Genomic DNA, 57,671 nt, shown 5'->3' on the forward strand with positions numbered 1-57,671 from the left:
CGGCTGGCCGTGGTGGTCCGTCGCACTACTCCCGGCCGCCGCCGTGCTCGCCGTCGCGTTCGCCCTGCACCAGCGGCGCGCGGCGGACCCGCTGGTGCCGCCCGCGCTGCTGCGGCTCCGCTCGTTCGCGGCCGGACAGGCCCTGACGCTCGCGCTGTTCACCGGCGTCGCGGCCTGCTTCATCACGCTGACCTGGCGGCTGCAGCTCGGCCTCGGCTGGTCCCCGACGCGGGTCGCGCTGACCGGCCTGGCCTGGCCCGCCGGGACGGCCTGCACCGCACAGCTCACCCACCGACTCGGCCCACGCCGCGCCCGACGTTTCGTAGGCGCCGGCACTCTCCTGCTAGCGGCCGGCGCAGCCGGCCTAGCCGTAGCGGCGGCCGGGACGGCGACGATCGCCAGCCTCGTCCCATGGCTGGCCTGCTGCGGCATCGGGACGGGCCTAGCTTTGCCCGTCCTCTCCAACGCAGTGATCGCCGACGTCCCCGCCCACAGCGCGGGCGCCGCCTCCGGCGTCTTCAACTCGGTGACACAGTTCGGCGGCGTACTGGGCGTGGCCGCCGCCGGAATCGCCTACTTCGGCGGCTCCGCACCCCGCGCCCTGACCGTCGCGGCAGCCTGCTTCACACTCGCCGCCGTCCTGTCCCCCGCCCTCCCCCGCACGCTCAACAACCCCACCGCACGCGGCCCCCGCACACCCACCACGTCCCGCTAACCAGCCGCAACCGTCCCCCGCGCACACCAACCACCCACCCGGCGCGCGGCGGCGCGGTGGGGGCGGTCTATGGGGGCGCGCGGGGGCGGGGGTGCTGGACGTGGTGGGTTACGCGTCAGTACGGTGCGCTGCACGTTCAGTGCGGCGTGCTGTGCGGCGGTGCGGGGCGCCGAGCGCGGGGATGGTGCGCTACTGGCCAGTACAGGGACCGGTGGGAGGGGATGTGACGGCTGGCACGCGGGTCACGGTCGTCGTGCCCACGCGGGACTCGGGCCGGACGATCGCGCGGTGCCTGGCCTCGGTGCGGGAGCAGACGGCGCCCGTCGAGCTGATCGTCGTTGATAACGCGTCCGGGGACGGGACGCCGCAGATCGCGGCGGGGTACGCCGATCGGGTGCTGGACGGCGGGCCCGAGCGCAGTGCGCAGCGCAACCGCGGGTGGCGGGCCGGGAGCGGCGAGATCGTCGCGTTCGTCGACTCGGACATGGTTTTGGAGCCTGCCGTGATCGAGCAGGCCGTCGCGCTGTTCGACGCGGATCCCGGGCTCGGCGCGCTGGTGATTCCCGAGCTGTCCTTTGGGCGGGGGGTGTTCGCGGCGTGCCGGGCCGCCGAGAAGCGCAGCTATCTCGGGGACGCTTCGGTGGAGGCCGCGCGGATCTTTCGGCGGAGCGTCCTGCGGGCGACCGGCGGCTATGACGAGGACCTCAGCGCCTTCGAGGACTGGGATCTGGCGGACCGGGCCGCCGCGTCCGGGGCGCGGATCGGACGCGTCGAAGCGAGGGTCTGGCACGACGAGGGACGGATCACGCTGCGCGCCGCCTACCGCAAGCGCCGCTACTACGGGCGCTGGCTGCCGGTGTACCGGGGCCGGGCGACGGCGCGCAGGCTCGGCCGGTCCCGGGCCGCGCTGCGGCTCGCGCTGCGCGCCCCGTGGTGCCTGCCGGGGCTGGCGCTGTTGAAGGCCGCCGAGGCGGCGGGGCTGGTCGCGGGCGCCCGCGACCCCGCGCGGCCCTCGGATACCCTGCGCGGGTGACCGCACCGTCCGTCCCCGGAACGGCCGCCGACCGCCGGCTGCCGAAGATCTCCGGGCACCACGCCGCGCTGGACGGTGTCCGGGCGCTCGCGGCCCTGCTGGTGCTGCTGTTCCACGTCGCGGCGAGCGGCGGCTACCTCTCCGGCGGCGGGGGCGCCTTCACCGCGCTGCTGTCGCGCGGCGAGATCGGCGTGCCGATCTTCTTCGTCCTGTCCGGGCTGCTGCTGTACCGGCCGTGGGCCGCCGCCGCGCTCGGCCTGCGGACGGCGCCGGGGACGGGCGGCTACCTCGCCAAGCGCGCCCTGCGGCTGCTGCCCGCCTACTGGCTGCTGGTCGTCGTCGCGACGCTCCTGTACTTCCGGGACCGGCTCGGGGACGTCGCGTCCTGGCTCAAGCTGCTCACGCTCACCTACTCCTACGACCGGACGCCGTGGTGGGGCGACTACCTCGGCCCCAAGGGCATGGGGCAGATCTGGAGCCTGACGGTCGAGGCCGCGTTCTACGTCGCGCTGCCGCTGCTCGCGTTCGTCCTCGGCCGGTGGGCGCGGCGCGGGACGGACGTGGACCGCCGCGCCCGCCGTCTCCTGTCCGGGACGGGCGCGCTCGCGGCCGTGTCCTTCCTCTATGTCATCGCGATCCACCAGTCGGCCGACCGCGCGTTCTACGGGAACTGGCTGCCGCGCTACCTGGCGTGGTTCGCCGCCGGGATGGCGCTCGCGGTCGTCACCGTGTGGGCGCACGCCGAGCGCGGCCCGGACGGCCCGGTCCGCCGCCTGTGCCGGACGGTCGGCGCGTCCTGGGGCCTGTGCTGGACGGTCGCCGCCCTCTGCTACGGCCTCGCCGCCACCCGGATCACCGGCGTCTCCCGCCTCTACGAGGTCAACGTGTGGACGTCGGAGATCGAGCTTCTCCTCTACGGGGCGGTCGCGCTGTTCCTCGTCGCGCCGGTCGCGCTGGCCCCCGCCGGGCAGCCGATGATCGCTGGCCTGCTCGGCAACCGCGTCATGGCGTTCCTCGGCAGGATCTCCTACGGGCTGTTCCTGTGGCAGTTCGTCGTCATCTACGTCTGGTGGAAGATCGCCGGGCACGCGCCGTTCAGCGGGGTCCTCGTGCTCGACTTCCCGGTGTGCGCGCTGCTGACGGTCGGCGCGGCGGCGGCGAGCCACTACCTGCTGGAGGAGCCCGTCCGGCGGCTCGGATCGCGGTCCGGACCGGCGCCGTCGCCGCTGCCCGGCCGGGTGGCGGGCGGACGGTTCGCCGCGTCCGTGCCGCCGCCCGCGACAGGCGGGATCTTCACCGACCCGCCGCCCGAGCCCGAGCTCGAACCGGGCATCTTCGCCGGCCCCGAGCCGGGCGACGAGGCCGCGCCCGGCGGCATCCACTGGAGCTGACCGCCCTCGGCGAGCCAGGTGTCCGGGTCGTGCGGCGCGGCCAGCAGCACGGCGAGCCGCGCGACGGCGGCGAGCGCGAGCAGCTGCGGCAGGACGTCCCGCAGGAGCGTGTCGGACCCGGTGACCCCCTGCTCGTCCAGCCAGAACCCGGCCGCCGTGCAGACGCCCGCCGCCACCAGCGCCGCCGCGAACGTGTACGGCGACCGGATCCGGCGGGCCAGCGCGGACGTCCGGCGTTCGGACAGGTCGGCGGCCACCCCGGCGGCGAGCGCCACGGCGAGCCCGACCGGCCCGGCGACGTAGAACCCGATCGCGGCGGCCAGCGCGACCGCCCCCGCCCGCGCCGCGCCGCCGGGCGTCCCGGGCGCGACGACGGGCGCCGACCGCGCCGCGCGCAGCCCGCCGCGCGGCCAGAAGCCGACGAGCAGCAGCAGGATCAGCAGGTCCAGCCCGACGAACAGGGACAGCCGGTAGAGGCCGTCCGGCGTGTAGGTGAGCGTGACCGACCCGGACGTGCCCGCAGGGACGGCGAACGCCTGCCGCCACCCGTCCAGCCGCACCGGCTGGAGTTCGCGGCCCCCCACGGTGGCCTTCCAGCCCGTGTTGTAGTTCTCGTTGACCACGAGGTACGACGCGCGGGGCGACTTCACGTCCATGACCCGCTTGCCCTTGCCCCACGACGTGATGTGGACGTCCTGCATCGCCACGGGCTTGGCCGCCGCGAGCGCGCCGCCCGGATCCACGAGCAGCGAGTCCACCCGGTAGGAGCCGCCCGCCGCGAGGTCGTTCGGCCCGGCCTTCAGCGCGGCGGCGCGGCAGCCCTCGAACCGGACGGCGCGGCCCGCGAGCACGTCCCCGACCGTCCCCACGGCCCGCGTCGGGACGGTCTTCCCGTTCACCTGGACCGACGGCCCGGCCCCGCAGCGGGTCGTGAACGACCGGAACCCGAACGTCGTGAGCGGCGCCACCCCCGGGATCTTCAGCTCCGAGACCTGGACCGGCCCCTGCGCCGGGGCGAACCGCACGGTCAGCCGGTCGGTGCGGAGCGGGTCGAACCGCAGCGTGCCGTTCGCGTCCACCAGCCCCTCGCGGGACTGGCCGTTCGCGCCGGTGACCGTCACCCGCAGCGACGGCCGCGCGCCCGGCGGACGGTCGACGGTGATCTCCCCGACCTTGCGCGCGCCCTTCCAGGACACCGTGAGCGACGGGTCGCGGTCGTCGCCGGACGGCAGCCACGTCGTGCGCGGGTCGCCGTCGAACGCGCTGCGCGGCAGGCTCGCCGGAGCCTTCGTCCACACGGAACTGGCCGTGACGCGGGTCGTCGCGCCCGTCCCGGCGATGCGGTCGATCAGCGACGCGGCGGTGAGCACGGCCGCGCCGGTGATCTTCGCGGTGCCGCCGGTGGCGGTGACGCGGCGGCGCAGCGTCGCGCCGTCCTCGTCGCCGCGCGCCAGCGCCGGGGAGCAGACCCAGCGCTCGGAGCCGTTCATGCACGGCGCGACGGGCTGCTGCGCGCGCTGCATGATCTGCGCGCCCGCGACCTGCGGCAGCGCGAGGTAGCGCGTGGCGGTGAGTCCCGGCAGCGACAGTTCGGAGATCCCGACGCGCGACGCCGCCGGAGACTGCGGGACGGCCTGCAGCGCCAGCACCCGCACCCGGATCCAGCGCGTCGTGCCCTGCGGCGCCCGGAGTTCCTGCGGCCCGCCCGTCGCCCGGACGGCCTGCGCCGCCGTCCCGCGCTCGGTCTCGACCGCCACCCGCGCCGGCGCCGGGCCGAGGAAGGCGTTCTGCGCGAACGTCGCCTGGAGGCCGCCGGGGTCGACCGGGGCGGTGAAGTCCACGCGGATCCACTGCCCGGCCGCACCCGTCCAGCCGCCGGAGATCCACTGGGTGGCGGGGTCGCCGTCGAGCGCGGCGAACGGCAGCGCGGACGGGTCGTCGAACCCGCTCAGCGCGTCGGGGTCGGACGCCGACGACGACGCCGTGACGTCCGCGATCCCGGTGTAGGCGGCGGTCGTGCGGTACTTCTCCCAGCCCGGCTCGTCCGGGTCGGTGCCGATTCCGGCCGTGCCGCGCGGCTGCTGGCGCGCCGTCAGCGTCGGCGAGATGCCGGTGCGCAGGCGGCCCCGGTCGCGTTCGCGCCAGCGCAGCGCGTCCGAGACGACCTCGGTGGCCTTCGTCGCGGGCGCGTCGTCGTTCAGCAGCATCGGACGGCCCTTGAGCGCGCCGTCGTCGGCGAGCCCGAGCAGCGCCTCGGGCGCGCCGCGCACGCGGATCGGGTCGGCGGCGTCCACCAGGCCCGCGACCTGGTCGGCGCCCGCGACCTCGTAGACCTCGACGGGCGCGTACCGCTGGTCGAAGGACCCGGCGGCCTCGTCCCCGCCCGCCCCGGCGGGCCAGTCGCCGAACGCCGTGACGCGGCGGATCCCGGGCGAGGAGTCGAGCGTCTCGTGGACGCGGCCGGGCCAGGCGCCGTGCAGGTCCGCGCGCGTCAGGTCGTTGCGGACGAGCACGTACCGCACGCCCATCCGCGCCAGCACCTCGGTGAGCCCCGCCGAGCCGTGGCCGGCCGCGACGCGCTGGTCCAGGGCGTCCACCATCCGCGCGAAGCCCGGCGACCCCTGCGGGACGAGCTGCCGCGCGCCCCACCGCGTCTGCAGCAGGGGCTGGACGATGTCGTCCATCGGCCGGCCCCAGGTGTAGTCGCCGAACGCCGCGCCGGGCACCGCGAGGACGGCCTGCTCGCCGCCGTGCGCGTTCAGCCAGGACGCCGCCTGCTCCCAGTACTTCGGCACGCCCTCGAAGTCGCCGCGTCCGGCGAGCCCGCCGGTGATCGCGGGCGCCGCGACGGCCGTGACCGCCACCGTCGTGATCGCGAGCATCCGCAGCCGCGAGCGCGGGCGGCGGACGGTCACGAGCAGGTGGACGAGCCCGAGCGCCAGCGGCAGCCGCACCAGCCCGTCGAACTTGTAGAGGTTGCGCAGCGGCGACAGCGGGCCGTTGAGCAGGTCGCGCAGCGGCGCGGCGAGCGGGCCCTCGATCGCGCTGCCGTGCCCGGCCCCGATGATCACGACGCCGGACAGGACGACGAGCAGCAGGAACGTCCGGTCCGGCAGGTCGCGGCGGGACAGGCCCGCGACGCCGAGCGCGGCGAGCACGACCGTCACGACCGTGAGGACGACGCCGGTCGACAGCGCGTGCGCGACCGGCAGCGACGAGGCGTCCACGTAGTTGCCCCAGCGCTCGGCGCCGCGCAGCACGTTGACCAGGCTCGTCGGGGCCGTGGTCGTGTCGGCGCGTTCGGTGTAGCCGAGCCAGGAGAAGCCGTAGCGGCCCGTCAGGACGAGCGGGACGAGCCACCACGCCACCGCGCAGCCCGCCGCGCCGAGCCACCAGCCGAGGAGGCGGAACCGGGCCGTCCCGCGCGGGCGCGTGAGGAGATAGAGGACGGGCACCGCGAGCACCGCCACCGTCGCGGCCCCGTTGATGCCCCCGCACAGCGCCACCGCGACGCCGGACCGGGCCGCCGCCGGGACCCGTCCGGTCTCGCCGCGCGCCGCGCCGACCAGCGGGACGAGGATCCACGGCAGCATCGCCAGCGGCAGGTACTCCCAGGACGCCTGGCCCAGCGCGGACAGCTCGTGCGGGCCGAGCGCGTACGCCATCCCGCCCGCCAGGCGGCTGATCGGGCCGCCGATGCCGAGCCGTCCGGCGAGTCGGCGGACGCCGAGGAACGCCGTGATCATCAGCAGCGCGAACCAGAACCGCTGTGCGGCCCAGGCGGGCAGGTCCACGGCGTGGGCCAGCGCGTAGTAGGGGCCCATCGGGAAGAAGTAGCCGACGGCCTGGTTCTGGAGCTGCCCGAACTGCGCGGTGTCCCACAGGTGCAGGGCGCGGGCGAGGAACCCGGCCGGGTTCACCGCCATGTCGATCTTGGTGTCGGGCAGGATGCGGCCGGGCGCGGTGCCGATCGACAGCAGCGCGAGGGCGAGGCAGCACACGACGGCGCGCAGCCGCTCGCGGAGCCGGTCGTCGATCTCGGGACGCACGGGACGGTCGTCGCGGTCGGCGACGGCGAACCGGTCGGCGAGCCGGGTGTAGCGGTCCGCGACGGTCCAGAACACGCTCGCCATGCCCGTCCGCCTCCCCTCGGTCCCGCGCGGGACGCCGGGTCAGCGCCCCCCGTTGTCGTCCAGCGCCCGGCCGAGCAGGCGCTCCCGCGCGGTCGCGGGACGCAGCACGGTCACCCCCGGCTCGGCCGCCAGGCGGTCGCGGAGCGGTCCCTCCGCGACCAGGGTTCCTGCACCGTACCCGGCGAGGACGTGTGCGGCGGAATCGGAAGTACCGGACGTGCCGCGCCGGACGGCGGCGGCCAGCAGCGCCCCCATCCGGTCGGCGCTGCGGGACCAGTCGAACTCGGCGGCCCACTCCCGGCACGCGTCCCGGATCGCGGTGCGGCGCGCCGGGTCGTCCAGCTCCTTGAGCGCCCGCTCAACCGTCGCGGCGAGGGCGTCGTCGGGGGCGGCGAGCCAGCCGGTGACCCCGTCGCGGACGGCGTCGCGCAGCCCGTCCACGTCGTAGGCGACGGTCGGGACGCCGAGCGCCGCCGCCTCCGCCACGCACAATCCCCAGCCCTCGCCGCGCGACGCGCTGAGATGCAGGTCGGCGCGGGCGACCAGCGCGGCCTTCGCCTCCTCGGACACGAACCCGTGCAGCGTCACGACGTCGCCGAGCCCGCGTTCGCGCACCAGCGCGGCGAGCCGCTCCTCCTCCGGCCCGCGCCCGACGATCCCGATCCGCACCCCCGGCCGCCGCACCCGCAGCTCGTCGGCGAGATCGAGGATCCGCTCGACCTGCTTGTGCGGAACGAGCCGCGTCACGCACACCAACTCCGGCTCCCCGCGCTCCGGCAGCCCGTCCAGCGGCGGCGCGTCCGGTCCAAAAGCCCCGCCCGGCGCGAGCACGGGGTGCTCGGCCGGGGCGGGCGCGGGCGGGGTTTCGGGGAGGGTGACGCCGACCGGGACGAGGTAGACCGGGCCCGTCCAGGACAGGCGGTCGCGGAGGGCGTCCAGGGTCGTCACGGAGATGGCCGTGCAGGCGTGGCGGCGGTAGGCGCGGCGGGCGACGGGGCCTTCGAGCGTCCGGCCGATCCAGGCGAGCCAGCGCGGGAAGTACAGCCCGAACTGGTCGTCGTGGACGTGGAAGATCGAGCAGAACACCGGCACGCCGCGCGGCAGCGCCCAGGGCGTGAAGAACGGGATGCCGTTCTGGCAGTCGATCACCGCGTCGAAGCGGCGGCGCCGCGCCAGCAGCCAGGCCAGGACGAGCGGGTAGACGGTGAACGTCCCGCCCATGCGCGCGAACGCGACGCCCTCGACCGTCTCGCGGCGGCGCTGGCCGGGGGCGCGGGCGGTGACGTAGGTGACGGCGGCGCCGCGCGCGGCGAACCGGCGGGCCAGCTCCCACGCGTACCGCTCGGCCCCGCCGGCGGCCGGGTGCCACGGGTCGCGCCAGTTGACGATCGCGATCCGCAGCCCGGAGACGTCGCCGGTCATGCGCGCTGCGGCTCGGAGGTCTCGGCGAACCCGAGCGCCAGGTCGGGCTCGCGGACGGGCCGGGTCGCCGCCAGCCGGATCCGCGCCAGGTCCCGCAGGCACTCGACGGAGTGGCGGCGCACCGAGAACGTGCTGCCCGGGACGTCCCGCCACTCGACCGGCACCGGCGTGATCGCCGCGCCGCGCCGGGCGCAGTGCATGAGCAGCTCGACGTCGAACGCGAACCCGTCGGTGCGCAGGTCGGCGGCGGCGGCGCGGGCGAGCGGCCCGGCGAAGAACTTGAACCCGCACTGGGTGTCGCTGACGCCGCCCGCGAGGTCGCGGATCGCGCGGTTGAACAGCACCGCGCCGAGCTTGCGCAGCGGGTGGCTGTAGTCCTCGACGGCCGACCCGGGGTGGCGGCGGGACCCGACGACGACCGGGCGCCCGGCGCGCAGCAGGTCCAGGACGCCGTCGAGGGCGTCCAGCCCGGTGGCCATGTCGGCGTCGCAGAACCCGACGAAGGGGGCGCGGGTGGCGAGCAGGCCCGTCCGGACGGCGGCGCCCTTCCCGCGCCGGGCGCACTCCAGCACGCGGACCGGGACGGGCCAGGTCCCCGCGCGGACGAGGTCGGCGGTGCCGTCGGTGCTGCCGTTGTCCACGACGATCACGGCGGCGGGCACGCCGAGGGCGCGCAGCTTCCCGCCGAGCGCGACGAGACCGTCCGGCAGGCGGGACGCCTCGTCGCGCGCCGGAACGACGATCTCCAGCAGGGCGGTGGTCATCTCGGCCCGCGGGGGGCCGCGGTCATCGGGAGCCGTATCCGTACAGCGGCTTGATGACCGGTTCCTGCTGCGAGGCGTTCGCGAGCTGGACCGCGCCGAAGGACGCCAGGGCGGCGAGCAGGACGCCCGCCACGGCCGCGATGGCGATGCGCATCAGGGGGCCTTTCCTCGGGGGTGGCGAAGACTGCGAGTGGCCAGAGTAATGCCTGATGCCGCGAATGACCAGACAACGGACATCAAGGTCACGGCCCACGCCGTGCCCGCGAGGGCTGCCGGCGCGCTGTCCTCCCGGGGCCGTGCCGGGTCGGGCAGCCGGTACAGGACGAGATCGGCGTCGGCGAGCACCCGCTGCGCTCCACCGAGGCGCGCGTAGTAGGCGTTGCCGGACGTCTCGGCGTCGAACGCGACATAGCGGATCCCGTGCGCGGCGAGCCGGGCCGTCAGCGGGCCGCCGGCGCGGACGACCGGGTCGAGCGCCCGCGCGCGGGGGTCCTCGGCCGGGACGACCGTGCGCCCGATGACCACCGCGTCGCTGAGGATCCCGCGCCGGTCGAGGTAGCGGGGCAGGGCGTCCAGGGACGTCCGGCCGCCGTTCCACGGGTACTCGCGGTAGGTCGCCCACGGCAGGATCAGGACGTCGCCGGGGACCGGGTCCGCGCGGACGATCTCGCGCGCCCGCGCCCACGCGTCCGGGTAGTGGACGGGCCGCAACCGTCCCGCCGCGCCCCACGCCAGCCCCGGCAGCAGCACGAGCGGCAGCAGGACCGCGAGGACGCCGAGCGCGTCCAGCCGCCGGTCCGCCGCGCGGTCGGCGAGGACGCCGAACCCGACCGCGACGACCACGGCGAGCGGCGCGACGTACTGCTGCCCGTCCCGCAGCACCGCGAACCCCGGCCAGGCCTCGATCAGGCCGCGCAGCAGCGGGGCGGCGACGACGCCGAGCGCGGCCAGCACGTACCCGGCGCCGGCCGCGATGGCGAGCCCGGCGGTCCCGTCCGTCCGCGTCCGGGCGAACGCGACGACCGACGCGACCACCACGACGAGCCAGACGACCGCGAGCAGCGGCGTCCCGTAACCGGGCGGAACGGTCGCCGCGTTCCACGCCCCGCCCAGCGTGAACAGGCTGCCGAGCGCCCCGAACGGCGTGTCGGCGCGGGCCGCGAACGCGCCGACGCCCTCCGGCGCGCCCGGCATCCCGCTCGGCCGCAGCCAGCCGGTCACGAGCCACGGCAGGCTCAGCACGACGACCGCCGCGACGGCCTTCGCCAGCCCACGCTTCCGTTCCGGACGGCACAGCACCACCGCGCCCGCGACCAGCGCCGAGACCGCCACGCCCGCGAACCCGCCGATCGCCGCGGGGACGAGCGCGCGCGTCAGCCGCCGTCCGCCGCCCGGCTCGGCGGCGCGCGCGGCGGCCCCCGCGACCAGCGGCAGCGCCGCGTACCCCAGCAGGAACGCCCAGTGCCCGAGCAGCAGCCGCTCGGCGACGAACGGGTTCCACGCGTAGACGGCGCCCGCCGCGACCCGGGGCACGACCCGCCGCGTCGGGACGAGCGACGCCGCCGCCATCGACGCCAGCACGAAGATCCCGAGCAGGACGGCCTTCTGCGCGACGTCCCCCGGCAGCACGTGCGCCAGCGCGACGCCGAACGCGTCGCTCGGCACGTGCCGCGGAACGGTCCCGGTCAGCCCGAACGTCATCGCCGAGAACCGCGGCCCCGGCGTGAAGACCATGTCGAACGAGAGCAGGAACCCCGGCGCGAGGCCCGGCCCGAGCGCCAGCAGCCCCAGCACCAGCCCGGTCACCCCGGGCCACACCCACCCCGTCCGCTTCATCGCGTTCTGTTTATCAGCCCCGGCAGGGCTACCCGGCCGGTCGGCGGCGGCGGGTGTGGGTGATCTGCAGCGGGTCGGCGGCGGGGACGGACCAGCTTTCGGCCAGGCGCAGCGTCACGTCGCGGTTCCGCAGGACGTGGCGTTCCGCCAGGTCGGCCGCCAGCGCGGCGTCGCCGGCGGCGATGGCGTCGTAGAGGCCGCCGTGCTCGGCGCACTGGGCGTCCTGGTCCTCGTCGAGGTCGGCGGTGAGGCGGAACAGCCACTGCATCCGCGCGTCCAGCGGCCGGACGACCAGCGTGAGCAGCGCGTTCCCGCACAGTTCCAGCACCTCGGCGTGGAACGCGGCGTTCGCGGCGGAGATCGCGGCGCGGTCGCCCGTGCGCAGCGCCGCGCGGTTGTCCGCGAGCCGCAGCCGCAGGCGGGCGCGGCCGGCGGCGTCGGCGCGTTCGGCGGCGAGCCGCGCCGCGAGCACCTCCAGGCTCTGCCGGACGTCGAACAGGTCGCGGACGTCGGCCGGTGTGAACGGGCTCACCAGCGCGCCCCGGCGCGGCACGAGGACGACCAGCCCCTCGGCCGCCAGCAGCCGCAGCGCCTCGCGCAGCGGGATCCGGGAGACGCCGAGGTCGGCCGCCAGGTCGCGTTCGACGAGTCGTTCGCCGGGCCGCAGGCCGCCCTCGATGATGCGCTCGCGGAGCGTCCGGTAGGCCCTGTCGCGGAGGGAGTCGCGCTCTCCGGTCGTCACGCGGGCACTCTATCCGGCCCGACTTAACGGTATACCGTTAACTGGATCGTCACGGCGGCGAAACGAACAGGAGCCCGACGCTCCCTAGCGTGACCTGCGATCTTCTCCCCGAGCACGATCGGAAAGCACGCATGCGTCGTTTCACCCTCCTGCTGGCGGCGGCCCTGGCCGCCGCGCTCACCGTCGTCGGCGGCGTCCCCCTGTCCCAGGCCGCCGAGCGCGGCGGGCCCACGCGGGTCCGCGTCCTCGTCGTCACGATGTTCGGCGGCGAGACCGCGCCATGGCTGAAGAACCGGTCGCTGCCGATCGCGGTGACCGTGGACGGCGTCCCCGACCCGCTGCACTGCGACCGCGCGGGCCTGTGCGTCGTGACGACCGGGCAGGGCAAGGCCAACACGGCGGCCACGATGACCGCCGTGATGACCAGCCGCCGCCTGAACCTGCGCGGCGCGTACTTCATCACCGCGGGGATCGCCGGAACGTCCCCGAAGACCGGCACGCTCGGCTTCGCCGCGTGGGCGCACTACGTCGTGGACTACGACCTCGGCCACCACCTGCCGCCCGAGGAGGCGCTGAGCCACCCGTACGGCTTCGTCCAGCTGGGCAACGTCGGCACGAACGTCTTCCAGCTCGACGACAAGCTGGTCGACACCGCCTACCGGCTCACCAAGGACATGGTGCTGACCGACACCCCGACCTCCGCCGCCGAGCGCGCCCACTACCCCGGCCAGGCCGGGACGCTGCCCAAGGTCGCCGTGTGCGACACGGTCACCGGCGACAACTGGTGGGCGGGTAAGACGCTGTCGGACAAGGCGCAGTACATCACCGGCCTGTGGACGAAGGGCAAGGGCACCTACTGCACGACCCAGATGGAGGACAACGCCACCGCCGCCGTCCTGGCCCGCTTCGGCCGCCTCGACCACTACCTGAACCTGCGGACGGCCAGCAACTTCGACCAGCCGTGGCCGGGACAGACCCTCGAACAGCACCTCTCCAGCAACTCGGGCGCGTTCGGTACGTCCACGCAGAACGCGTACCTGGTCGCGTCCAAGGTCGCCGACCACCTGCTGCGCCGCGTCCACTGATCTTCGGCGCACAATCGGAGGCATGACCGAACGCCTTCTCATCACCGGCGCGGCCGGGCTGATCGGCGGGTTCCTGCGCCCGCGCCTGATCCGGCCCGGCCGCGTCCTGCGGCTCCTGGACGTCGCTCCGATCCCGGATCCGGCGCCCGGCGAGGAGACCGTCCGCGCCGACGTGACCGACCTGGACGCCCTCGACGCCGCCTGCCGGGACGTGACGGCCGTCGTCCATCTCGGCGGCATCCCGCACGAGGCGGACTGGCCGGCCATCCTGCACACCAACATCGACGGGACGTACGCGGTGCTGGAGGCCGCGCGGCGCAACGGGGTGCCGCGCGTCCTGCTGGCCAGCAGCAACCACGCGGCCGGGTTCCATCCGGTGCCCGACACGCCCGCGCCCGACTACCTCTACCCCCGGCCCGACACGTTCTACGGCGTCAGCAAGGTCGCCGGGGAGGCGCTGGGCAGCCTCTACCACGACCGGCACGGCATGGACGTCCTGTGCCTGCGCATCGGCACCTGCGAGGAGCGGCCCCCCGACCGCCGCGCGCTGTCGACCTGGCTGTCCCCGGGCGACTGCGCGCGGCTCGTCGAAGCGCTGCTCACCGCGCCGGACCCGGGGTTCCGGATCGTCTGGGGCGCGTCCGCCAACACGCGCGGCTGCTTCAGCCTGGACGAGGCCCGGGCGCTCGGCTACCGGCCCGAGGACGACGCCGAGAAGTACGCCGCGTCCGTCTCCGGCCCGGACCACCCGTACATCGGCGGCCCGTTCGCCGAGTGAGCCGTCAGGACGCGGGCAGCACCTTGAGCTGCGCGAAGAAGCGGTTCAGGTCGGGCCACAGCTTCTTGTTGGTGTTCGGCAGCGACGCGAACACGAGGGCGGGCGTCTCGCGTCCGGTGTCGATGACGGCCGTGGCGACGACCTCGCCGGTCGCGCGGAACGGCGGGCGCCTGTAGGCGTAGTACGACGCGACCAGCCAGCCCCGGTGGCCGCCGACCGTCAGCGCCTCCGACGCCAGCGGCGCGGACCGGTGCGGGAACGCGTAGTAGCTCTCCTCCAGGCCCTTGGCGGCCAGCGCCGTCACCGACTTGACGCTCTGCGGGCCGCTGTAGGCGCTCCGCAGCGTCGGCTGGAGCGTGCCGGTGAGGAACTGGCCGTACCAGAGCCGTCCCGCGTGCCGCTCGGTGACGAGGATCTGCTGCCCCGACCAGCCGGGGACGCCCAGCTTGTTCTTCTTCGACGGCGTCTGCCACGGCCGCGCGAACCGGGGGTACAGCAGGCCCGACCCGGTGTCGGACACGCGTCCGGCGATGCGCGACGGCGTCCCGGCGAACGTCCGCAGCGGCCGGTCCGGCGGGAGGGCGGCGGACGGGACGGCCGCGGGCGCGGACGTGCGCCGGAGCGTCCCCTTGGCGGGCGCCGGGTCGCTGCCGCGGTGCTTGAGGTAGTAGACGCCGCCCGCCGCCGCCAGCGCGACGACCAGCAGGCCGATGCCGCCGAACAGCAGGATCCGGGACCGTCCGGACGGCTCGTCGAACGGGCTGCCGGTCGCGCCGTCCAGCTCGCGGTCGGCGCTCTCCTCGTCGGCCATCCAGGACGGCATCTGCCAGTTGCCGCTGCTCGGACGGCCGGGCTTGCCGGGTCCCGCGTCGCCGCTCGGCGCGACGTAGCGGGTGTCGGCGTCCCCGTCGGCGTCGCCGTCGAACAGCTCGCCCTCCCACGCCGGCCCGGACGGGACGGGCGCGACCTTGCGGTCCACGGGCTCCAGCGCGGTCCCGGGCTCGGGCTCGTCGGCGTCGGGCGCGGCGGTCAGCAGCCCGCGCGGCTCCGGGACGGTCTTCGGCTCGATGCGCGCGGCCGGCTCGGCGGCGCGCTCGGCCGGACGCTCGTCGCGCGGCTCCTCGGCCTTCCCCCAGACGTCGCGGCCGTCCTCGTCACCCGACCGACCGGCCCCGGCCGCCGGGGTGCCCTCCCCGGCATCGTCACTCTCGGCCCAGCGCGGGCGCTCCCCCTGATCGGACATGCGGGACAGGTTACGCGAAGATCAATTCACGCGAAGCGGCCGGTCGTCACACTAAGGAAACATTCAGCGGTACGGCCCGGCGAGCCGTTCGCGCGCCAGCAGCGTCGCGCCCGCCACCGCGCCCGGCATCGCGACGACCGCGCCGAGCGGGATCAGGAACACGACGAAGGTCGCGACGCCGAACCCGAGCGTCAGCCCCCGGTTCGCGCGCAGCCGCGCGAACCGCTCGCGGCGCAGCAGGCCGCGCCGCTCCAGCGCGATGGACGTCAGCTCGGCCGTCAGGAACCAGCCCGACACGAACGCCGCGACGACCGGGACGACCGTCTGCCCCACGACGGGCAGGAACCCGCAGACGAAGAACACGAGCCCGAAGGCGAGCGCGATGACGCCGAGCAGCAGCCCGTCCCGGATCGCCCGGACGATCTGGACGCCGAGCGGCACGTCCGGCTCCGGCGGCGCCCCGCCCGCGGAGTCCTCGACGCGCTCGGCGATCTTCTCGTAGAACGGGTCGCCGACCAGCAGCGTCAGCGCCGTGAACAGCAGGATCGCGACGAACAGCGCCGCGCCGAAGATCGCGATGCCCGCCACGACGCGGGCGGTGTCGCGGGCGCCGGACGACCAGCCGTCGGCGAACGGCGTCACCCAGGAGGCGAGGTCGTCCAGGTTGAACGCCAGCGCGGTCAGCGCCGCGACGTACACGACGAGGACGATCAGCGCCGGGATCAGACCGAACAGCCACTGCCCGGGACGCCGCGCCGTCCAGCCGATCCCCCGGACGAGATAGCCGATTCCGGTGAACAGGTCGCGGAAGAACGACGGTTTCGGGTTCCCAGGGTGCACGGGGTCAATCTAGCGGGACGGAAGCCCGACGAGCTGCTCCGAACGCTCCCACACCGCCCGGCGCAGCTCGGGGTCGCGCACGGCCGGGGACGCCCGCAGCAGCCGCGCGGGACGCACCGAGGGGTGGTAACCGGTGCCGGTGTCGTATCCGGGGTCGGCGGCCAGCCGCACCACGGCCCGCGCGGCCTGCTCGGGCGTGCGCAGCAGCGGCGTCCGCGCCAGGAGCGCGCCGGTGCGCGACGGGACGGGCAGGTCGCGCCCGAGGCCCGTCGCGACCGGCCCGGGACACAGCGCGTGGACGGCCACGCCCGTCCCGGCGAGCCGGTCGGCCAGTTCGGCGGCGAACAGCAGGTTCAGCAGCTTCGTCCGCGCGTACACCTTGTGCGAGCCGCCCGCCCCGTACACGCCGGGCTCGGCGAACCGCGCGACATCCAGCGTCCCCGCGCGCCGGTACGCCTCGGACGCGACCACCACGATCCGCGACGGCGCCGACTTCACGAGCAGGTCGCGCAGCAGGCCGGTGAGCAGGAACGGGCCGAGGTGGTTGGTGGCGACCATGCGGTCGAAGCCGTCCACGCTGACCTTGGCGCGGCGCAGGTGGACGCCCGCGTTGTTCACGAGGACGTCGAGCCGGGGGTAGCGGTCCAGGATGCGCTCGGCGAGGGCGCGGACCTCGGCGCGCGAGGACAGGTCGCCGAAGAAGGTCTCGATCCGGGCGTCCGGGGCGTCCGCGCGGACGGCCGCGGCGGCGTCGGCGCCCCGCACCTCGCTGCGGCCGACCATCCCCACGCGGAAGCCGCGCCGGGCGAGCGCGCGGGCGACCTCCCTGCCGATCCCCGATGACGCCCCGGTGACGACCGCGATCTTCTCCATGGCCCCACCCTTGCGGAGATCCCCGTCACACCGGAAGGGCTTCGGCCGTGTCGGTCAGGGCTTCCAGCGCGGGTCGCGGCCCGAAAGGGCGAGGGCCTTCTCGAACGCGGTGGCGCCGGCGGTAGGCTCGACGGGCTCGGCGAACCCGTTGTACTGCCGGTACAGCTCGGCGTTGCGCTCCACGACGCCGTACAGCAGCTCGCCGGTCGAGGGCGCGACGTTGAATTCCTGGCCGGTGGCCTTCGCGACGTCCCAGCCGTGGACGGCCATCTCCTTGACGATGAGCGCCGCCACCTCCGCGGCCGGGGCCGATCCGCCGCCGAAGTCGATGTCGCCCTCCCACACCGCCGGGTCGTCCCACGCCTTGACCGCGCGGTCGAGCTGCGCGGCATAGGCGTCGGCCCAGCCGTCCTCGGCGGTGAAGTCGCGGGCCGTCAGCTCGTCGGGGATCGGCTCGCGGCGGGCGCGGCGCTCCAGCCCGTAGGACGTGTAGAGGACCCAGTGGTTCACCAGGGCGCGGACGTCGTACTCCGTGCAGGGGGTCGCGCCGTCCAGCGGCGTGCCGTCGACGCCCCGCGCCACGCGCGCCGCCTCCCGCGCGCACGCGGCCATGTGCTCGTGCAGTTCGTTCATGCGTTCGAGCGTAGGGACGGCCGGTGCGTCCGGTCTTGAACAAACGCGACATTAACCTGGGGCTATGGCCGACCTACCGCGCGGAGTGCTCTACCCGGAGCAGCACGCCCCGATCGTCACGGTCGCGACCTATCCGGCGAGCACCGATCTCGCGGCGTGCGTCGAGTACTACTGGCACGTCCGGTGGGAGGTGGACGAGCCGTACGAGACGAAGGTGCTCTCCCATCCGAACATCCATCTGGTGTTCGAGGAGCCCGTCCCGCTCGTGTACGGCGTGGACCGGTCGGTCTTCACGCGGCGCCTCACCGGGACGGGCCACGTGCTCGGCGTCCGGTTCCTGCCCGGCGGGTTCCATCCGCTGTGGCCCGGCCCGGCGGCGGACCTGACGGACCGGCGCGTCCCGGCGTCCGACCTGCTCGGCCCGGCGGTGGACGAGCTGAACGCGCGCGTCCTCGCCGCCCCCGAGGACACCTCGGTCGTCGAGGAGTTCCTGCGGCCCCGGCTCGCCGCGCCCCTGCCGCCCGGCGCGGCGGACGCGGCGGAGATCGTCCGGCGGATCACCGCCGACCCGGCGCTCGTCCGGGTGGACCGGCTCGCCGCCGACCTCGGCGTCTCGATGCGGACGCTCCAGCGCCTCTTCGCCGACCACGTCGGCGTCTCCCCGAAGTGGGTCCTGCGCCGCGCCCGCCTGCACGAGGCCGCCGCGCGCGCCCACGCGGGCGCGCCGGTGGACTGGGCCGCGCTCGCGTCCGACCTCGGCTACAGCGACCAGGCCCATCTGACGCGCGACTTCACCGCCGCCGTGGGCGTCCCGCCCGGCCGCTACGCGCGCGCCTGACCGTCACGGCCGGGTAAAAGGTTCGCGCGCGGACCTTTGGCGGGTCGTCCCCGGGGGCAGGTGCGGCCCCTTGATCCAGGCCGAAGGAGGAGCGCCATGGGGTTCGTGACGACCCGCGACGGAACGGAGATCTACTACCACGACTGGGGCAGCGGCCCGCCCGTGCTGTTCAGCCACGGCTGGCCCCTGAACGCCGACGCGTGGCAGGACCAGATGAAGGCGGTCGTGGACGCCGGGTACCGCGCCATCGCGCACGACCGGCGGGGCCACGGCCGGTCCAGCCAGCCCTACGGGGGCTACGACTTCGACACGTTCGCCGACGACCTGTCCGACGTGATCGAGGCGCTGGACCTCAAGGGCGTGTCGCTCGTCGCGCACTCGATGGGCGGCGGCGAGATCACCCGCTACATCGGCCGGTACGGCACCGGACGGGTCGGCAAGGCCGTCCTGCTGTCGGCGATCCCGCCGCTGCTCGGGCAGACCGAGTCCAACCCCGAGGGCGTGCCGAAGGACGTCCTGGAGGGCCTCAAGGACGGCATCCTGCACGAGCGGTCGCAGTTCTGGCTGGACCTGTCCGACCAGTTCTACGGCGCGAACCGGCCCGGCAACGACGTCACCATGGGCAACAAGTACGCCTTCTGGCAGATGGCGATGCAGGAGAACATCCAGGCGGGCGTGGCGTGCGTGGACGCCTTCGCGTTCACCGACTTCACCGAGGACCTGCGGCGCTTCGACGTGCCGACGCTGATCGTCCACGGCGACGACGACCAGATCGTCCCGATCGACGCGACGGCGCGCAAGGCCGCCGAGATCGTGTCGTACGCGACCCTGAACGTCTACGAGGGCGGGTCGCACGGGATGGCGAGCGTACCCGGGTACAAGGAGCGCTTCAACGGGGACCTGCTCGAATTCCTCGGTTCCTGAGCCCCGTGCGCGGGAGGGCATGGCGGTGCCCTCCCCGCACGGTCATCCCGCCGGTTTCCGAACGACCGTGTCGGCGGGCGCGACGGGGCGTCCGTCGCCGGCACGGACCTCCAGCGGGCGCAGCGGACGCCCGTCCCGGCGGTCCACGAGCCGTGAGCGCTCCTCGCCGGGCGCGAAGAAGTGCCCCTCGCCCCACTGCCGCAGCGCGACGATGACGGGGAACAGCGCCTCGCCCTTCTCCGTCAGGACGTACTCGCGGTGCGCGCCGCCGTCGCGGGCCGGGACGGACGCGAGCACGCCGCCGTCCACCAGCGCCCGCAGCCGCGCCGCGAGGATGTTCTTCGCGACGCCGAGGCTGCGCTGGAACTCGCCGAACCGTCGGCTGCCGTCGAACGCGTCGCGCACGATCAGCAGGGACCACCAGTCGCCGATGGCGTCCACCGAGCGCGCGACCGGGCACTCGTTGTCGTCCAGCCTCGTCCGCCGCACCATGCCGCCTCCTTGGTTGCAACATGCTACCTTGCCTTTTCGGTAGCAAGTTGCAACCGTTTGGAGGTGCCCATGGGGCCGCGCGTCGTCGCGCTCCTCGCCGTCGCGTGCGGCTCGGCCGTCGCGAACGTCTACTTCGCCCAGCCGCTCCTGCCCGCGCTCGGCCGCGACCTCGGCATCGGGTCCGGCGCGCTCGGCGCGGTCGTCACCGTCACCCAGGTCGGGTACGGGCTCGGGCTGTTCCTGCTCGTCCCGCTCGGCGACGTCGCGGACCGGCGGCGGCTCGTCGTCGGGCAGACGCTCGCGCTCGCGGCGGCCCTCGCGGTCGTCGGCGTCGCGCCGTCCGCGGCGGTGCTGCTGGCGGGCGTCGCCGCCGTGGGGCTGCTCGCGGTCGTCGCGCAGACGCTCGTGGCGTTCGCCGCCGCGCTGGCGGTCCCTTCTCGACGCGGACGCGTCGTCGGGCTCGTCACCGGCGGCATCGTCACCGGGATCCTGCTCGCCCGCGCGGTCGCGGGCGCGCTGGCCGACCTCGCGGGCTGGCGGGCCGTGTACCTGGCGTCGGCGGCCGTCACGGGTGTTCTCGCCCTCGCTCTGCACCGCGCCCTGCCGTCTCGGGACTTTGCGCCGTCTCCCGGGTACGGGCGGCTGCTGCGATCGACCGTGGCGTTGTTCGCGCGCGAGCCCGTGCTGCGATTGCGGGGCGTCCTCGCGCTGCTGGTCTTCGCCGCGTTCAGCACGCTGTGGAGCTGCGTCGCGCTGCCGCTGAGCGCGCGCGGCCTCTCCCCGGCCGCGATCGGCGCGTTCGGGCTCGCGGGCGCGGCGGGCGCGCTCGCCGCGCCGCTGGCCGGACGGCTCGGCGACCGCGGCCGGGCGGCGTGGACGACCTCGGCGGGGCTCGTGCTGCTCACCGTGTCCTGGCTGCCGCTGGCGTTCACCGGGGCGTCGCTGTGGGCGCTGGCGGTGGGCGTCGTCGTGCTCGACTTCGCGGTGCAGGCCGTCCACGTCACGAGCCAGAGCGTCATCTATGCGGCCCGGCCGGACGCGGGGTCGCGCGTCATCGGCGGGTACATGGTCTTCTACTCGGCGGGCAGCGCGTCAGGCGCGCTCGCCGCGACCGCGCTGTACGCGGCGGCGGGCTGGGGCGCCGTGTGCGCGCTCGGCGCCGGGTTCAGCGCGGCGGCGCTCGCCGTGTGGGCGGCTACGGCTTGCGCGCCACGCCGACCCAGTACGGCACGTCCGGCTGGTGCGGCGCGGCGGACGCCCCCGGACGCCAGTGCGGCGGCGACACGACCCCCGGCTCCACCAGCTCCAGGCCGAGCCGGGTGAAGAACAGCTCGGTGAACGCGTCGCGTCCGCGCGGGCGCAGCGGGGTCACGACCGTCCGGTTCCACGCCTCCATCGCCGCCGTGACGGCCGGGCCGCCGATCTCGTCGGTCGCGTGCGTGATCGCCAGGTGGCTGCCCGGCGGCAGGCGGTCCATGAGGCGGCCGACGATGCTGACGGCGTCCTCGTCGTCGCCGATGAAGTGCAGCACGCTGATGAGCAGGACCGCGACGGGCGCGTCGAGGTCCAGGGACCGTCCGGCCAGCGACAGGACGCGCCCGGGCTCGCGCAGGTCGCCGTCGAGGTAGGCGCAGGAGCCGGGCGCCGTCGAGGTGAGCAGCGCGCGGGCGTGCGCGAGGACGGCCGGGTCGTTGTCCACGTACACGACCCGCGACTCCGGCGCGATGCCCTGCGCGACCTCGTGGACGTTCGGGGCCGTCGGCATCCCCGTCCCGATGTCGAGGAACTGCCGGATCCCGGCGTCGCGGGCGAGGTGGGCGACGGCGCGGTGCATGAACGCGCGTCCGGCGCGGGCCATCGCGACGACGTGCGGGAACGTCCGCTCCACCTGGTCGCCCAGCTCGCGGTCGACCTTGTAGTTGTCCTTGCCGCCGAGCCAGTGGTCCCAGACGCGGGCGGAATGGGGCCGCGTCGTGTCGATGCGGTCCGCCGCCGTCGCGGGCGGCGGGGGCTCGGGCGCCATGCGGGGGTCCTGTCTGCGGTCACCGGGCGGAACTCACGCCGATCATAAGTCGCCGCCCACCCCTCCACGTCCCCCGCCCGTGCCGTTCTCAGCGCCCGTGCGCGCGACGGCGGTAGTAGGCGTAGGTCACCGCCGCGAGCAGCGGGCCCCACAGGATCAGCGGCACGTAGCAGGCGAGCGCGAGGACGCCGCGCCAGTCGTGGACGTTCAGCGGGCTCGTTCCCCCGTCCGCGCCGCGCGGCGCCCGGCCGAACGCCAGGCCCGCCAGCAGGGCCGTCCACAGGACGGTCAGTGCGGCGGACCCGACCGCGCCCGGGACCACGGCGAGGCCGGTCGGCACGCGGCGGCCCCGCCAGAACGGCACCCAGCGCGGGAAGACCTCGCCCCACGCCGCGACGAGCCCGACCGCCGTGAACGCGAGAAGCTCCGACACGACCGACAGCCCGAGGACGTACAGCTCCAGCGGAACCGGGCCCGGGCCGTCCCAGCCGTCCATCCCGTCGGCGACCGGCAGATGGAGGACGCAGACGGCGACCCGCCACGCGCTCGACGGCAGCACCACGAGCGGCACCGCGAACGCGGCGACGCGCGCCCACCGCGGCACGCCGGCCACGGGCCGATGCGCGACGACCCAGGCCGAGCGCACCCGGCCGCGAGACTCAGTGACAACGCTCATGCGTCCGAGAATCACCGACCACGCCGCCCCGGTCCTCGCCCGCCAGACCGAACCACCTCCCCCACACGGGCCAAACACCGCGCACCGAACGCCGCGGGCCTGACGGCGCGGGCGGACGGCGCGGGCGGACAGCGCGGGCGGACAGCGCGGGCGGACAGCGCGGGCGGACAGCGCGGGCGGGCGGTGGGGGTCAGGTGTCGTGGTGGGCGGCTACGGCCAGTGGGGGGCGTGCGCCGGTGGGGGGTGGGACGGGGCGGAGGAGGCGTGCGGCGGTCAGGACGGTCAGCAGGGCCAGTGCGCCGCCCGCCGCCGCGCCCGCGAACGCGCCGGGCACGCCCGCGAGGTCCTGGCCGAAGCCGGCGGCGAACGAGCCGAGCGAACTGCCCGCGCCGACGGCGGCGACGATCCACGCGAACGCCTCGGTGACCGTCCCGGCCGGGGCGAGGCGGTCCACCAGCGAGAAGCAGCAGGCCAGGGACGGCGCGAGGAACACGCCGCTGCCGAACGCGAGCACCAGCATCACCGGCAGCGGCGGCGCCCACGCGAGCGGGAGGTAGCCGGCCGCGAGCGCCGCGAGCAGCCACGGCAGCCGCGCCGCCGGGTCCCGGGTGAACGACAGCGCGCCGTAGACCAGGCCGCCGGTCAGCGCGCCCGCCGCCATCGCGGCGAGGAGCAGGCCGGACGCCTCCGCCCGTCCGGCGCGCTCGGCGTAGGCGACGACCGCGACCGCGTACACGCCGAGCGCGACGCCCGCGAACGCCAGCGCGAGCAGCAGCCGCCGCAGGCCCGGCGAGCGCAGCGGCCCGGCCCAGTCCGCCGCGCGGTCCGCGCCGCGCCAGCGCCGCGACGGCCGCGAGCCCGCGACGACGAGCGTCCCGGCGACGCCGAGCACGCCGGTCAGCAGCAGCGCGGCGGACGTCGACCACGCGGCGGCGGCCACGACGAGCAGCGGCCCGACGGTGAACAGCACCTCCTGCGCGGCGGCGTCCAGCGCGTAGGCGACCTGCACCTGGCCGGGGTCGCGCAGCACGTCCGGCCACAGCGCGCGCAGGCCCGCCTCCAGCGGCGGCGTCGCGAACCCGGCGACGACCACGGCGGCCGTCGCGACGGGCAGCGGACGCGCGCCGACGCCCGCGAGCACCGCGTACCCGGCGGCGGCCACCAGCGCCGCCGGGATCAGCACCCGCGCCTGCCCGTGCCGGTCCATCGCGCGGCCGAGCACCGGCTGGCCCGCCGCCATCGCGAGGCCGGAGACGGCGGCGAGCGTCCCGGCGAGCGGGTAGCCGCCGTGGCCCGCGCGGACGTGCAGGACGATCGCGAGCACCGCCATCCCGTTGGGCAGCCGGCCGAGTAGCGTGCCGCCGATCAGCCGCGCGGCGTAGGGCGTGCGCAGGAAGTGGACGTAGGCGAGCATCCGGCCCCCGAGGCGGCGTAGTTACCGGCGAGTCATACGTATTACTTGATGCGCCCTACCAAACCACCGCGAAGGCGTGTACAGCCATGTAATTCTGCACAGACTCCAGAACTGACACCTGTGTCAAGGCCGTAACCTGGACGTCGTCGGCACGTCGTCGAGGGAGGCCCCGTTGCACGCCACCGGCGGCCCCGCCGCGCGTCCGACGAGCCGGGACGTCGCGCGGGCGGCCGGGGTCTCGCAGTCCACGGTGTCGCTCGTCCTCGGCGGGAAGTGGACCGGCCGCGTCTCCCCCGCCACCGCCGCCGTCGTGCAGGACGCCGCGGGCCGCCTCGGCTACCGGCCGAACCGCGCGGCGCGCAGCCTGCGGCTCGGCACGGCCCGGACGGTCCTGTTCCTCGTGCCGTCGATCGTCCCGTTCTTCGGCGCCGTCTACGACGGTGCGGCGCGGGTCGCCGCGCGGCACGGGTTCGGGGTCGTCCTGTACCCGTGGCCGGACGGCGCCGGGCCCGCCGGAAGCCCGTTCGCCGCGTCCGAGGAGGCGATCGACGGGGTCCTCGTGTCGTCGGTCGGGCCGGACGTCCCCGCGGGGTTCGGCGGCCTCCCGCTCGTCCTGCTCGACAGCGACCCCGCCGGGCCCGTCCCGACCGTGGCGTTCGCCGTCGAGGACGGGATGCGCGCGGTCGTCGCCCATCTCGCGGCGCTCGGCCACCGCCGCTTCGGGCACGTCGCGGCGGCGCTGGACCAGTGGACGTTCCACGCGCGCGGCGCCGCCCTCGCCGCCGCCGTGGACGCGCTGCCGGGCGGCTCGTGGACGCGCGCCGCCGCCGCGCTGGACGTCGCGGCGGCCCGGGACGCGGCGGGCGCGCTGCTGGACGGCCCGTCCCGCCCCACCGCGCTGGTCTGCGACGACGACGTGATGGCCGCCGGCGCCTACAAGGCGGCCCGGCTGCGCGGCCTCGCGGTCCCCGGCGACGTGTCGGTCACCGGATTCGACGACGAGCAGCTCGCCACCGCGCTGGAGCCGGAGCTGACGACCGTCCGGCTGCCCGCCGGGGACCTCGGCGCGCGCGGCATGACGGCGCTGCTCGACCTGCTCGACGGGCGGCGCCCCGCGTCCGTCGCGCTGCCCGGCGCGCTGGTCGTGCGGGCGTCCACCGCCCCGCCGCGCTAGCAAACCGGTGCCCCCGGCGGCGGGGCGCTTGTCAGCGTCCTGGAGAAGGCCGGGTTCCGGCTCGCCGAGGACGACGGCGCGGTGCTCACCTACCGCGCCGAGCCGGGCTGACCGGGACGGTGGAAGCGGCGCATCCGGGTATAAGGGACGCCATGACCTCCGACCCGTCCCAGGTCCGCACGCGTCAGTGGCGCGGCGGGAAGACCACGGCGGACGACTTCCCGCTCACCGAACTGCGCGACCGCGTCGCCCCCGACGACGCCGCCGTCTGGGTGGACCTGCGCGCCCCGTCCCACGACGACCTGCGGCTCGTCGCCGACGTGCTCGGCCTCGACCACGTCGCGCTGGAGGACGCCGTCACCCGCCGGGAGCGCACCAAGCTCGACCGCTACGACGGCTACATCTTCCTCAACCTCTACGCCGCGTCCGCGACGAAGGGGCGGCTCGCGCTGCACGAGGTGTCGGCGTTCGTCTGCGACCGGGCGCTCGTCACCGTCCGCGACGACGACGCGTTCGACATGGACGGGCTCGTCCGGCGCTGGGACGACGACCTCGGGATGTGGAGCCGGGGCGTGGCCGACGAGGCGGAGAACGTCCGGTCCCTGCTGCTGTACGGGCTGCTCGACCAGGTCGTGGACGGCCAGCTCGACGCCGTCCAGGCCCTGGACGACGAGACCGACGCCGTGGAGGAGCTGGTCTTCGACGACGCGCCGCAGGGCCGCGAGATCCAGCACCGCAGCTTCCGGCTCCGCAAGAACCTCGCCGCGCTGCGCCGCGTCGCGCTGCCGATGCGGGAGATCCTGAGCACGCTGCTGCGCCGCGACACCGAACTCGTCCCGAACACGATGCGGCCGTACTACCAGGACGTCTACGACCACGCGCTGCACGTCGGCGAGTGGACCGACGGGCTGCGCGACCTCGTCGCCGACCTGCTCGAAACCCGCATCGCGCTCCAGGACAACCGGCTCAACGAGGTGATGAAGAAGGTCACGAGCTGGGCCGCGATCATCGCCGTCCCGACCGCCGTGACCGGGTTCTTCGGGCAGAACCTAGCCTTCCCCGGCCGGGACGCGACGTCCGGTTTCGTGGTCAGCTCCGTCGTGCTGGTGCTGCTCGGCGTCGGGCTCTACGGCGTGTTCAAGCGGAACGACTGGCTCTGAGCCTCACGACGCCGCGCGCAGGAACGCCGCCGCGACGGGCGCCGCCGCCTCGGCCCCGGTGCCGCCGCCCTCGATCACCACGGCGAACGCCAGGTCGCCCCGGTAGCCGATGAACCAGGCGTGCGTGGGCGGGTTCGTCCCGGAGCCGAACTCGGCGGTGCCGGTCTTGCCCGCCGTCCCGGACGGGAAGTCCACCCCGCGCGCCGTTCCCTCGCTGACGACGGCGGGCATCAGCGTGTGCAGGGCGCGCTTGACGGCGGGGTCGAGGGCATGGGGCGGCTCGGGCTTGCGTCCGCCCGCGTCCACGGCCTGCGAGACGAGGCCCGGCGCCACGATGCGCGGCGACCGCCAGGTGCCCGCCGCCGCGGCGCCCGCGACGGCCGCCATGTTGAGCGGGCTCGTCAGCACCTCGCCCTGCCCGAACGCGGCGGCGGCGAGGCCGGTCGCGTCGGCGGTGGCGGGGAACGCGGCGCGGACGGCGGGCAGCCCGCCGATGATCGGCGCGTTGAACCCGAACTGCGCGGCGACCTGCGCCAGCCGCTTCTCACCGAGCCGGTCCACGGCGAGCTTGGCGAACGTCGTGTTGCAGGAGTGCGCGAACGCCTCCCGGAGCGGGACGGTCCCGAACTTCTCGTACTCGCTGTTCTTGAACGTCCGGCCGCCGATGGACACCGTCGCCGGGCACGCGACCGGCGTGCCCGCGCCCATCCCGCCCGCGACCAGCGCCGCCGCCGTGACGACCTTGAACGTCGAGCCGGGCGGGTAGCGGCCCATCAGCGCCCGGTTGTAGCCGCCGGGCTTGTTGGCGACCGCCAGGATCTCCCCGGTGGACGGGCGGAGCGCGACGAGCGAGGCGGGCTTGTCCACGTCGGCGAGCGCGGCGGACGCGGCCCGCTGCGCCTTCGCGTCGATCGTGGTCGTGAGCGGCGTGCCGTCCTTGCCGCCGAAGCGCTGGAGGGTCTTCACTACGGCGCCGGAACCGTCGACGATCTGGACGGCCAGCGCGGGCGTCCCGGCGAGCCGCCGCTCGTACTGGCGCTGGAGGCCGTCGGTGCCGACCAGGTCGCCCTTCTTGTAGGGGGCGCCGATCTTGCGGGCGTCGTCGGCCGTGGCGGGCGCGGTCGTCCCGGCGAGCTGGCCCGCCGAGCCCGGGCCGCTCAGCGTCGTGCCGTCGGCAGCGTGGACGGCCGCCCGCGACGGCCACGCGCGCGAGGTCTTCAGCCGCTGGCCGTCCTTGAGGCCGGGGTAGAGGATCTCCGGCGTCCAGGCCACGCGCCACTTGCCACCGGACTTGGTGAACGGCAGGACGCCCGTGTACGACCACGTCCGGTTCCCGGCGAGCGTGAAGGTGGCCTCGAAGGACACGGTTCTGTCGCCCGTGGACGCGACGGTGTAGACCTGCCGTGACGCCGCCATGTCGTCGTGCGCCGCGCCCAGCCGCCGCGCGAGGTCGGGCGGGGCGCCCTCGGTCAGCGCCGCCACGGCCGGGAAGTCGCCGCGCGTCCACGCGGCGAGGTAGCGGCGGGCGGTGTCGCCCGGGCCGTCGTCCTTGCGCAGGAGCCAGAACGCTCCCCCGCCCGCCAGCACCACCGCAATCGCCGCGATCACGAGCCAGGCCCGCCGCATCCCGTCCCCCGTCCGTCTGTGGATCCCCCGGCGGACAGGACACCAGGTCGGCGGCGATTTGTCCAAGATTCATATGGTTCTCGGTTGTATACCGGATTTGATATCGTCGCTGGCCGTGAACCTCGTCGGCCATCTGCGGTGCTTCGTCGCGGTCGCCGAGGAACTGCACTTCGGCCGGGCCGCCGAACGGCTCGGCATGGCCCAGCCGCCGCTCAGCCAGCGGATCCGGCGGCTGGAGAGCGAACTCGGCGTCACGCTGTTCGACCGGTCCAGCCGCCGCGTCGTCCCGACCCCCGCCGGACGGCTCCTGCTGGACGACGCCCGCGAACTCCTCGCCCTCGCCGACCGCGTCCACACGCTCGGCGACCGCGTCCGGCAGAGCGCGGACGGCGCGCTGCGCGCCGGGATCCCCGCCGGGCTCGGCGGCGGCGTCGTCGCCGCGCTCATCGCCGCGTTCCGCGCCCGGCGGCCCGCCGTCCGGCTGGACCTGCGCGAGACCCCGACCGCCCAGCAGGCCGCCGCGCTCGCCGACGGCACCCTGGACGCCGGCGTGCTGCGCCACCCCTGCGACACGCGCGGCCTCGCGCTCGGCCCGATGCTCGGCCAGCGGATCGGCGCGCTGCTGCCCGCCGCCGACGCCCCCGCCGAACCCCGGCTCGGCGACCTCGCGGGGCGCGACCTCGTCCTGTTCCCCCGCGACGAGGCGCCCGGCAGCCACGACGAATGGCTCGCCGCGTGCCGCCGCGACGGCTACGACCCGCCCGCCGTCCACACCGCGCGGCGCGCCGAGTTCGCGCTCGGGCTCGTCCTGTCCGGGACGGCCGTCGCGCTCGTCCCCGAACCGGCCGCCGTCCCGCCCGGCACCGCGTGGCGGGCGCTCGCCGGGGACCCGATCGTCTGGCGGACGTCCTGCGCCTGGCGCGCCGACGGCGCGGACCCGGCCGTCGCCGACTTCGCCGCCGTCGCCACCGCCGTGCTGCGCGCCGAGGCCGGCATGACCCCGCTCGGCGCCGGCCCGCTCCGCCGCGTCGAGTTCCGCCCGTCCTCGGGGTTCCTCGCGTGAAGGCCGTCGAGGACGCGTTCCGCGCCGCCGGGGTCACCGGCTGGCTGCACGCCGAGGACGTCGACACCGGCCGCCGCGTCGGGGTCCGCGCCGACGAGCCCGTCGTGCTCGCGTCGGTGTTCAAGGTGCCGCTGCTCGTCGCGTTCTTCCGGCGGGCCGCCGCGGGGCTGCTCGACCCGGCCGAACGCGTCACGCTGCGGCCCGGGGACCGCGCGGAGGGGCCGACCGGGACGTCGATCCTGCTGGACGACGTCACGCTCTCCCTGCGCGACCTGGCCGCCCTCATGATCACCGTCAGCGACAACGCGGCGGCCGACGTCCTCTACGACCGGGTCGGCGGCGCGGACGCCGTCAACGCCGACCTGGCCGCGCTCGGCCTCACCGCCACCCGGATCACCGGCAACGGCCGCGAGCTGTTCGCCGGGATGCTCGCCGACGCGGGCGCCGCCGACTTCGGCGAGCTGTGGGCCCGGCTGGACGAGCCCGGGCTGCCCGAGCGGATCCGGGCCCTGAACCCCGTCCTGACGTCCCGGTCCACGCCGCGCGAGATGGCCGCGCTGCTCGGGCTCGTCTGGCGCGACGAGGCCGCCCCGCCCGCCGCGTGCGCGCAGATGCGGCGGATGTTCGGCCTCCAGGTCTGGCCGCACCGGCTGTCGGCGGGCTTCCCGTTCGACGACGTCCGGGTCGGCGGGAAGACCGGCACCCTGCCGACGATCCGCAACGAGATCGGCGTCGTCGAGTATCCCGACGGCGGCCGATACGCCGTCGCGGTGTTCACCCGCGCCGCCCGTCCCGTGGCCGCGCTGCCGCAGGCCGACGCGGTGATCGGCGCCGCCGCGCGGCTCGCCGTCGAGGCCCTGCGGCGGCCCCGCCGGACGTGATCGTCACGACGGGTTGTGAGTTCGGGCGCGCGGAGCAGCCGCCGACGCTCGTAGGCTGTTACCACGGCTTTGTTGAATCTTGGGGAGATTGCGTTGCGGCTGCCGGAGCATCTGGAGCTACTGCTCACCGACGAGCCGGTCCTCGACGTCTACGCCTACGGACCCTGGCGTGTGCCGGACGGCCTGTTCGAGCAGGTCAGCGCCCGGATCGACGCGCTGGCCGCCGATCCGCGCGCCGCCGGGCTCACCACCGACGAGCACAAGCTGCTGACCCTGCCCGCGCCGCTCGTCCTGGCCGAGACCTTCGGGATCCTCGCCTACCTGCCGGGCGGCGGCGCGATCAAGGCGGGCTCGTGGTCGCAGCTCCCCGAGCGGCTGCTCGGGCGCCATCTGGTCAACCCGGCGCAGCTCAACACCCGCATGACCCGCTGGGACGCGCCCGGCGGCCGGTGGCGCCCCCCGGTGGACTGGCTGATTGAGGTCGCCGACCGCGAGCTGGCCATCGAGCTGGCCCGGGACGCGCTCGTCGCGCTGGAGGGCATCGCGCCGCTGGACGAGCGCCGGGGCGCCCTGCTGCGCCTCTACGCCGACCCGCCGGACTGCGACGTCAACCTCCCGAAGCTGGAGCTGCGCGAGCACTGGAGCGCCCGCGCCGACGACGAGACGATCGCGCTGCTGCCCGAACTGCTCGGGCCCGTCGGCTATCTGGAGTGGGTCGTCCAGGGGCTGCTGGCCGCGTTCGAGCACCTGAACGCCGCCGCGCCCGTCGAGGAGAGCGTCACCACGCACCTGGCCCGGCTGCTGCTGCAGGGCAGCATGGAGCACGTCCCCGCCGAGATGGTCGTCGCGCTCGGCGAGGACCGCTACGGCGCGCTGCGCGAGCGGTTCGCCGCCGAGCGGCGCGGGTTCAAGGCCGCCCGCTGGCAGGAGCACACGCAGGCGTGGCTCGCCCGCGCGCTGGTCGAGGGCGCGGCGGACGCCTGCCGGGCCTGGCTGGACATGGCGATGCGGTTCGTCGCGACCGTCCAGGGCCTGCCCGGCGACCCGTGGTTCCCGCGCACCGAGTGGATCCCCGTCCGGCAGTTCCAGACCGACCTGCGGCGGATCTTCGGGCCGCGCCGCCGCGTGGTGAACGCGCTCGGCGACACGCTCCGGCAGGTCCCCCGGACGGCGCCCGCCACGCCGGACGGCGCGTCCGGCGAGCCGCAGGCCCCGCCGATCGGGGCGCGGCTGGTCGAGCAGCCCGAGATCGTCGCGGCGCTGCGCGAGACCGTCGCGGCCGGGGGGACCGTCCGGCTGCTGCTCGCCGGACCCGACAGCACCGGCAAGCGCGACGCCGCGCAGGAGCTCGGCCGCGTCCTGTCCCTCGGCCGGGACCCGCTCTGGCTCACCGGGAACCTGTTCGTCGGGCAGCGGCTGTCGGACGCCGTCGCGCGCCTGCACGCCGACGCCCGCGACTCGGTCGGCGACCGGCTGATGATCATCGACGGGCTGGACGCGGTGATCACCGACCCGGGCAACGGCGAGGTGTTCGCGGCCGAGCTGAACCGCGTCCTCGCGATCCATCCCGATCTGCACATCGTCGCACTGTGCGGCGCGGCCGGGGACGAGCGCATCCGCGAGGTCGACCCGGCGCTGCCGCAGCAGTTCCGGATCGCGCACTCGCGCCCGTTCACCGCCGAGGGGCACGCCGAACTGTTCCGGCGGGCCGTCGAGGCGGCCGGCGGGCGCGTCACCCGGCAGGCCGCCGGCGCCGCCGGGGAACTGCTCGCGCTGACGCCGCCCGTCCAGACGCTCCGCAACGCGCGCCTCGCCCGGCACCTCGCCGACCAGGTCATGCCGCGCGTCCTCGCCCGCGACGGGGAACCGGTCGTCCGCAAGCAGGACCTGCCGCTCACCCTCGACACCGGGCAGACGCTCGGCAACCCGCTCGCCGACCTCACCGCGCTCACCGGGCTGGACACCGTCAAGAAGGAGATCGCGCTGCTCGTCGCGGGCACGCAGGCCGCGCGGCTGCGGCGCGAGGCGGGGCTGAAGGTCGCGCCGCCGACGCGGCACATGGTCTTCACCGGCAACCCCGGCACCGGCAAGACGATGGTGGCGCGGCTGCTCGGGCGGATCTACAAGCGGCTCGGCGTCCTGTCGTCCGGGCACCTGGTGGAGGCGTCGCGGGCGCACCTCGTCGGCGAGTACATCGGGCAGACCGCGCCGCGCACCCGGCGGCTCGTGGAGCGCGCGCTCGGCGGCGTCCTGTTCATCGACGAGGCGTACACGCTGAGCCAGTCCGCTTTGAAGGGCGACTACGGCTACGAGGCGATCGCCGAACTCGTGAAGCTGATGGAGGACCACCGCGAGGACCTGGTGGTCGTCGTCGCCGGCTACGAGCGGGAGATGAAGGAGTTCCTGGCGGCCAACCCCGGCCTGGACTCGCGGTTCCCCAAGCAGATCCACTTCGACGACTACACCGACGCCGAACTGATCCAGGTGTTCGAGTACCTGGCGGGCGACAGCGGGTTCGCGCTCGCCGACGGCACCCGCGACCGCCTCGGCCGGATGCTGCGCGCCACGCCGCGCGGATCGTCGTTCGGCAACGGCCGGCTGATGCGGAACCTGCTGGACGTGGCCATCGCCCGGCAGTCGGAGCGGATCGCGTCGCACCCGTCGCCGTCGCGCCGGTCGCTGGTCACGCTGCTCCCGGAGGACCTGCCGCCCGTCCTGGACAAGCCCGAAGAACTGCTGGGGCATTACCTCTAGCCCGCCGGGTAAGCCGGGCGGACATGGGCGACATCCTGGTCGGCACGGCCTCCTGGACCCACCGGACGCTGATCGCGTCGGGCTGGTACCCGGCCGAGGCCCGCACCCCCGAGTCCCGCCTGCGCCACTACGCCACGCAGTTCCCCCTCGTCGAGGTGGACGCGAGTTACTACGCGCTGCCGTCGGAGCAGACCGTGCGCGCGTGGCGCGACCGGACGCCGGACGGCTTCACGTTCAACGTCAAGGCGTTCGCGCTGCTGACCGGGCATCCGACACGTCCGTCGTCCCTACCGCGCGACCTCCGCGCCGCCGTACCGGACCGTCGCCTCTACCCGAAGGACGTCCCCGACGAGATCCTGGACGAACTCTGGCACCGCTTCCTCACCACACTGGCCGTTCTCGACGACGCGAACCGCCTGGGAGCCGTCCTGTTCCAGTTCCCACCCTGGTTCACCGCGACCGCGAAGTCCCGCGCCCGCATCCTGGAGATCCAGAAACGCTGCGCGCCGCTGAGGATCTGCGTCGAGTTCCGCCACCAAAGCTGGATGGCACCAGAACACGAGCACGAAACCCTGGAGTTCCTAACCGCCCACGACCTCCCCTACGTAGTCGTGGACATGCCCCAGGGCCACACCTCGTCCGTCCCACCCCGAACCGCAGCAACATCAGACCTGGCCGTAGTCCGCTTCCACGGCCACAGCAAAGACTGGACGAGCGGCGACCTGGACCGCCGCTTCACCTACTTCTACGAAGACGACGAACTAAGAACCTGGGCCACCCGCATCCGCACCCTGGCCGAACAAGCCACCACCCACGTGATCTTCAACAACTGCTGCGCCGACCACGCCCAACGCAACGCAGCCCGCCTGAAAACCCTCCTAACCCAACCCACCTAACCCCCACAGCAAACACCCGACCCACCACCCAGCCCACACCAGAACACAGCACAACGCGCCCCGGCTCCACTCCGGGAAACCCAACCCGACCCAGCCAGCACAGGCCAACGTGGCCCCGGCGCACCCCAGCGCGACACGGCACGACATCCCCCAGCACGGCATCCCCTCGGCGCAGCACGGCACGGCACGGCCAGGCACGGCACGGCCAGGCGCGGCACGGCCAGGCGCGGCACGGCCAGGCGCGGCACGGGTGGCGCGGCACGGCCAGGCGCGGCACGGGTGGCGCGGCACGGGTGGCGCGGCACGGGTGGCGCGGCACGGGTGGCGCGGCACGGGGCAGGGCGACACGGGGCAGGGCGACACGGCGCGTCCCGACGCGGCGCGAGACAGCGCGAGACAGCGCGGCACGGCACGGCACGGCGCGAGACGGCGCGGCCCGGCGCGGCCCGGCGCGGCCCGGCGCGGCGCGGCACGGCGCGGCCCGGCGCGGCACGGCGCGGCCCGGCGCGGGGCGGGGCGGCGCGAAGCGGGCGGGACGGGGCTGCGCGACCCGGCGGGGCTCGGCGCGGCTCAGCGCGGCGCGGCTCAGCGCGGCGCGGCGGGACTCGGCGGGGCTCGGCGCGGCTCGGCGCGGCTCGGCGGGGGGCGGGCCGGGCAGTCGGGGCGGGGCGGGGCGGTCCGGACGTGGGGGGAGGACGTGCGCGGGATTCGGGGGCCGCAGGGACGTGAGGGCGACGTTACGAGCGCGAAACGGACGCGACGTGGGGCGGAAACGGCCGCCGCCTATCTATCTGTCAACCGACAGAAATTAGCGGCCCCCTGGGAGGCCCCATGTCCGTCCCCACCGCGCCGTCCGCCTCGGAGCCCTCGGCCGACGCGCGCGTCCTCCAGGCGTTCGGCTACCGGCAGGAGCTCCACCGCAGCATGGGGAGGTACGCGTCGTTCGCCGCGGGCTTCTCCTTCATCTCCGTGCTGACCACGGTCTTCCAGTTCTTCGGGCTCGGCTTCGCCTTCGGCGGCCCCGCCTTCTTCTGGACGTGGCCGGTCGTCCTCGCCGGCCAGTTCCTCGTCGCACTGTGCTTCGCCGAACTGGCCGCCCGCTACCCCATCTCGGGCGCCATCTACCAGTGGTCGAGCCGGATGAGCACCGCCGCGTTCGGCTGGTTCGCCGGCTGGATCATGGTGCTGGGGCAGGTCGTGGTCATCGCGGCGGCGGCGCTCGCGCTCCAGGTCGTCCTGCCCGCGATCTGGGACGGCTTCCAGCTCGTCGGCGGCGACCCGTCGCCGGTCTCGGACACCGGGGCCGCGAACGCCGCCGTCCTCGGCCTGATCCTGCTCGCCGCGACGACGTTCGTGAACGTCCTGGACAACCGGATCATGGCCCGCGTCAACGTGGTCGGCGTGACCGCCGAGATCATCGGCGCAGTGCTCATCGTCGTCCTGCTGCTCACGCACGCCGACCACGCGCCGTCCGCGACGTTCCATGTCGGCGCGGGCCGGGGCGGGGCGTTCGGGGCGCTGCTCGTCGCGTCGTTCGCCGCCGCGTACGTCCTCATCGGCTTCGACAGCGCGGGCGAGATGAGCGAGGAGACGCGGCGGCCCCGCGCCGTCGCGCCGCGCACGATCCTCACCGCGCTCGGCGCCGCCGGGCTGCTCGGCGGCCTGATCATCATCGCGGGCCTGCTGGCCGCGCCGAGCCTCACCGACGGACGGCTCGCGACCGACGGTCTGTCCTACGTCCTGACGAGCCGGCTCGGCGACTGGGTCGGCAAGGTGCTGCTGGCGGACGTCGTCGTCGCGATCTGCGTCGCGACCCTCGCGATCCAGACCGCCGCGACCCGGATGCTGTTCTCGATGGCGCGCGACGGGATGGTGCCGTTCTCCCGCCCGCTCGCCCGGATCTCGCCGCGCACCGGGATGCCGATCGGCACGGCGCTGGTCACGGGCGTCCTCGCGGCGCTCGTCGTCATGCTCGACTTCGTGTCGCCGGACGCGTTCCTCGCGGTCGGCACCACCTGCATCGTCATGGTGTACGTCGCGTACGCGATGGTGATCGGCCCGCTGCTCTACCAGCGGCTGCGCGGCTCGTGGCGCGGCGGCGCCCCCGCCGGGACGGACGAGCAGGGCCGCCGCCTGTTCTCCCTCGGCCGCTGGGGACTGCCGGTGAACGCGCTCGCCCTCGCCTACGGCGTCGCGATGGCGGTGAACCTGGCGTGGCCGCGTCCGGCGGTCTACGCGCCCGCGAGCGGCCAGTGGTACTTCACCTGGTTCACCGCGCTGTTCCTCGGCGGCGCGATCGTGGTCGGCGCGCTCTACCGGCGGTCGTCGGCCGCGCGGTCAGGCCGCGTCGAGGAGGGCGCGGCCGAGCCGGGCCAGCCGGGCCAGGTCGCGCTCGGGGACGCCGCCAACGCGTAGCGCGGCGTTCGCCGTCGCGCCCGCCGTGCCGTCCGGGTCGAGGTCCGGGTTGTCGCGGCGGATCAGGATCACGCTCTCCACCAGCGAGAAGACGAGCCGGCTCCGGACCGTCCGCTCGTCGTCCGGCAGCACGGACGTGACGGCGGTCCGGGCCAGCAGGTCGTCGTAGGCGTCCTTCAGCTCCGCGCGCAGGCCCTGGAAGCTCGCGATGCGCTCGGCCTCCGGGAGCAGGTAGAGCGCGCCGAGGTTGTGGGTGCCCGTGCAGAGCAGCCGGGCGTCCTGGTAGCAGAGCGCCCACAGCCTCGCCTCGGGCGGCGCGGACGCGTCCCCGAGCGCCCTGGCGGTCTCCAGCGACGGCCGGACGGTGCTCTCCAGCAGGCTCGCGAGGATCTCCTCCTTGCCGCCAAAGTAGTGGTACATCGACGCCTGCCGGATGCCGGCCCGCTCGGCGATCTCGCGCGTCGAGGTCGCCGCGTACCCGCGGACGGTGAACAGCTCGCCCGCCGCCGCGAGAATCTCCTCACGCGGGCTGAGCCCGCTGCTCGGACGGGAAACGGCACGCGGCCTGCCGACAGCTCTGCGAGAGACGCTCACCGGCCGATCCTCGCACAACCCCCACCCCCTCCCGCATCCGCCCACACCCACCCCACCACCCCGCCCACCGCACCCCACGCACGCGCTTCGAGGTCGCACCCGACGGCGCACAACTCGCCGCAGCACACCGCGCGAGAGACGCACACGTCACGGCGCACGCGCCCAGACCGCGCCCGCCCGCACACGGCAACGCCCACAGCCGGTACACGCGCCTCGAGCGTGCCCGCCCGCACACTGCGGCGCGCGTGTCGCAGTGCGCGCGCCCCAAACGCACCCGCCAGCGCACGGCGACGCGCACATCGCGGCACACGCCCCTCGGACGCGCCCCGCCCGCACCAGCCCGCCGCCCCGCCTCGCGCACGTGCTTCGAGGTCGCATCTCACGCGGCGCGCAGTTCGCCGCAGCGCACCGCACGAGAGACGCACACGTCGCGGCGCACGCGCCCAGACCGCGCCCGCCTGCACACGACAACGTGCGTATCGCGGTGCGCGCGCCTCGGACGCGGCTCGTCCGCACACGGTGACGCACACGTCGCGGTGCGCCCGTCTCGGACGCGCCCCGCTCGCGTGCCGCGACGCGCAGTCGCAGTGCTTGCGGCTCGGGCGCGGCTCGCCCGCGTGCCGCGACGCGTTTGGGATCGGCCGGTGAGATGGCATGCCGGTTGTGCGTCGGGTGGGGGCGTGCTGGTGCGGTGAGATCCGTGCGCCATGGAAGAAACCGGGACGAAACAGCCCGGCAACATCATCTCCTTAATTTCTATCGAGCGACAGAAACTACGGACGGGAGACGCGATGACCACTGCGACCACCCACGGCGCGCGGGATCACGCCCGCGCTCAGGACGGCACCGAGGTCGAGGCCATGCCGCGGATCCCCGCTCCGGACGGCGCGGTCTGGGCGGAGACCGTCGCGGGCGGAAACTACACGCACAAGGTGCTCGCGCGCGGCACGGAGGTGCGGTTCACCGACCTCGAAGGGGACGCCTGCGCGCACGTCCTGCTGTACGTCGCGGACCGTCCGTTCGAGCGGCTGAACGTCGCCGACACGGTCAAGGTGCTCTGGAACGCCTATCCGGGCGCCGGTCATCTGCTGCTGTCCGACCAGGGACGGGTCCTGGCGTCCGTCCTCGCCGCCGACGTGCCCGTCGAGACGGTCTGCGGCACGTCCACGCTGGCCCGCAACACGGCCCGGTACGGCGACGGCTCGCCGCACGGCGCGTCCCCGGCGGGACGGGAGCTGCTCAAGCTGGCCGCTGCGAAGAACGGTCTTGCTCCGCGCGACCTGCCGCCGTCCATCTCCTTCTTCAAAGGCGTGCGCGTGGACCCGGACGACGGGCGCCTGACGTTCGAGAATTCGTCCCGGCCGGGCGCGAGCATCACGTTGCGCGCCGAGATGCCGCTGATCGTGCTCGTCGCGAACACCGCACATCCCGTCGACCCGCGTCCCGACTACGCCTGCACGCCGCTGGACGTCCTGGCCCGTCCGGGCACGCCGACGCGTCCCGACGACCCGCTCTGGAACTCCACCCCGGAGGCTCGCCGCGCGTTCCTCAACACCGCCGACCACCTCACCGCCCGAGGAATCGCATGACCGCCCCGAAACCTCAACAACGTGATGTCGAACGGAACTCGGAAGGTGTGGACGTGATGAGTGATGTGGTCGTGCCCGCCAGGGCGCCGTGGTCGGCGGTGATCGCGGCCGGACGGTCGCTGACGATCACCGATCTCGGCGGCAACCAGGCCGTGGACTTCCTCGTGTACGACGCGCACGACACGGCCGTCCGGTACAGCGCCCCCGACACGATCCAGGCCCAGGGCAATATCTATCTGTCGACCGAAAGCGTCCTGATGTCGAACGAGCACACGCGGCTCATGACCGTCACCGCCGACACCTGCGGAAGGCACGACACGCTCGGCGGCGCCTGCTCCAAGGAGTCCAACACGCTCCGGTACGGCCACCACACCTGGTCGCAGCACGCGTGCGTGGACAACTTCCTGGCGGAGGGCGCCAAGCACGGCCTCGGCAAGCGCGACCTCGTCAGCAACGTCAACTGGTTCATGAACGTGCCGGTCGAGGCGGACGGGACGCTCGGCATCGTCGACGGCCGCTCCGCCCCGGGCCTGAGCGTCACGCTCCGCGCCGAGACCGACGTCCTCGTGCTCGTCTCGAACTGCCCGCAGATCAACAACCCGTGCAACGGCTTCGACCCGACGCCCGTGAGGATGACGGTCCGTTGATCGAGACGCTGCTCGTCGCGAACCGGGGCGAGATCGCCGCCCGCATCATCCGCACCGCCCGGCGGCTCGGCCTGCGGACGGTCGCCGTCCACTCCGACCCGGACCGGGGCGCGCCGCACGTCCGGCTGGCCGACCGCGCCGTCCGGCTCGGCCCCGCCCCGGCCGCCGAGAGCTACCTGGACGCCGAGAAGATCCTCCAAGCCGCCCAAGCGACGGGGGCCGACGCGATCCACCCCGGCTACGGCTTCCTGTCCGAGGATTCGAGCTTCGCCCGCCGCGTCGAGGACGCCGGCCTGGTCTTCGTCGGCCCGACCCCCGAGCAGATCGACCTGTTCGGCGCCAAGCACACCGCCCGCGCCGCCGCGCACGACGCCGGCGTCCCGCTGCTCCCCGGCACCGGCCTGCTCACCGACCTGGCCGAGGCGCACCGCGAGGCCGCGCGGATCGGCTACCCCGTCATGCTCAAGGCGACCGGAGGCGGCGGCGGGATCGGAATGCGCGCCTGCCAGACCCCGGACGACCTGACCCGCGCGTGGGACGGCGTCCGCCGCGTCGCCACGGCGAACTTCGGCACGGCCGGTGCCTTCCTGGAACGCTTGGTCGTGGGCGCGCGCCACGTCGAGGTGCAGGTCTTCGGCGACGGTGAAGGGGACGTCGTCGTCTTCGGCGACCGCGACTGCTCCCTCCAGCGCCGCAACCAGAAGGTCATCGAAGAGGCCCCCGCACCGAACCTCCCCGACGCGGTGCGCGACGTCCTGGCCCGCAGCGCGGCGGCACTGTGCGCGTCCGTGCATTACCGCTCGGCAGGGACGGTCGAGTTCGTCTACGACTCGGTGCGCGAAGAGGCGTATTTCCTGGAGGTCAACACAAGACTCCAGGTCGAGCACCCGGTCACCGAGGCCGTCTACGGCGTGGACCTGGTCGAGTGGATGCTCAAACTGGCCCAGGGCGACCGGTCGCTCGTCCAGACGGGCGCGCCCGCGCCGCGCGGCCATGCCGTGGAGGCCCGCGTCTACGCCGAGAACCCGAGCCGGGGCCATCTGCCGAGCGCGGGCCTGCTCACCGAGGTCGCGTTCCCGGCGGACGCCCGCGTGGACGGCTGGGTCGAGGCCGGGACGGTCGTCACCACGGCGTACGACCCGCTGCTCGCCAAGGTGATCGTCCACGGCACGGACCGTGAGAACGCCCTGGACCGGCTCCGGCACGCCCTGGACGCCAGCCGCGTCGCCGGAATCGAGACCAACCTCGGTCTGCTGCGCGCCGCCGCCCGTCAGGCCGACTTCGTGGCGGCGCGCCACGGCACGGCGACGCTCGACACGGTCCGGGACGGCTCGCGGCGCATCGAGGTCGTCCGTCCCGGCGTGCTGACGAGCGTGCAGGACCTGCCCGGACGGCTCGGGTACTGGCAGGTGGGCGTGCCGCCCTCCGGCCCGATGGACGACCGTTCGTTCCGGCGGGGCAACCTCCTCCTCGGCAACGAACCCGGCGCCCCCGGGCTGGAGTGCACGCTGCAAGGCCCCGAGCTGCGGTTCTCCCACGCCACAACGGTCTGCGTGACCGGCGCGCCCGCCCCGGTGACCGTGGACGGAAGCGCCGTCCCGCAGAACGAGCCCGTGACCGTCCCGGCCGGAGGCGTGCTCGACGTCGGCGCCCCCACCGCCGGGATGCGCACCTACGTCCTCGTCGCGGGCGGCCTGGACGTCCCGGACTACCTCGGCAGCGCGTCCACCTTCATGCTCGGCGGCTTCGGCGGCCACGCGGGGCGCGCGCTGCGGCCCGGCGACGTCCTGCACGGCGGCACGGCCACCGAGCGCACCGGTCAGACCGAGACACCGCCGCGCATCGGCGATGCCTGGGAGATCGGCGTCGTGGAGGGCCCGCACGCGGCGCCCGAGTTCTTCACCGACGACGACGTCCGCGACTTCTACGCCGCCCGCTGGAAGGTCCACTTCAACTCGGCGCGCACCGGCGTCCGCCTGGTCGGCCCCAAGCCGCGCTGGGCCAGGCCGGACGGCGGCGAGGCTGGCCTGCACCCCTCGAACATCCACGACACGCCCTACGCGGTCGGCGCGGTCGACTTCACCGGTGACATGCCCGTCGTGCTCGGCCCGGACGGACCTTCGCTCGGCGGCTTCGTCTGCCCGGCCACGGTCGTGTCGGGCGAGCGGTGGAAGCTCGGCCAGCTCAGGCCGGGCGACACGGTGCGGTTCGTGCCCGTCCCGCCCGAGGCTGGCGCGCCCGGCGACGGCGGCGTCCTCGGCCGCCTCCCCTCGACCGCCGCGCGTCCCGAGGTCACCTACCGGCGCAGCGGCGACGACAACGTGCTGATCGAGTACGGCCCGATGGAACTCGACCTCGGCCTGCGGATGCGCGTCCACGCGCTCGCCGAGGCGGTCGCGGCGCTCGGCCTGGACGGCGTCGTGGACCTGACGCCCGGCATCCGGTCCCTCCAGATCCACGTCGACCCGGCCGAACTGCCGCAGAGCACGCTGCTGGCGACGCTGCGGGACGTCGAGGAGAGCCTGCCAGCGACCGAAGACCTGACGGTGCCGTCGCGGATCGTCCACCTCCCGCTGTCCTGGGACGACCCGGCGACGCGCGAGGCCATCGCCCGCTACACGGCCGGGGTCCGCGACGACGCGCCCTGGGCCCCGTGGAACATCGAGTTCATCCGGCGGATCAACGGCCTGGACACCGTCGCGGACGTCCACCGGACCGTGTTCGACGCCGAGTACCTCGTCCTCGGCCTCGGCGACGTCTACCTCGGCGCGCCCGTGGCGACGCCGCTCGATCCCCGGCACCGGCTCGTCACGACCAAGTACAACCCGGCCCGCACCTGGACGGCCGAGAACTCCGTCGGCATCGGCGGCGCGTATCTCTGCATCTACGGGATGGAGGGGCCGGGCGGTTACCAGCTCGTCGGGCGCACGACGCAGGTGTGGTCGGGGTGGCGCCCGGAACAGCCGTGGCGGCTGCGGTTCTTCGACCGGATCCGCTGGTATCCCGTCAGCGCGGACGAGCTGCTGGAGCTGCGCGCCGACACCGCCGCCGGACGGCTGGAGCCGCGCGTCGAGGACGGCGTGTTCTCCCTCGCCGACCACCGCCGCTTCCTCGCCGAGCACGCCGACTCGATCGCCGCGTTCCGGGCGCGGCAGGGTGCGGCGTTCGCCGCCGAGCGCGCCGCGTGGGAGGCGGCCGGGGAGTTCGCGCGCGCGGACGCGGTCGAGGAGCGTCCGCCGGCCGCCGTGGAGCTGCCGCCGGGCGCGCGGGCCGTGGCGGCGGAGTTCGCGGCGAGCGTGTGGCAGGTCGCCGTCGAGCCGGGCGACCGGGTGGACGCGGGCCAGGACCTGCTCGTCCTGGAAGCCATGAAGATGGAGGCGCCCGTCGCGGCGCCCGCCGCCGGGGTGGTCGAGCGGGTGCTCGTCCGGCCCGGCGACCAGGTGGAGGCGGGCACGGTGCTCGTCGTGCTGAAGGGGGACGGCGATGAGTGACCGGGCCGTGGAGCGCGTGCGGCGCGCGTACGCGCGGATCGCCGAGACGGACCGGCCGGAGGTCTGGATCGACCTGCGGCCCGCCGACGACGTGCGCGCCGAGGCCGCCGCGCTGGACGACGCGCTGCCGCTCGCCGGGACGGTCTTCGCCGTCAAGGGGAACATCGACGTCGCCGGGCTGCCCACCACGGCGGGCTGCCCGTCCTACGCCTATCTGCCCGACCGGGACGCGACCGCCGTCGCGCGGCTGCGGGCCGCCGGGGCGCTCGTCCTCGGCACGACGAACCTCGACCAGTTCGCGACCGGGCTCGTCGGGACGCGCAGCCCGTACGGCGCGGTGCGCAACGCCGTGGACCCCGCCTACGCGGCGGGCGGATCCAGTTCGGGTTCGGCGGTCGCCGTGGCGCTCGGCATCGCGGACTTCGCGCTCGGCACCGACACGGCCGGGTCGGGACGCGTCCCGGCCGCGTTCAACGGGATCGTCGGGCTGAAGCCGACGTACGGGCTCGTCTCCGCGGACGGGGTCGTCCCGGCGTGCCGCTCGCTGGACTGCGTCACCGTGTTCGGCCGTTCCCTGACCGAAGCCCGCCGCGCGCTGGCGTTCCTCGGGGCGCCTTCGGGGTCCCTCGCGGCGCGCCGGCCCGGCCCGTGGCGTGTCGCGGCGCCTTCACCGTCCTCGCTGGGGGACATGGACGACGGCTGGGCCGAGCAGTTCGCCGCCGCGTCGCGCGCGCTGGCCGCCGCCGGGGCCGAGCTGCTGCCCGTCGACCCGGCGCCGTTCCTGGAGGCGGCGGCGCTGCTGTACGACGGGGCGTTCGTGGCCGAGCGGTACGCGGCGGTCGGGGCGTTCGTGGAGAAGGGGTCGCCGGACCTCGATCCCGTCGTCGCGTCCATCATCGGCGCGGCGGGCGCCGTGCCCGCGCACCTGCTGTTCGCCGACCGCGAGCGGCTGGCGGAGCTGCGCGACCGGGCGCTCGCCGCCTTCGGGGACGCCGACGCGCTGCTACTCCCCACGACACCGGGCCATCCGACGCTCGCCGACGTCGCCGCCGACCCGGTCGGCGCCAACGCCCGGCTCGGCCGCTTCACCAACAGCACGAACCTGCTCGGCCTGTGCGGCGCTGCGCTGCCGTTCGGCACGGTGGACGGCCTGCCGTTCGGCGTCATGCTGCTCGGTCCCGCGCACGCCGACGACCGGATCGCCGCCGTCGCGGACCTGCTCGTCCCGGAGCCGGTCGTGCGGGTGGCGGTCGCGGGCGCGCACCTGTCCGGGCAGCCGCTGAACCACGAGCTGACGCAGCGCCGGGCCCGGCTCGTCGCGACCACGACGACCGCGTCCGCCTACCGGCTCTACGCGCTCGACACGACGCCGCCCAAACCGGGGCTCGTCCGCGTCCCGTCCGGCGGGGCGGCGATCGAGGTGGAGCTGTGGGACGTCCCGGCCGCGGGCTTCGCGACGTTCATCACCGGCATTCCCCGTCCGCTGGCGCTGGGCGAGCTCGAACTGGCCGACGGGACGTCCGTCACCGGCTTCCTCTGCGCTCCCGAAGCCCTGCCGGACGCCGTCGACATCACCCGCCACGGCGGCTGGCGCTCCTACCTCGCCGCCCGCCGGTGAGTCGTCCGGGGTCAGCTCGTCAGGGTGTTGATCCCGCTGATCTTCCAGTGGCCCTTCTGGCGGACCGCGTCGATCCCCAGCATCGTCGGCAGGGCGGAGTTCTTGCCGTCGGTCGCGCGCGCGCCGCGCTGGGTGGCGAAGACCAGGAGGCTCGCGTGGTCGTCCCGCAGCGAGGTCACCGCGCTGTCGGTCACCGTCGTCGTCAGGACCAGCTTCTCCGTCGGCCCCTGCTCGCGCACCGACTTGAACAGCGCGTCGTACTGGCCCGTCGCCTTGCCCGTCAGCGCGGACCGCGCCGCCGTGTCGGTCTTCGCGGGATCGGTGTAGCCGTAGGAGAAGATCTTCTCGACGAGCGCGCCGACCTCGCCCTTGACCTCGCTCGTCCCCGCGTTGTCGGTCAGCGCCACGTTCTTCACGGCCGCGCCGTCCCGCAGGTCCCCGGCGCGCTGGAGCGCGTAGAACGCGAACGCCGCCAGGAGGACCGCGAGGACCCCGAACAGGAGCGGAAGCCGCCCCACACGTCCCGCCATGCGCTTCTCCCCCTCGCTCACGACCCGGAGCCCCCCGTCGGCGCCTCGCCGAGGCCGCTGACCTTCCAGCCGGACGGCGTGCGCTCCAGCCGGGCCGCCAGCCGACTCTGCTTCACGCTCGGCTGACCGTCCGGCGACGTCGCGGTGATCCGCACCGCGAAGATCATGGACGCCTTGCCCGCGCGCTCGTCCAGTTCCGTCACGCCGCTCGAGAGAACCTTCGCGGACGTGATCGTCTTCGTGCTCTGGACGTCCTTCTCGAACTGCGCCGACCCCTGCACGATCTGGTCGTGCAGCTCTCCGGTGGATGAGTCCCGCCAGCTCGCGAGCCCCTGGGCGAACCGGCGGTAGTCGAAGGTGCTGAGGTTCTGGACGTCCTGCTCCCCGGCCTGGCGCACCTGCTCGCGCAGCTCGGAGAACTTCAGCCCGTCGTCGTGCGCGGCCGTGTACCACGACCAGCCGCCCCACGCCGCGAACACGAGCGCGAGGGCGACGACAGCGAGCGCGGTCCGCGCCAGCGGATCCGCCCACGTCCCGGCCGTCGACCGCCCGCTCCCGCCGCCGCTGCCGCCCGCACGAGCCGCGCGCCGCCGCGCCCGCTCGGCGGCGGCTGCCTTCGCCGTACCGGACGCGCCGTCCCGCTTTCCTCGGGTGCCCGGCCCGTCCTCGTCCGCGGACTCGCCACTGCCCTCAGCCTCGTCCTCAGCAGACTCACCGTCCGCCTCCGCGCCCGAAGACTCGCCGTCCGCCGCGGCGTCCGCGGACTTGCCGCCCGCCGCCGCACCCTCGGACTTGCCGTCCGTCGCCGCGTCCTCGGCATCGTCGTCCGCAGCCGCATCCGCCGACGCGCCGTCCGCCTCCGCGCTTTCGGGCTCAGCGTCTGTCGCCGCGCTCCCGGGCTTGCCGCCCGCCGCCTTGGGCTCGGGCTCGGCGCCCGTCGCCGCGCCCTTGGACTTGCCGTCCGTCGCCGCGTCTTCGGAACGGTCCTCAGTCGACGCGCTCGTGGCCTCGTCGTCCTCGGTCCCAGCAGGCTCCGGCTCGGGGCGCTCGGTGCCGGGGGCTTCCGCGATCGCTTCGTCGGCCGCGGAGCCGGGCTCGGGGGGCTCGTGCTCCCTCGTCTTCGCCACGCCGTCTCCCTCAGCTAGAGCGAATGTCGGTGATGCGCCAGTCGCCGCCGTCCCGGCGTGCCGTCACCGTGAGCTGCGCCGCGGCCGTCGTGCCGACCGGCTGTCCCGCGCGCGTGGTGCGCTGGTCCAGGAAGACCAGCAGCTCCGCGCGGTCGTCGTCGAGCGAGACGACGCCGGCGCGGACGACCCTGGTCGTCAGCGTGAGGCGCTGCGCCGGGGCCTGCTGCTTGACGGGCGCGAGGATCTGCTTGTACTGCTCGGCGGCACGGCCCTTCAGCACGGCCGCCGCCGCGCGCTCGGTCTCGGCGAGCCCGTCCGGAGTGTAGGAGAAGATCCGCGCGACCGAGCCGGAGACGTCCGCGGCGACCCGGGCGGTGGCGTCGGCGTCCACGGCGGCCTTGTTCGCCGCCGGGGAGGTCGCCTCCGAGTCGGCGGCGGCGACGAGGAACCCGGCGCCGGCGCCCGCGATGACCAGGGCGACGAGCAGCGGACGCCACAGGGCGAGGACCCGGCCGATCATCGGTCGCCCGCCGGGATCGCGGTGAGCGACTTCAGCTTCCAGCCGCCCGCCGTGCGGGCCAGCCCGACCTCGTACCGCTTGCGCTGGTAGGTCTCGCCGCCCTGCGCGGACGTCAGCTTCACCTGCACCGACGCGATCATGACGGCGTCACCGGTCCCGGTGTCGAGCCGGGTGACGGCGGCGGCGAGGACGCTCCCGGCCGCGCTCGTCCCGGTCTGGGCGATCTTCTGGCGGTTGGCGGCGGCGTCGCGGTGGAGCTGGTCGCGCAGCGAACCGGTCGTGGCGTCCTCCCACGCGCGCAGGTTCGCGTCGACGCGGTTCCGGTCCATGCTGTTGAGCGTGGCCAGCTCCTGCCGTCCGGCCCGCAGGGCGCTGTCGCGCTCCTGGCCCTCCGAGCGCGCCCCGCCGTGGGAGGCGTCGAAGTACGACCACGCCGACCAGCCGAGGAACACGGTCGCCGCGACGATGAACGCCCAGCCGATCAGCCCCCAGCCCGCGAACAGCGGCCGGCGGCCCGCTCGCGGCGTCTCGGACGGCGCGGGCTCGTGCCGCTCGCCGGCATCGGCGTCGGTGCCGACGTCCGCGTCGGCGTCCAGATCAGCGTCCATCGCCCCTCCCGAAGGCAGCCGCGGCGGCGCCGCGGTACCGGGCGCGCGCGTTCGGAGTCGTCCCCCCGAGGAATGAGCGCACCCGGATCGTGGTGCGGGCCGCCGGGACCGGCGGCCCGCCGATGATCATCAACCCGCACTCGGGCTCAGCAGGGTACCTCCCGGCGCGGGCAGCCCGGGTTCGGCCAGCGCGCCCGGCAGCGCCGACTCGGGGAGCCCGAGCGAACCGGCGCGCGCGGGCGGCGGCAGCTTCCCGTAGTTCGGGACGTTCGCCGAACCCCGGACGTTCTTGCCCGTCGACGGCGGCGACGCGCAGCGCGCGGCGGTGTTGAACGGCTTGCCCGCCGTCAGGTCGTTCCCGTTGCGGTAGGGGGTGCCGCCGTAGCCGTCCGTGCACGGCTCCGGGTTGAAGAACGTCGGGACCATGCCGAAGTTCAGCACGTACTGGTCGCCGCGCTTGGCGATCATCGAGTTGGCGGCGGCGACGACCCCGGGCAGCCGGGCCGCCAGCTCGTCGAACACCGGGGCGCGGTTCTTCAGGACGTCCGACGTCGTCGTCAGGTTCGCGAGCAGGACGCTGAACGACGGGTCGAGCTGGTCCACGAGCTTCGACAGTTCGCTGGACGCGCCCGGCGCCGCGGCGATCAGGCGCCGCAGGTCCGGGTCGGACTTGCGGAGCTGCTCGGCGAGAAGACGGGCGTTGCGGCCGAACGAGGTGATCGACTGCGACAGGTCGTTCTGCGTCGCGAGCACGGCCGCGGAGTTGTCGATCAGGCCCGTCGTCGGCGCGGCGTTCTTGTCGGCCTTCTCGACGAACGTGTGGGTGCTGTCGAGCAGCGCCCCGAGGTTCTGGCCCTGGCCGTTGAACGCCAGGCCGATCTCGTTCACGAACGTGCGCAGCGCGTCCGGCGGGACGGAGGCGGCGAAGTCGCTGAGGCTGCTCAGCAGCTCCGTCACCGGCGCCGGGATCTGGGTGGCCGAGCGCGGGATGCGCGCCCCCGCCGCGAGGTAGGGACCGCCGTCCGCCGTCGGGCGCAGGTCGATGTACTCCTCGCCGACCGCCGACCGGTTCGCGACGACCGCCTGGGTCCGCGCCGGGATCTTCGGCGCGCCGTCCTTGATGCGCAGGTCGGCGAGGACGCCGTCGTCGGTGAGGTGCACCGTCCCGACGCGGCCGATCGACATGCCCCGGTACGTGACGTCGGCGTTGGTGGTGAGTCCGCCGGTCTGGGGCAGCTCGACCGAGACGATGTAGTAGTCGCGCTGCCCGAGGAGCCAGCCGAGGTTCGCGTAGTTGAGCGCCACGTACCCCATCGCCAGGAGACCGATGATGGCGAACGCGATGTTCTTGATCTTGGTCTGGAGAGTGATCATCAGCTTGCCTCCCCCGCCGCCGGCAGCGGGAGCGTCGGGGACGTGGCGGGCCGCGCCGCCGTCCCGCCGTCGCCGCCCTTCTTGCCGGGGTCCGGGGGCGGTGTGATCGGCGGGATGAGCTGCGTCCCGGGCTGCGCGGTGATGTGCAGGTAGACGTTCATGTAGTCGCCCTTGACGGCCTTGAGCGACGCGTCGGTGAACGGGAAGGTCAGCAGGACCTGGAGGGCCCGCGGCAGGTCGCGCCCGGAGTCGGCGAGCTTGCGGACGATCGGTTCGAGGGCCTTCAGGTCGGCGACGATGTCGTCCTTGCTGGCGTTGAGCGTCCGGACCGCGACCGTGGAGAGCCGGTCCAGGGATCCGAGCATCGCCACGAGCTGGCCGCGCTGCTGGTCGAGGACCTTGAGACCGGGTTCGAGGTCGTCCAGGACGGTCCCGATCTCCTTCGTGCGACTGCCCATCGTGGCCGACAGCCGCGCGAGGCCGTCGATCGCGGCCGTGATGTTGCCCTTGTTGGCGTCCAGCTTCACCGTCAGGGTGCTCAGCCGCTCCAGCAGCGAACGGATCTGCGGTTCGTTGCCGGAGATCGCGTTGTTCATCTCCTTGGTGATGGTGCGGATCTGCGAGATCCCACCGCCGTTCAGCACCGCCGACAGCGCGCCGAGGACCTCTTCGACCTCGACGTTGCGGTTGGTCCGCTCGACCGGGATCGCGGCGTGGTCGCCGAGGGAGCCGGTCGCGCCGGTCGCCGGCGCGCTCAGCGCGATGAACTTCTCACCGAGCAGGCTGGACTGCTCCAGCGACGCGTACGCGTTGGCGGGCAGCTTCACCTTGCGGTTGACGAGCATCGTCACCCGGGCGCTCCACCCGTTGGTCGGCAGCGACACCTTCGTCACGCGCCCGACCGCGACGTTGTTGACCTTCACCGACGACTGCGGGACGAGGTTGAGGACGTTGGCGAACGTCGCCGTCCACGTGTACGGGTGGTCGCCGATGTCCGCGCCGCCGGGCAGCGGCATGCTCTGCACGTTCAGGTTGCAGCCCGACAGCGTCCCGGCCGCGACCGCGCCGGCCACGGCGACGGTGACGGCACGGCGCACCGGCCGCTTGCGGCGCGCCGGGAGACCGCGCGCCTCCTGCGTCGCGTGCTCGCTGGTCATCAGGGCTTCCCTCCGGTCGTGACGGCCGATCCGGCGGCCGGGAGCGGCATGCTCAGCTCGTTGAGGTTCGCCCGGCCCATCAGCGCACGGCTCGAAGGGTCGTAGGCCCGCAGCAGGCTCCCGGCGGCGAGCGCCTGGTTGTCCAGCGCCTCGGCGAGCGAGGCCCGCTGGTCGACCAGCGTCTGCGTGATCTTCGCGAGCTTCCCGACGTTCTTGACCAGGACCGCGCGGTTGTCGCGGATGAACTTCTGCACGCGGACGAGGGCGTCGGCGAGGGTGCTCAGCGCCCGGCCGAGCGACTCCCGGTCAGCCGCGAGGAACTCGGTGACGTTCGCGAGCTGGGCCTGCGCGGACCGCACCGCCCCGTCGTTGTCTTTGATCATTCCGGTGAAGCTCTGCAGGCTCCGGATCGTGGCGAACAGGTCGTCCTGGGACCCGGTGAGGGTCTTGGCGGCCTTGCCGAAGTTCTCGATCGTCGTGCCGATCGACGCGCCGTTGCCGCGCAGGTTCTCGGCGCCCACCTGAAGGCCGCGCGACACCGCGCCGTCCTTGTTGAGCCCGTTCGGGCCGAGGTCGGTGGCGAGCTTCTTGAGGCTGTCGTAGACCTTGTCGACTTCGAGCGGCGTCGCGGTCCGGCTCTCGGGGATCACCGTGCCGGACGCCATGCGCGGCCCGCCGGTGTAGGCGGGCAGGAGCTGGACGTACCGGTCCGCGACCAGGCTCGGCGACACCGCCACCGCCTTGGCGTCCGCCGGGACGTCCACCCCGTGGTCGACGACGAGCGTGATCCGCACCTTGGTGCCCTCGGCGTGGACGCCGGTGACGTGCCCGGACTTCACGCCGAGGATCTTGACGTCGGAGCCCTTGTAGATTCCGATCGCCGTGTTGAAGTACACCGTCACCTTCGTGCCCGCCGGCGGACGGAACGCGATGATCCCGGCCGCCACCAGCACGGCGGCGACTCCGAGGACGAGCAGGGTGACGCGCATCCTTCTCAGCATGATCAGCCCTTCTTCCCGGGCTTCGGCGGCTGGCAGCCCGTGGCGGGCGGTGTGCCGTCCGGCAGGTAGTTCTTCGGGACGAGACCGCACAGGTAGCCGTCCATCCAGCGCCCGTTGCCGAGCGAGTTGCCCAGCACCCGGGTGTAGGGGCCGGCCAGCTTCAGCGCCCGGTCGAGGCTGGACTGGTTCTTCTGGAGCAGGTCCACGACCCTCCCGAGCGCGTCCAGGGACGGCCGGAGCTGCGCCTGGTTGTCGTCGACGAGCCCGACGAGCTGGGTGCTGAGTTCCTGCGTGCCGACGAGCAGCCCGTGGATGGCGTCGCGCCGCCGCTCGATCTCGCCGAGCAGCGTGCTGCCGTCGCGCAGGAGCGCCGCGAACTGCTCGTTCTGGTCGGCGAGCGTGCCGCTGGTCTTCTTGGTGCCCGCCAGCAGGCGCGCGAGCTGCGCGTCCCGGCTGGAGATCGTCTTCGACAGCGCCGACAGACCGCCGAGGGCCTTGCTGACGTTCGGCCCGGTGTGGGCGAACGCGGCCGACATGGCGTCCAGCGACGCCGCCAGTTCCTTGGTGTTCAGGTCCCCGGTGGTTCCTGCGAGGTCCTCGAACGCGCGCACCACGTCATAGGGCGAGGTGGTGCGCGACAGCGCGATCGGCTGGTCCGGCCGCTGCGCCTCGGGGCCGAGCGGGTCGACGGCGAGGTACTTGTCGCCGAGCAGCGTCTTGATCGAGATCGCGATGGTGCTCGTGTTGCCGATCCAGGTGTTCTTGACCCGGAACGCGACCCGGACCTTGCCGCGGTCGAGCTTGACGCCGGTGACCGAACCGACCTTGATGCCCGCGACGCGGACCTCGTTGCCGTCGCGCAGGCCGCCCGACTCGGCGAAGTACGCGGTGTAGGTGGTTCCGCCGCCGATGATCGGCAGATTGGCGACGTTCAGGGCCGCGATGGCGATGGCGAGGATCAGCGCGAGGCCGACGATCGCGACGGTGATCGGGTTGCGGTCCCGGACCGGCTTGGGCCGCCAGGACCGCACCCGCGCGGGCTGGCGCCGCCGCGAACCCGGCGAGGCGTGCGTGGGAGCCGTCATTTGCCACCGCACCTCTCCAGGCCGGGGCCCTTGGTCGGACGCTGCACGCCGGTCGGGTCGGGCGGGGTCTGCCCGCCCGGGACCGTCTGGTACTTCACGCCGCTCACGGTGGCCTCGCACAGGTAGAAGTTCATCCACGACCCGTAGGTCCCGAGCCGGCCGATCGCCGCCTCCTTCTGCGGAAGCGTGTCGAGGAACCGCTGGATGGTCGGCTGGTCGCGGTTGAGGTTGTTCGACAGCCGCCCGAGCTGGGCGATGTCGCTCTTGAGCGCCGGGCGTCCGGACGACAGCAGCGACGCCGTGCTGGTCGCGAGGTCGTCCAGCGCGCTGATCGCGTCGCCGATGGGCTTGCGGTCGGCGGCGAGGCCCGACACGAGCTGCCGCAGCGTGGTGATGAGGCTGGAGAGCTCGTCACCCCGGCTGTTGACGGTGTCCAGGACGGTGGTGAGGTTGTCGACGACCTCGCCGATCACCTTGTCCTTGTCGGCGATCGCGCCGGTCAGCGACCCGACCGTCGACAGCAGGTCCTGCACCGTGCCGCCCTCGCCCTGCATGATCTGCACGATCGAGGTGGCGAGCTTGTTGACGTCCGCCGGGGACAGCGCCGCGAACAGGGGCCGGAACCCGTTGAACAGTTCCGTCAGGTTCAGCGCCGGGGTGGTGCGGTCGACGGGGATCGTCGCGCCCGGGGCGAGCGAGCCGCCCGACCCGGTGCCCCGGTCCAGCTCGATGAACCGCGCCCCGACGAGATTGAGGTACTTGATCGTCGCGGTGGACGTGGCGGGCAGCACCCGGTCCTTCTCGACGGTGAACGACACCTGCGCGATGCGCTGGTCCTTCACCTCGACCGACTTCACGCGGCCGACCTGGACGCCCGCGATGCGGACGCTGTCGCCCACCCGGAGCCCGGACGCGTCGGTGAACCGCGCCTTGTAGCCGGTCGTCTTCCCACTCGTGGTCTGCGCGATGCTCATCGCGAGCACCAGCGTCGCCAGCACAGTGACGAAGATGAAGAGGGCCGACTTGATCAGCGGTGCGGTGAGGTTCCTCATCCGAGTTTCACCTCCGTACCCCGGTAGAGCGGGCCTGCGAGCACGCTGCTCCAGTTCGGCAGCGTCTCGGGGATCTCCTGCATGCCGGGCGCCAGCAGCTCGTTGACGAGCCGGTTCTCCTCCGGCGAGTTCGGCAGGCCGAGGCCGCCGGGGGCGACGGCCGTCGGCGTCGCGACGTTCGCCGCCGCCGTCTGCTGGCGCGGCGAGCTGCCGTAGGGCACCGAATAGCAGTGCGGGCCGTCGTTGCCGCCGAAGCGCGGCCGGTCCTTGCCCGGCACGTAGGCGCCCTTGGACGGCACCGACTTCACCTCGACGTGCAGGCCGGGCGAGGACGTGCCCTTGCCGAGGACCTTGTCCATCAGCGGGATGAAGTCGTTCATCATCCCGAGCGTGCAGGGCAGCTCCGGCGCGTACCGGGCGAGCGTCTGGAGGCTGGCCCGGCTCTGCGTGGACACCCGGATGAGGTTCCCGGAGTTCTCGCGCAGGAAGTCGTCGATGTTCTCCGACGCCGACGTCAGCGAGGAGTACATCACCGACAGGCTCTTCTCCTGGTCGACGATCGTGCGGCTCGTGCTCGTCAGGTCGTTGAGCGCGGTGAGGATGTCGGGCGTCGCCTCGCTGTAGGTGCGGGCGACCTGCACCAGCTCGGTGAAGGTGCGGTTCAGCTCCGGCAGGCTCGGGTTGAACTTCTTCAGGTAGGAGTCGAGCTGCACCATCGTCTGCCCGAGGTCGGTGCCGCGTCCCTCCAGCGCCTGCGAGACCGCCGTCAGCGACGCCGACAGCTTCTCCGGCTGGACCGCCGTGATCAGCGGCATCAGGTTGTTCAGGACGCGCTGCAGCTCGATCGCGTTGGACGAGCGGTCCTGGCCGATGACCGTGCCGGCGGCGAGCCGCGCCGGCGACGGCTGCGTGGGCGGGACGAGCGCGACGTAACGCTGACCGAACAGCGTCGTCGGGAGCATCTGCGCCTGGACGTCGCTCGGGATCATCTTCATCTTGTCCGGCTGCATCGCGAGCTTGAGCGTCGCGACCCGGCCATCGGTGCTGATGTCGCGGACCTCGCCGACGACGACGCCGCGAAGCTTCACGTCCGCGTGCGGGTGCATCTCGCTGCCGGTGGTGTCGGTCTTCACCGTCACCCACTCGACGTGCGTGAACTGCTTGTTGTAGACGGCGATGGACAGCCAGACGAGCAGCGCGGGGACGAGGAGAAACGCCACGCCCGCGCTCCGCTGCCCGACGACTCCGGCCGCCGCCTTGTTGCGGTGTCTCATCCGGCCACCTTCACGGTCGTGGTCGTGCCCCAGATCGCCAGGCTGAGGAAGAAGTCCGTGACGCTGATCAGGACGATCGAGGTCCGCACCGCGCGGCCGACCGCCCGGCCGACCCCGGCCGGACCGCCGACGGCGCGGTACCCGTAGTAGCAGTGCGAGAGGATCACCATCACGCTGAAGACGATCACCTTGAAGAAGGACAGCAGCACGTCCGTGGGCGACAGGAACAGCCCGAAGTAGTGGTCGTAGGTGCCCGACGACTGCCCGTTCAGCAGGACGGTCACCTCACGGGACGCGAGGTAGCTGCACAGCAGGCCGATCGCGTACAGCGGGACGATGGCGATCGTGCCCGCGATGATCCGGGTCGTCACGAGGTAGGGCAGCGACGGGATGCCCATGACCTCCAGCGCGTCCACCTCCTCGCTGATCCGCATCGCGCCGAGCTGCGCGGTGAAGCCCGCGCCGATCGTCGAGGAGAGCGCGAGGCCCGCGATGAGGGGAGCGATCTCGCGGGTGTTGAAGTAGGCCGACGCGAACCCGGTGAAGGCCGCCGTGCCGATCTGCTGCAGGGCCGAGTAGCCCTGCATGCCGACGATCGTGCCGACCGCGAGGCTCAGCGCGACCATGACGCCGACCGTGCCGCCGACGACGCCGAGGCTGCCGCTGCCGAACGAGACCTCCGACAGCAGCCGCATGATCTCCCGCATGTAGCGGCGCAGCGAGCGCGGGATCCACAGCATGGCGCGGATGTAGAACAGGAGCTGGTCGCCGGGTGCGTCGAGCTTGCCGAGCAGCCGTCCCGGCCGGACGGAGTCGATCAGTGCCATCGCTCACCCTCCCTTCGGCGGAACGATCTGGAGGTAGATCCCGGTGATCACGAGATTGACGCTGAAGAGCATGACGAACGTGATGACGACCGCCTGGTTCACCACGTCGCCGACGCCCTTGGGGCCGCCGCGCGGGTTCAGGCCCCGGTACGCCGCGACGACGCCCGCGATGAAGCCGAACAGGATCGCCTTGAACTCGCCGATGTAGAGGTCGGGGAGCTGGGCCAGGGCGGAGAAGCTCGCCAGGTACGCGCCCGGCGTCCCGCCCTGCATCATGACGTTGAAGAAGTAGCCGCCCCCGACACCGACCACCGACACGAGCCCGTTCAGCAGGAACGCCACCGCGACGCACGCGAGGACCCGGGGGACGATGAGCCGCTGGATCGGGGAGACGCCGAGCACCTCCATCGCGTCCAGTTCCTCGCGGGTCTTGCGGGAGCCGATGTCGGCGCAGATGGCCGAGCCCGCCACTCCGGAGACCAGCAGGGCCACGATCATCGGACTGGCCTGCTGGATGACGGCGAGGACGCTCGCGCCGCCGGTGAACGACTGCGCGCCGAGCTGCTGGGTGAGCGATCCGACCTGGAGCGAGATGACCGCGCCGAACGGGATCGACACGAACGCGGTCGGGAGGATGGTCACGCCCGCGATGAACCAGAACTGCTCCACGAACTCGCGGACCTGGAAAGGCCGGCGCCACATCTGCCCGAACACGGTGGCCCCGAGCGCGAACAGGCGCCCCGTCTGGCGCAGCGCGCCGGCGGCCAGTGTCACCGGTGGCGCGGTCATGACTGGATCTCCATGCGGGGGAACTCTCCTCGGTCGGGCCCGGTGGCCGGATCAGGCCGCCGGGCCGGTCACGTTAGCGATGGCCGGAAAACAGGCACAAGGGGCCTCCGGCGCCTGTCACATTTCTTGGCATCGGATGACAACCTCGTTTTCTGCGGGGAGCAAGAAGAGGGTCCGCCGTGGGGGTTCCGGCCGGATGAGCGCGCTGGTTCGCGCGTAACGATCATTGAATCATCTTCATGAAATTTGCTATTCCCCGACAGCGGAAAAAACGCCGTCCGGTTGTAACCGCGGCATTGGTTCCGCACTTCGGGCGGCTGCCGCGCGCCGCTCGCCCGCAGGCGCCGTCCGCCGGGTGCGAGTGGCGCTTCCGCGCGGCGCTGGGGACACTGCCGGGACTTCGGCGTCACCGGACATGCCATCGCGTTCCGCGGGCGCGGCCGTCGCCGTGCTTGCGCGGTCCGGGTCGCCGATCGGCGACGGCCGGACCGTGGTCTTCACGTCGGCCTTCGCACCGACCGCCGAGAGGGCGTCGTCCGGAATCACCGGTGTCCGTACCCCCGACCTGCGGCCGTTCCGGCAGCGGATCTCCGCGTCCCGAACAGGGCCATTGGTTCCGCCGCCTTCCGGTCTGGGGTTCCCCTCGTCAAGTGCGGCAGCGTAGCGAAGCCCGCGAACGCCGAACAAGACATACCGCCCAGACGGCCGGTGCCCTAATGAAACCCGATAGTTTTCCGGCGCGCAACGTCGCGGAAACACTCCGGGATCGACATTATAAAAAAGTGAGCAAAAATCGCCGGATCACCCGCCGTGCGCTCGAGTGACGAGCAAAAACACTCGCGTCCGGACAACGGCACCCGGCGAAACGCGCGGACCACGTCAATATGGGGCCGTTACCCTTGCCGAGTCCGGCGCAATCGTGATCGCCTTCACTGTGCGCCGGTCTGGCGCACAGCATGAGGGAGGACAGCACGTGACGTTCCGGTCGGCGCGGAAACCGCTCATCGCGGGACTCGGCGCGGCGGCGGTCTTCGCCGTCGTCGGCGTTTCCCCCGGGGCATTCGCGGCGGCGGACACCTCCGACGACCCGGACCTGATCGCGCACGTCCACGTCACGCTCCAGCTCTCCGACGCCACCGTCCGGCCCGGCGCGCACGTCACCGCCACGATGACGGTGGTGGCCGAGGAGGGCGTCCCCTCGACGCTGACGCGGTGGGCGATCTCCGCCGGCAAGGCTTCGGTCAGCCCGGCGAGCGGAACGTTGGGCACCGTGTACCTGGCGCCCAAGACGGTCACCGCGCAGATCACCGTGCCGTCGGGCGCCGCGGCCGGCTCGATCACCGTCGACGCCGTCGTCACCGGCCCCCGGCTGGTGACCGCCGCGAGCGACGCCAAGTCGATGCAGGTCGTCCCCGGAACGGTCGACAAGCCGACCACGCCGCCGAAGCACTCGCCGACGCCGACGCCTAAGCCGTCGCACAGCAAGCCGCCGACCGCCTCGCCGCACGACCCCGGCAACAACGGCACTCCCGGCGGCGGCGCGATTCCCTCGCTGCCGATCACGACCGCGCCGACGATGCCGACCGCGCCCCCGGTGGACGCGCCCGAGGTCGCGCTGCCGCCGGTGTCCGACCCGCAGGTCGCGACCGCGACGCCGGACCAGATCGCCGTCGCGTCCACGAGGACGGCGCTGCGCTCGGCGGCGGCGTCGCTGCCCATCGCGCAGAAGATCGGCCCGGGCGCGGCGGGCTGGATGGCCGCGCTCCTCGCCGGTCAGATCCTCCTGATGACGCGCGTGCGGATGGCACGGCGCGGGCACCGCGACAAGGCCGCCCGCCGGCTCGCCACCGCGTCCGCCTCGTCGGCCGCCGCGACCGTCGTCCTGCCCCGTCGCGTCACGCCGGTCCCCGAGCCGGCTCCGGCCGTCCCGGCGCGGCTCGACGCGCCCGCTGCGGCGCCCGAGCCCGCGAAGGCCGCCAAGAAGACCAAGGCCGCCAAGCCCGCCAGGGCGAAGCGACGCGCGTCGAAGGCGGCGGACTCCCTTCCCGCCACGGCGGAGCGGCCGAAGGCGTCGGAGTCCCTGCCCGCCAAGGCAGAGCAGCCGGAGGCATCGGCGTCCCCGCCCGCCAAGGCGGCGCGGCCGGAAGCGTCGGCGTCCCTGCCCGTCACGGCGAAGCAGGACAAGCCGGAAGTGGCCGAGCCGCTGCCCGTCGCCGCGGAGCGACACGAGCCCGAAGCGGCCCAGCCGCTGCCGCTGCCCGTCGAGGCGAAGCACGACGAGCCCGAGGCGGCCCAGCCGCTGCCGGTCGAGGCGAAGCGAGACGAGCCTCGGCCCGAGGCGATGCGCGACGAGCCGGTTTCCCCGTCCGCCGGGGCGAAGCAGGACGAGCCGAAGGCGGCGAAGTCCAAGCCCGCGAAGGACGGCACGCGGCGGCGCTCGGCGCCGAAGCCCGCGCCGGCGAAGGGACGCGCGGCCAAGCGCCGCTCCGGACGCCGGTTCTCCCTGCTGCCCGGCGACCCCGGAGGATCCTGAGCCCCGCGCCGGGCCCCCAGACGGACCCCTT

Annotated in this window: 46 protein-coding genes and 2 pseudogenes (1 of these 48 running past the window's edge); 20 read left to right on the forward strand and 28 right to left on the reverse strand. The window is 74.2% G+C overall.

Annotated features, from left to right (window positions below):
* The 3 genes from GQ466_RS28825 to GQ466_RS28835 all read left to right on the forward strand — a co-directional run.
* On the forward strand, window positions 1–715 hold the 3' portion of the coding sequence (locus GQ466_RS28825; RefSeq protein WP_161106223.1) for an MFS transporter. It extends 665 nt beyond the left edge of the window; the window shows 715 of its 1,380 coding nt (coding positions 666–1,380); its start codon lies beyond the left edge, outside the window; it ends in the stop codon at window positions 713–715.
* A gap of 223 nt (window positions 716–938) precedes the next feature.
* Window positions 939–1,748: a glycosyltransferase family 2 protein gene (locus GQ466_RS28830; RefSeq protein ID WP_337193665.1), complete on the forward strand. Its 810-nt coding sequence runs from the start codon at window positions 939–941 to the stop codon at window positions 1,746–1,748.
* The gene (locus GQ466_RS28835) at window positions 1,745–3,139 is read left to right on the forward strand and encodes an acyltransferase family protein (RefSeq protein ID WP_337193666.1); all 1,395 of its coding nucleotides are present in this window, start codon (window positions 1,745–1,747) and stop codon (window positions 3,137–3,139) included. Before GQ466_RS28830 ends, GQ466_RS28835 begins: the two co-directional genes overlap by 4 nt.
* 2,084 nt (window positions 3,140–5,223) lie before the next feature.
* Here GQ466_RS28835 and GQ466_RS32090 read toward each other — a convergent pair.
* From GQ466_RS32090 to GQ466_RS28860, 6 genes and pseudogenes are all read right to left on the reverse strand, one after another.
* Window positions 5,224–7,272 (reverse strand): annotated as a pseudogene (locus GQ466_RS32090) (alpha-(1->3)-arabinofuranosyltransferase domain-containing protein); the annotation flags it as partial.
* A 39-nt stretch (window positions 7,273–7,311) separates the two neighbouring features.
* Window positions 7,312–8,694, reverse strand: coding sequence for a glycosyltransferase family 4 protein (locus tag GQ466_RS28845; protein ID WP_161106226.1), 1,383 nt, complete (start codon window positions 8,692–8,694; stop codon window positions 7,312–7,314).
* Window positions 8,691–9,458, reverse strand: coding sequence for a glycosyltransferase (locus GQ466_RS28850; protein ID WP_161106227.1), 768 nt, complete (start codon window positions 9,456–9,458; stop codon window positions 8,691–8,693). Before GQ466_RS28850 ends, GQ466_RS28845 begins: the two co-directional genes overlap by 4 nt.
* Before the next feature lie 22 nt (window positions 9,459–9,480).
* A complete protein-coding gene (locus GQ466_RS32520; RefSeq protein WP_268877648.1) occupies window positions 9,481–9,612 on the reverse strand; it encodes a hypothetical protein in 132 nt (43 codons plus the stop codon).
* Entirely contained in the window at window positions 9,612–11,294 is a 1,683-nt protein-coding gene (locus GQ466_RS28855) for an MmpA family trehalose lipid delivery protein (protein ID WP_161106228.1), read from the reverse strand. Before GQ466_RS28855 ends, GQ466_RS32520 begins: the two co-directional genes overlap by 1 nt.
* 28 nt (window positions 11,295–11,322) lie before the next feature.
* Entirely contained in the window at window positions 11,323–12,036 is a 714-nt protein-coding gene (locus GQ466_RS28860) for an FCD domain-containing protein (RefSeq protein WP_161106229.1), read from the reverse strand.
* 131 nt (window positions 12,037–12,167) lie between these two features.
* Between GQ466_RS28860 and GQ466_RS28865 the strand changes: the two genes are divergently transcribed.
* Entirely contained in the window at window positions 12,168–13,121 is a 954-nt protein-coding gene (locus tag GQ466_RS28865) for a purine-nucleoside phosphorylase (RefSeq protein ID WP_161106230.1), read from the forward strand.
* Between the two features lie 22 nt (window positions 13,122–13,143).
* Window positions 13,144–13,899 carry an NAD-dependent epimerase/dehydratase family protein gene (locus tag GQ466_RS28870; protein WP_161106231.1) on the forward strand — a complete coding sequence of 252 codons (756 nt, stop codon included), beginning with the start codon at window positions 13,144–13,146 and terminating at the stop codon, window positions 13,897–13,899.
* A 4-nt stretch (window positions 13,900–13,903) separates the two neighbouring features.
* Here the strand turns inward: GQ466_RS28870 and GQ466_RS28875 are convergent, their stop codons facing one another.
* From GQ466_RS28875 to GQ466_RS28890, 4 genes are all read right to left on the reverse strand, one after another.
* Window positions 13,904–15,142, reverse strand: a complete 1,239-nt coding sequence (locus GQ466_RS28875; RefSeq protein ID WP_161106232.1) for a flagellar basal body-associated FliL family protein — start codon at window positions 15,140–15,142, stop codon at window positions 13,904–13,906.
* A 63-nt stretch (window positions 15,143–15,205) separates the two neighbouring features.
* Window positions 15,206–15,982 carry an EI24 domain-containing protein gene (locus tag GQ466_RS28880; protein ID WP_337193667.1) on the reverse strand — a complete coding sequence of 259 codons (777 nt, stop codon included), beginning with the start codon at window positions 15,980–15,982 and terminating at the stop codon, window positions 15,206–15,208.
* A gap of 9 nt (window positions 15,983–15,991) precedes the next feature.
* On the reverse strand, window positions 15,992–16,855 hold the full coding sequence (locus GQ466_RS28885; protein ID WP_161106233.1) for an SDR family NAD(P)-dependent oxidoreductase: 864 nt from the start codon (window positions 16,853–16,855) through the stop codon (window positions 15,992–15,994).
* Between the two features lie 54 nt (window positions 16,856–16,909).
* Window positions 16,910–17,488, reverse strand: a complete 579-nt coding sequence (locus GQ466_RS28890; RefSeq protein ID WP_161106234.1) for a TIGR03086 family metal-binding protein — start codon at window positions 17,486–17,488, stop codon at window positions 16,910–16,912.
* Between the two features lie 64 nt (window positions 17,489–17,552).
* Here GQ466_RS28890 and GQ466_RS28895 point away from each other — a divergent pair, with 64 nt between their 5' ends.
* Together GQ466_RS28895 and GQ466_RS28900 are read left to right on the forward strand one after the other, a co-directional pair.
* A complete protein-coding gene (locus tag GQ466_RS28895) occupies window positions 17,553–18,326 on the forward strand; it encodes a helix-turn-helix domain-containing protein (protein WP_161106235.1) in 774 nt (257 codons plus the stop codon).
* Between the two features lie 96 nt (window positions 18,327–18,422).
* Window positions 18,423–19,250: an alpha/beta fold hydrolase gene (locus GQ466_RS28900; RefSeq protein WP_161106236.1), complete on the forward strand. Its 828-nt coding sequence runs from the start codon at window positions 18,423–18,425 to the stop codon at window positions 19,248–19,250.
* Between the two features lie 42 nt (window positions 19,251–19,292).
* On the opposite strand, the gene GQ466_RS28905 is transcribed toward GQ466_RS28900, so the two are convergent.
* Window positions 19,293–19,742 carry a winged helix-turn-helix transcriptional regulator gene (locus tag GQ466_RS28905; protein WP_161106237.1) on the reverse strand — a complete coding sequence of 150 codons (450 nt, stop codon included), beginning with the start codon at window positions 19,740–19,742 and terminating at the stop codon, window positions 19,293–19,295.
* A 69-nt stretch (window positions 19,743–19,811) separates the two neighbouring features.
* Here GQ466_RS28905 and GQ466_RS28910 point away from each other — a divergent pair.
* Window positions 19,812–20,930, forward strand: a pseudogene (locus GQ466_RS28910) (MFS transporter); the annotation flags it as partial.
* Window positions 20,931–20,937: 7 nt separating this feature from the next.
* Here GQ466_RS28910 and GQ466_RS28915 read toward each other — a convergent pair.
* The 3 genes from GQ466_RS28915 to GQ466_RS28925 all read right to left on the reverse strand — a co-directional run bounded on the left by GQ466_RS28915 (window position 20,938) and on the right by GQ466_RS28925 (window position 23,855).
* Complete coding sequence (locus tag GQ466_RS28915) at window positions 20,938–21,765, reverse strand: SAM-dependent methyltransferase (RefSeq protein ID WP_161106239.1); 828 nt, start codon at window positions 21,763–21,765, stop codon at window positions 20,938–20,940.
* Between the two features lie 88 nt (window positions 21,766–21,853).
* Window positions 21,854–22,441 carry a hypothetical protein gene (locus GQ466_RS28920; protein WP_161106240.1) on the reverse strand — a complete coding sequence of 196 codons (588 nt, stop codon included), beginning with the start codon at window positions 22,439–22,441 and terminating at the stop codon, window positions 21,854–21,856.
* A 190-nt stretch (window positions 22,442–22,631) separates the two neighbouring features.
* On the reverse strand, window positions 22,632–23,855 hold the full coding sequence (locus tag GQ466_RS28925; protein ID WP_161106241.1) for an MFS transporter: 1,224 nt from the start codon (window positions 23,853–23,855) through the stop codon (window positions 22,632–22,634).
* Between the two features lie 172 nt (window positions 23,856–24,027).
* Here GQ466_RS28925 and GQ466_RS28930 point away from each other — a divergent pair, with 172 nt between their 5' ends.
* Together GQ466_RS28930 and GQ466_RS28935 are read left to right on the forward strand one after the other, a co-directional pair.
* Entirely contained in the window at window positions 24,028–25,029 is a 1,002-nt protein-coding gene (locus tag GQ466_RS28930; RefSeq protein ID WP_161106242.1) for a LacI family DNA-binding transcriptional regulator, read from the forward strand.
* Between the two features lie 152 nt (window positions 25,030–25,181).
* Window positions 25,182–26,189 carry a magnesium transporter CorA family protein gene (locus GQ466_RS28935; RefSeq protein ID WP_161106243.1) on the forward strand — a complete coding sequence of 336 codons (1,008 nt, stop codon included), beginning with the start codon at window positions 25,182–25,184 and terminating at the stop codon, window positions 26,187–26,189.
* Window positions 26,190–26,192: 3 nt separating this feature from the next.
* On the opposite strand, the gene GQ466_RS28940 is transcribed toward GQ466_RS28935, so the two are convergent.
* Window positions 26,193–27,815 carry a penicillin-binding transpeptidase domain-containing protein gene (locus GQ466_RS28940; RefSeq protein ID WP_161106244.1) on the reverse strand — a complete coding sequence of 541 codons (1,623 nt, stop codon included), beginning with the start codon at window positions 27,813–27,815 and terminating at the stop codon, window positions 26,193–26,195.
* Between the two features lie 115 nt (window positions 27,816–27,930).
* On the opposite strand from GQ466_RS28940, the gene GQ466_RS28945 reads away from it, so the two are divergent.
* From GQ466_RS28945 to GQ466_RS28965, 5 genes are all read left to right on the forward strand, one after another.
* Window positions 27,931–28,878 (forward strand): LysR substrate-binding domain-containing protein, encoded by a 948-nt coding sequence (locus GQ466_RS28945; RefSeq protein WP_161106245.1) that lies wholly within the window; start codon window positions 27,931–27,933, stop codon window positions 28,876–28,878.
* The gene (locus GQ466_RS28950) at window positions 28,875–29,759 is read left to right on the forward strand and encodes a serine hydrolase (RefSeq protein ID WP_161106246.1); all 885 of its coding nucleotides are present in this window, start codon (window positions 28,875–28,877) and stop codon (window positions 29,757–29,759) included. The genes GQ466_RS28945 and GQ466_RS28950 overlap by 4 nt, the downstream gene beginning before the upstream one ends.
* 93 nt (window positions 29,760–29,852) lie before the next feature.
* Window positions 29,853–32,513 (forward strand): AAA family ATPase, encoded by a 2,661-nt coding sequence (locus GQ466_RS28955; protein ID WP_161106247.1) that lies wholly within the window; start codon window positions 29,853–29,855, stop codon window positions 32,511–32,513.
* Between the two features lie 23 nt (window positions 32,514–32,536).
* Window positions 32,537–33,409: a DUF72 domain-containing protein gene (locus GQ466_RS28960; protein ID WP_161106248.1), complete on the forward strand. Its 873-nt coding sequence runs from the start codon at window positions 32,537–32,539 to the stop codon at window positions 33,407–33,409.
* A gap of 831 nt (window positions 33,410–34,240) precedes the next feature.
* Window positions 34,241–35,824, forward strand: a complete 1,584-nt coding sequence (locus tag GQ466_RS28965) for an amino acid permease (RefSeq protein ID WP_161106249.1) — start codon at window positions 34,241–34,243, stop codon at window positions 35,822–35,824.
* Here GQ466_RS28965 and GQ466_RS28970 read toward each other — a convergent pair.
* The gene (locus GQ466_RS28970; protein ID WP_161106250.1) at window positions 35,747–36,418 is read right to left on the reverse strand and encodes a TetR family transcriptional regulator; all 672 of its coding nucleotides are present in this window, start codon (window positions 36,416–36,418) and stop codon (window positions 35,747–35,749) included. The genes GQ466_RS28965 and GQ466_RS28970 overlap by 78 nt on opposite strands.
* A 791-nt stretch (window positions 36,419–37,209) precedes the next feature.
* Between GQ466_RS28970 and GQ466_RS28975 the strand changes: the two genes are divergently transcribed.
* From GQ466_RS28975 to GQ466_RS28990, 4 genes are read left to right on the forward strand one after another with little or no spacing between them, the layout of a single operon-like run.
* Window positions 37,210–38,007, forward strand: a complete 798-nt coding sequence (locus tag GQ466_RS28975) for an urea amidolyase associated protein UAAP1 (RefSeq protein WP_161106251.1) — start codon at window positions 37,210–37,212, stop codon at window positions 38,005–38,007.
* Between the two features lie 56 nt (window positions 38,008–38,063).
* Entirely contained in the window at window positions 38,064–38,654 is a 591-nt protein-coding gene (locus tag GQ466_RS28980) for an urea amidolyase associated protein UAAP2 (RefSeq protein WP_202421275.1), read from the forward strand.
* Window positions 38,651–42,145, forward strand: coding sequence for a 5-oxoprolinase/urea amidolyase family protein (locus tag GQ466_RS28985; protein WP_161106253.1), 3,495 nt, complete (start codon window positions 38,651–38,653; stop codon window positions 42,143–42,145). Before GQ466_RS28980 ends, GQ466_RS28985 begins: the two co-directional genes overlap by 4 nt.
* On the forward strand, window positions 42,138–43,763 hold the full coding sequence (locus GQ466_RS28990) for an allophanate hydrolase (protein WP_161106254.1): 1,626 nt from the start codon (window positions 42,138–42,140) through the stop codon (window positions 43,761–43,763). Before GQ466_RS28985 ends, GQ466_RS28990 begins: the two co-directional genes overlap by 8 nt.
* Window positions 43,764–43,774: 11 nt before the next feature.
* Here GQ466_RS28990 and GQ466_RS28995 read toward each other — a convergent pair whose 3' ends face one another.
* The 12 genes from GQ466_RS28995 to GQ466_RS29050 all read right to left on the reverse strand — a co-directional run bounded on the left by GQ466_RS28995 (window position 43,775) and on the right by GQ466_RS29050 (window position 55,107).
* Complete coding sequence (locus GQ466_RS28995; protein ID WP_161106255.1) at window positions 43,775–44,293, reverse strand: hypothetical protein; 519 nt, start codon at window positions 44,291–44,293, stop codon at window positions 43,775–43,777.
* A gap of 17 nt (window positions 44,294–44,310) precedes the next feature.
* Entirely contained in the window at window positions 44,311–45,420 is a 1,110-nt protein-coding gene (locus GQ466_RS31110) for a hypothetical protein (protein WP_202421276.1), read from the reverse strand.
* Window positions 45,421–45,430: 10 nt separating this feature from the next.
* Window positions 45,431–45,940, reverse strand: coding sequence for a hypothetical protein (locus GQ466_RS29005; RefSeq protein ID WP_161106256.1), 510 nt, complete (start codon window positions 45,938–45,940; stop codon window positions 45,431–45,433).
* Window positions 45,937–46,548 (reverse strand): hypothetical protein, encoded by a 612-nt coding sequence (locus tag GQ466_RS29010; protein ID WP_237418480.1) that lies wholly within the window; start codon window positions 46,546–46,548, stop codon window positions 45,937–45,939. The genes GQ466_RS29005 and GQ466_RS29010 overlap by 4 nt, the downstream gene beginning before the upstream one ends.
* A gap of 129 nt (window positions 46,549–46,677) precedes the next feature.
* Entirely contained in the window at window positions 46,678–47,922 is a 1,245-nt protein-coding gene (locus tag GQ466_RS29015) for an MCE family protein (protein ID WP_161106257.1), read from the reverse strand.
* On the reverse strand, window positions 47,922–49,079 hold the full coding sequence (locus GQ466_RS29020) for an MCE family protein (protein WP_161106258.1): 1,158 nt from the start codon (window positions 49,077–49,079) through the stop codon (window positions 47,922–47,924). The genes GQ466_RS29015 and GQ466_RS29020 overlap by 1 nt, the downstream gene beginning before the upstream one ends.
* Window positions 49,079–50,068, reverse strand: coding sequence for an MCE family protein (locus tag GQ466_RS29025; protein WP_237418481.1), 990 nt, complete (start codon window positions 50,066–50,068; stop codon window positions 49,079–49,081). Before GQ466_RS29025 ends, GQ466_RS29020 begins: the two co-directional genes overlap by 1 nt.
* Window positions 50,069–50,082: 14 nt before the next feature.
* Window positions 50,083–51,165 carry an MCE family protein gene (locus tag GQ466_RS29030; RefSeq protein ID WP_161106260.1) on the reverse strand — a complete coding sequence of 361 codons (1,083 nt, stop codon included), beginning with the start codon at window positions 51,163–51,165 and terminating at the stop codon, window positions 50,083–50,085.
* Window positions 51,162–52,217: an MCE family protein gene (locus GQ466_RS29035; RefSeq protein WP_161106261.1), complete on the reverse strand. Its 1,056-nt coding sequence runs from the start codon at window positions 52,215–52,217 to the stop codon at window positions 51,162–51,164. The genes GQ466_RS29030 and GQ466_RS29035 overlap by 4 nt, the downstream gene beginning before the upstream one ends.
* A complete protein-coding gene (locus GQ466_RS29040; RefSeq protein ID WP_161106262.1) occupies window positions 52,214–53,491 on the reverse strand; it encodes an MCE family protein in 1,278 nt (425 codons plus the stop codon). Before GQ466_RS29040 ends, GQ466_RS29035 begins: the two co-directional genes overlap by 4 nt.
* Window positions 53,488–54,318, reverse strand: coding sequence for an MlaE family ABC transporter permease (locus tag GQ466_RS29045; RefSeq protein ID WP_161106263.1), 831 nt, complete (start codon window positions 54,316–54,318; stop codon window positions 53,488–53,490). The genes GQ466_RS29040 and GQ466_RS29045 overlap by 4 nt, the downstream gene beginning before the upstream one ends.
* 3 nt (window positions 54,319–54,321) lie before the next feature.
* Window positions 54,322–55,107 carry an MlaE family ABC transporter permease gene (locus tag GQ466_RS29050; protein ID WP_272918123.1) on the reverse strand — a complete coding sequence of 262 codons (786 nt, stop codon included), beginning with the start codon at window positions 55,105–55,107 and terminating at the stop codon, window positions 54,322–54,324.
* Window positions 55,108–56,080: 973 nt separating this feature from the next.
* Here GQ466_RS29050 and GQ466_RS29055 point away from each other — a divergent pair.
* Window positions 56,081–57,640: a hypothetical protein gene (locus GQ466_RS29055; RefSeq protein WP_161106264.1), complete on the forward strand. Its 1,560-nt coding sequence runs from the start codon at window positions 56,081–56,083 to the stop codon at window positions 57,638–57,640.
* Window positions 57,641–57,671 lie beyond the last annotated feature (31 nt).

The sequence above is a fragment of the Actinomadura rayongensis genome (genome assembly GCF_009831215.1).
GTDB classification, from domain to species: Bacteria; Actinomycetota; Actinomycetes; order Streptosporangiales; family Streptosporangiaceae; genus Spirillospora; species Spirillospora rayongensis.

Coding starts and splice junctions, on each gene's coding strand:
- GQ466_RS28890 (WP_161106234.1), bottom strand. CDS start 17,488: ATGAACGAACTGCACGAGCACATGGCCGCGTGCGCGCGGGAGGCGGCG.
- GQ466_RS29035 (WP_161106261.1), bottom strand. CDS start 52,217: ATGAGGAACCTCACCGCACCGCTGATCAAGTCGGCCCTCTTCATCTTC.
- GQ466_RS28875 (WP_161106232.1), bottom strand. CDS start 15,142: ATGTCCGATCAGGGGGAGCGCCCGCGCTGGGCCGAGAGTGACGATGCC.
- GQ466_RS29030 (WP_161106260.1), bottom strand. CDS start 51,165: ATGACGGCTCCCACGCACGCCTCGCCGGGTTCGCGGCGGCGCCAGCCC.
- GQ466_RS28935 (WP_161106243.1), top strand. CDS start 25,182: ATGACCTCCGACCCGTCCCAGGTCCGCACGCGTCAGTGGCGCGGCGGG.
- GQ466_RS28850 (WP_161106227.1), bottom strand. CDS start 9,458: ATGACCACCGCCCTGCTGGAGATCGTCGTTCCGGCGCGCGACGAGGCG.
- GQ466_RS29040 (WP_161106262.1), bottom strand. CDS start 53,491: ATGAGACACCGCAACAAGGCGGCGGCCGGAGTCGTCGGGCAGCGGAGC.
- GQ466_RS32520 (WP_268877648.1), bottom strand. CDS start 9,612: ATGCGCATCGCCATCGCGGCCGTGGCGGGCGTCCTGCTCGCCGCCCTG.
- GQ466_RS28965 (WP_161106249.1), top strand. CDS start 34,241: ATGTCCGTCCCCACCGCGCCGTCCGCCTCGGAGCCCTCGGCCGACGCG.
- GQ466_RS29020 (WP_161106258.1), bottom strand. CDS start 49,079: ATGACCAGCGAGCACGCGACGCAGGAGGCGCGCGGTCTCCCGGCGCGC.
- GQ466_RS28940 (WP_161106244.1), bottom strand. CDS start 27,815: ATGCGGCGGGCCTGGCTCGTGATCGCGGCGATTGCGGTGGTGCTGGCG.
- GQ466_RS28895 (WP_161106235.1), top strand. CDS start 17,553: ATGGCCGACCTACCGCGCGGAGTGCTCTACCCGGAGCAGCACGCCCCG.
- GQ466_RS28855 (WP_161106228.1), bottom strand. CDS start 11,294: ATGAAGCGGACGGGGTGGGTGTGGCCCGGGGTGACCGGGCTGGTGCTG.
- GQ466_RS29025 (WP_237418481.1), bottom strand. CDS start 50,068: ATGCGCGTCACCCTGCTCGTCCTCGGAGTCGCCGCCGTGCTGGTGGCG.
- GQ466_RS28870 (WP_161106231.1), top strand. CDS start 13,144: ATGACCGAACGCCTTCTCATCACCGGCGCGGCCGGGCTGATCGGCGGG.
- GQ466_RS28865 (WP_161106230.1), top strand. CDS start 12,168: ATGCGTCGTTTCACCCTCCTGCTGGCGGCGGCCCTGGCCGCCGCGCTC.
- GQ466_RS28980 (WP_202421275.1), top strand. CDS start 38,064: ATGAGTGATGTGGTCGTGCCCGCCAGGGCGCCGTGGTCGGCGGTGATC.
- GQ466_RS28960 (WP_161106248.1), top strand. CDS start 32,537: ATGGGCGACATCCTGGTCGGCACGGCCTCCTGGACCCACCGGACGCTG.
- GQ466_RS29045 (WP_161106263.1), bottom strand. CDS start 54,318: ATGGCACTGATCGACTCCGTCCGGCCGGGACGGCTGCTCGGCAAGCTC.
- GQ466_RS29015 (WP_161106257.1), bottom strand. CDS start 47,922: ATGATCACTCTCCAGACCAAGATCAAGAACATCGCGTTCGCCATCATC.
- GQ466_RS28885 (WP_161106233.1), bottom strand. CDS start 16,855: ATGGAGAAGATCGCGGTCGTCACCGGGGCGTCATCGGGGATCGGCAGG.
- GQ466_RS28845 (WP_161106226.1), bottom strand. CDS start 8,694: ATGACCGGCGACGTCTCCGGGCTGCGGATCGCGATCGTCAACTGGCGC.
- GQ466_RS29005 (WP_161106256.1), bottom strand. CDS start 45,940: ATGATCGGCCGGGTCCTCGCCCTGTGGCGTCCGCTGCTCGTCGCCCTG.
- GQ466_RS28975 (WP_161106251.1), top strand. CDS start 37,210: ATGACCACTGCGACCACCCACGGCGCGCGGGATCACGCCCGCGCTCAG.
- GQ466_RS29010 (WP_237418480.1), bottom strand. CDS start 46,548: ATGGACGCTGATCTGGACGCCGACGCGGACGTCGGCACCGACGCCGAT.
- GQ466_RS28900 (WP_161106236.1), top strand. CDS start 18,423: ATGGGGTTCGTGACGACCCGCGACGGAACGGAGATCTACTACCACGAC.
- GQ466_RS29050 (WP_272918123.1), bottom strand. CDS start 55,107: ATGACCGCGCCACCGGTGACACTGGCCGCCGGCGCGCTGCGCCAGACG.
- GQ466_RS28995 (WP_161106255.1), bottom strand. CDS start 44,293: ATGGCGGGACGTGTGGGGCGGCTTCCGCTCCTGTTCGGGGTCCTCGCG.
- GQ466_RS28925 (WP_161106241.1), bottom strand. CDS start 23,855: ATGCTCGCCTACGTCCACTTCCTGCGCACGCCCTACGCCGCGCGGCTG.
- GQ466_RS28990 (WP_161106254.1), top strand. CDS start 42,138: ATGAGTGACCGGGCCGTGGAGCGCGTGCGGCGCGCGTACGCGCGGATC.
- GQ466_RS28905 (WP_161106237.1), bottom strand. CDS start 19,742: ATGGTGCGGCGGACGAGGCTGGACGACAACGAGTGCCCGGTCGCGCGC.
- GQ466_RS28915 (WP_161106239.1), bottom strand. CDS start 21,765: ATGGCGCCCGAGCCCCCGCCGCCCGCGACGGCGGCGGACCGCATCGAC.
- GQ466_RS28920 (WP_161106240.1), bottom strand. CDS start 22,441: ATGAGCGTTGTCACTGAGTCTCGCGGCCGGGTGCGCTCGGCCTGGGTC.